Origin of the sequence: Methylobacterium sp. C1, assembly GCF_001854385.1 — a bacterium.
GTDB lineage: Bacteria > Pseudomonadota > Alphaproteobacteria > Rhizobiales > Beijerinckiaceae > Methylobacterium > Methylobacterium radiotolerans.
In genome coordinates this window covers 2,480,401-2,535,932 of record NZ_CP017640.1, presented here as the reverse complement: position 1 = coordinate 2,535,932, position 55,532 = coordinate 2,480,401, and the positions used below count along the sequence as shown (strand labels likewise).

The window sequence follows — 55,532 nt, the reverse complement described above, 5'->3', positions numbered from 1 at the left end:
CACGGCGGCCGTGGGACGAGCCTGCTCGCGGTAGAGCGGCGGGGTGAGCGCGATGGTCTCGTCAGCCCGGGCAGTGCCGATCATCGGGACGGCGGTGAGGGCGGCGAGAACGATGGTGCGAACGGTCATGGTCTGAAGTCCTCTCGTTGTCCGGGTGGTGCCCGGCTTCGAGGGGTTATCTACGTTGCAGCGCATCATGATCCAAACAGATGCGATCGATTCTCATTATCGATCGCGTCAATGCCAGGACCGCCGCCGGTCCGCCGCATTGCCCCGGTGGCCCGCTTTCTGCTCGCGTGCGGGCTGCCCGATCGGCGTGGGGCAGAGTGGGCCTGCGCGACGCCGATCACTGACGAACCGCCCGGGGGGACCCGTCGAGTTAATGCTAAATTAAATCTCACCCTCGAAGGTCGGGCACGCAGTCGAAAATCCGTGAACTGCCAGAGGTTTAGCGCGTAAAAGTTTATCTATTCGCGCGGAAGGAGACGGCTCGTTGCTGGTTGCGGCCCTGCTTTTCGCGGTGGGCATATGGGAGGGCTGGCGGTATCGGGCATCGGTTCTGGTGGCCAGCTCGATGCTGGTCACCCTCGCGTGGCTGGCCCTCTGGATCTTTGTCTGGGCACAGCTCGACACCGAGAAGGTCCTGCTGCTCTTCGCCTATCTCACAGCCCTTCAGGCCGGCTATCTCGTCGGGGCCTATCTCGGCGTCGACACCGATCCGAATTGCTGACCGGACGGGCCGAGGCATGCTCAGCGGCCGAGCGCGACCGGGATGCTGAGATCGACGATCCCGTCCTCACCCAGGAGTGCGGCCGGCGGCACGGGCGCCGGGCTGATGCCCTGCACGGCGCGGAGCGCGCGCTCGTCGAGTCTCGGCGAGCCCGAGCTCTCCTCGATCTCCGCGCCCTGCACCGCCCCATCGGCGGCGATCTGCACGTGGACGACCACGGTTCCGCGGCCCCGGTCGGGACCCGGCCGCGTCCCGGCGCGGTCCGCGGCATCGATCCGCGTCACGAGATCCGAGAGCCAGGCCCGCGCGGCGGGTCCCGGGGTGGTCCGCGCCCCGGCCGCCCCGGGCGACAGGGTCAGACCGAACACGACGGCAGCGGAGATCACGGCGCGCGGCGACATGGGCAACGGCGGCTCCTCGAGCCCGGGATCGGGGATCGACCCTACGCGCAGAGGCGGGTCCCTTGCGACTCCTCCCGCCGGTCGCCGTCACGAGACAGCGGTGGATTTCCGCCCCTTCGGCCCCGCGGCGGCCAGCATGACGTCGTCGCTGCCGACCTCGAGACCGGTATAGCCCAGCATCTCGGCGAGCTGCGTCCGGGCCCGCCAGACCCGGCTCTTCACCGTGCCGATCCGGCACTGCATGACGGCCGCGGTCTCCTCGTAGGTGAGGTTCTCGATCGCCACGAGCACGAGCGCCTGCCGCATCGGCGGCGCCAGGCGGTCGAGGGCGGCTTGGACGTCGCTCAGATCGAGGTGGCCGCCCTGCTCGGGCAGCGAGACCATCCGCTCCGCCTGCGCGCCGTCCTCGTCCTGCACCTCGCGCCCGCGCTTGCGGTGCTCGTTGTAGAACTGGTTGCGCATGATCGTGAACAGCCACGCTTCCAGGTTCGTGCCCGGCGCGAAGCTGGCGCGCGAGCGCCAGGCCCGGAGAAGCGTGTTCTGGAGGAGGTCGTCGGCACCGACATGGCTGCGCAGGAGCGAGCGCGCGAAGCGCTGCAGGTTCGGCACCATCGCGAGGAGCGAGGCCTGGAACGCCTTCTCGCGGCCGTCCTGCGCCCGGCCGAAAGCGCCGTCGAGCAGCCTCAGCAATTCGGCGAAGCGATCCGCGATGGTCGGCTCGACGTTGTCCTGCGCGTAGGTCGCCGCGAGCAGATGGCCGAGATGATACTGCACGCTGTCGGGGAGCCGGGGGCCCTGCGCGTCGATTGTATCGGCGTCGAGCGAGAGTTCGAGCATGATAGCCGATCACCTGAGGAGTATGATAAATCGCGTGGCGCCATTAATCGCTGATTATGCCGTATCCGCCGCAACATAGATCAGCGGACGGGCACATCTTCGGACCGATATATGCTGGGATCCGCGGCAATCGCGACAGATATGCCGACGGAAAGAGGGAGTTCGATGAGGTCATACGTACCGGAAAACTGTTCGCCGCGCGGCCGTATCTGCGGCAGCGCACGCGGAGATCTCGCTGCTGCGAATGCCCATCCCGACCCGGTCGGGCGCGGGACGCCGCGGACCGCGGGATCGCGCCCATGACCCGGCTCTCGGATCTCGAGGACGACCCCGCCTTCCAGGAGGCCGTCCTGGCCGTGCGGGGCGCGGCCAGCACCCTGAGCGGCCGGGCCGTGACCCTGGAGGAGGCCCGGTTCCTCGTCGGCATCGCCCTGACGACCTTCGCGCATGCCGGCGGTCTCGAGGAGCCGAGCCGCAGCCGGCTGGCGCGCTTCTCGGCGCGCATCGGGCCGGGCACCGTCGTCGAGACGCTGACCAAGCACTGAGCGCGACCGCCGGAGGCGCGGGCCGGCGGCCCGACGCCTATCCGGCCTCCGCCATGGCCGCCCGCAGAACCCGGAGGAGGTCCGCCATGACCGCCTCCCGGTCCGGATCGCGCGCCGCGAGGCGGAGCCCCGCGGCGACGTGCTGGTCGATGATCAGGAGGCCGACCTCGCGCAGGGCCGCGGTGGCGGCCCGGATCTGCTGGATCTCGTCGAGGCAGTGCCGGTCGGCCTCGACCATAGCCCGCAGGCCCCGGACCTGACCCTCGATCCGCCCCAGCCGCCGGACCAGCGGCGCGCGCTCCGCGTCGGTCCGGGCGAGGCAGACACGACCATCGACGAGCGTGCCGCGTGTCACGGTTCTGCGAGCCACCTGTTCCCGTCCGCGCGGGTCGCGGCGCGCCGGGGCGCCGCGACTTCGGATGGAGCCGTCCCGGCCGGCGGACCGGCCGGGTGCCCGGCGGCTCAGCCGATCTGCTGAGCCTCGGCGCCGCTGTCGGGCCGCGCCGGGCCGAGGACCGGCTCCTCGCCCATCGGCTGGTTCTGGACGACGCTGAACTCGCCCTTGCCGTCCAGCGACGGTCCCTGCGTCCAGCGCCCGGCCGGCGGCGGCGAGCCGTCCGCCGACGTCGAGAAGAAGTTGTAGTTGAACTTCTGGTTCTCCTTCTCCTGCGGGAAGGAGTTCGGGATCGGCAGCGTGCCGGCGTGGCCGCCGAGTTCCTCGATCACCGCCAGCCATTGCTGCTGGTGCATCGTGTCGCGGGCGATGAGGAAGCTCCACATGTCGCGCATGCCGGCATCGTTGGTGGCGTTGTAGAGGCGCACCGCGAGGACGCGGCCTGTGCTCTCGGCAGCGACGTTGCAGTACATGTCGGCCGCGATGTTGCCGCTGGCGTAGATGTGGCTCATGTCGAAGGATTGGCCGTCGGAATTGCCCGGGAAGGCGGCCATGCCGGTGGAGAGCAGCGTCTTGTGCAGCATGCCCTCGGCGATGTGGCGCGGGTTCTCGCCGCCCATCACGGCACCGACGATCGCGTCGGCCGCCCCGGCCTCCTGGACCTTGGTGGGGGCGTTCTCGAGGTTCAGCGCCACCGCGGTCGCGAGCATCTCGATATGGCCGATCTCCTCGGTGGCCGTATTGAGCAGCATGTCGCGGTACTTGGTCGTCGGGGCGCGGTTCCCCCAGGCCTGGAAGAAGTACTGGAAGGCGACCCGGATCTCACCCTCGATGCCGCCGATCGCCTGCTGGAGCATGCGGGCGTAGACCGGGTCGGGACTGTCGACCCTGACCGGGTACTGAAGCCGCTTGTCGTGATAGTACATGATGTCTGTCCCTCGCGAGAGGCACGGCGTGCTCAAGCCCACCGCACGATCGGCCGTCGGCCCGGTACTCCGTGGGAGCATCGAGCCTCGCACCCTGTCCAACCCGGCTTCGGGACCACGGTTCGATCTTTCGCGAATTTTATAACGATCAATATTTGACCGAACTCGTTTTATCGCGCCAAGCCAGGCTATTGGCACGAAAATCCGCGATCAAGGCCACGCTTAATCGGCCCGTATTACACAATGTATGTTAAGGGCGCCTCATCCATGTTGAGGGGGCGCCGCGCATGACCGGATCGCCGGCCGCTCTCTCTGGCCGCGCGGCCCGATGCGTGGGGACGCCCTGGTGCGGCGGGGGCAGCTCACTCGGGAGCGTGGATCGCCGGCCGCGCGAACGCGGACCGCGCGGCGGTCGGGGCGCCTACAGGAGCCCGGTGCGCCGGGCGAGCATCATCCCGAAGGCGAGGCAGGCGGCGAGGCTGACCGCCAGCATGGCGACGTTGGTCCAGAACCGGACCGGCCGGCTGGACCCGTCGATCCCGCTCGCCCGGAGCCGCACCCACGGCACGTAGAGGTAGAGGGCGATCAGCGTCAGGATCAGGAACGCGAAGGTGGCGATCCGCCCGGTGATCAGGGCCGCGCCGGCCAGGACCGCCCAGCCGATGACGAGGCCCAGCATGGTGAACAGGGCTGTCGAGTTCACGTCCGCGCGTCCCCTTCAGCGGATGGTGTCGGCCGGGCCGCCGCCGCGATCCTCAGTCCGCGACAGGCTCCGCTAGGGAACCCTTAGCATCGTCCGGACTGATTGCGAGATCGGGAAGGTTTCTGGTGCTGCGAGAGAGGATTGAACTCTCGACCTCTTCATTACCAATGAAGTGCTCTACCACTGAGCTACCGCAGCAGGTGACCGGGGCGCCCCCGCGGGGGGCGTGTCCGTCCGGCCGAGTGGGGCCATAACGGATCGCCGCCGCGTTGGCAACGCCGTGTTGCGCGTTCCCGCCGTTTTAGGTGCGCGATGCGGCCCGGATCAGGGCCGCGAGGCCGGGCTCGGACACCGCCTCGGCGGCGTCCGACGGGGTGAACCAGCGCAGCTCGCGCTGGCGCGCCTCGGGGAAATGCTTGAGCTGCTTGCGCACCTCCAGGGGGAACACCTTCACCTGGCAGAGGACGGTGTCGAGGTTCCTCAGGCGCTTCTGGTAGAGGTACAGCCCGATCGGGCGCTTGCCGACCGCACCTCGCAGGCCGGCCTCCTCGTAGGCCTCGCGCGCGGCCGCCTCGAACGGCTTGCGGCCCTTCATCGGCCACCCCTTCGGGATGACCCAGCGGCGGCTCTCCCGCGAGGTCACCAGCAGGATCTTGGTCTTGCCGTCCCGCCCGTGCCGGAACGGAAGGGCTCCGACCTGCCGGCGCGGCTCGCCGTCCTCGTCGAGGACGGTCACGGCCGCACCGCGCGACGCGGGACGCGGCCCCGATCCGGCCGGATCGACGGCGCGCGCGGGCTGTGAGCGGGCTGGGGGATGATCGGATCCTCGGTCGACGACTCACGACAAGCTACACGGCGAGTCGGCTCATTCAACTTGCAATAGTCGAGCGCCGCGGCGTGACCGTGACCCCGCGGCGCTCCTGTCATCCCGCATCCGGATGGCCGGAGCGCGCCGCGACCGGTCAGCCGATCCGGCGGACTGCGCGCTCGGCCGAGCCGGAGGGCGGCAGCGCCGCGGCCGCCATCCCGGCCGAGACCGGGTCGGCGCCGGCCGCCTTCGGCGCGCCCGCCTTCGCCGGAAGGACGGTCGGGATCGGCGCGGCCGGGACCGGGCCGGCGGAGGTCGACGCCGCCGACGCGACCGAGGCCGAGACGGTGGGGACGGCCGGGGGCGACGTCGTGGCCGCGGGGGACTTCGACGCGGGGGCCGGTTTGGCGACCGGCGCCGCGGCGTTCGGGGCCGCCGGCACGAGCGCCGGACCGGCGGCGTCCGCCTCCGGCTCCACCGCGGGCGCGGCACCGAGCGTGTTCGGCGGCTCGCGCCACGCGAAGGCGTCGAGACGCCCGGTCACCGGCGAGACCGGCGCCCAGGTATCGGTGGCGATGCCGTCGGCGATCCACACGCGGTCGCGCGGGGCGCGGGCGGCCCTGGCCAGCCACTCGCGGGCCTGACCGGAGGCGGCCCCGTGCTCGGCCTCCTCGATGGCCGCCATCATCAGGCAGGCCCGGGCGGTCGGACGGTCGGAGAGCAGGGGCTTCACGGCCTCCCGGGCCCGCTTGTAGTCCCGCGCGTCGAGGGCGGCCTGGCCGAGGGCGAGACGGGACTCAGGGTCCCAGACCGACAGCTTCGCCAGGACCTCGGCGCGGGCGAGGCGGTCGCGGACCGAGTCGCCGGGCCGCAGGCCCAGATAGACCTTGGCGAGGTCGGGGTGAGGATTGGCCTTCCAGGCCGCCTCGACGATCCGGGCGGCCTTCTTGACGTCGCCGCGGCGGGCGAGCAGGCGTCCGGCGATGCAGGCCGCCGGCACGAGGTCGGGGGCGAGCTTGACCGCCTGCAGGACCCGCTCCGTGGCGAGTTCCGGCTCGCCGGCCTCGCGCTCGCCGGCGATCGCGGTGAGGAGCACCGCCCGCTGGCGCCGGGCCGCGGCCTTGTCGATCAGTCCGAGGGACGAGCGGCGCTCGATCGTCTCCAGGGCCGCCGCCCAGTCGCCGTCGGCGCTCTGCGCCTCCAGCAGGGCCTCGTTGGCCCAGGTGACGCTCGGGGCGAGGCGGGCGGCCTCGGTGGCGTAGGCGCGCGCGGCCGTCTCGTCCTCGCGGCGCCGGGCCTCCACGAACAGGCCGCGCAGGCCCAGGACCCGGGTCTCGGGATCGTCGACCATGCGCTGGAAGGCGCTCTCGGCCGCGTCCCGGTCGCCGGAGATCTGCGCCGCCTGCGCCTTGAGCAGTAGGGTCAGCGGCTCGGTGCCGAGGAGCCGCTCGGCGTCGCCCGCGTAGCGGCGGGCCGCCAGGGGATCGCCGGAGCCCACCGCCACCATGCCGCGGGAGAGGGCCGAGAGGCCCTTGGCCCGGCGCCGCTCGGCCGAGCCGCGGACCAGGGCCTCGGGCAGGCCGATGACGCCGCGCACGATCGCCCAGAGCAGGCCCAGGACGATCGCCGCGGCGATCACGCCGACGAGGGCGACCGCGAGGCTGGTGCCGATCTGGTAGCCGTTCCAGACGACGGTGACGGTGCCGGGCCTGTCGGCGATCCAGACCGCCCCGAAGGCGGCGAGTGCGAGCAGGGCCAGGAAGGCGAGGGCGCGCCACATGGGGTCAGTATCTCCTGTCGGCGGCCGGCTGGCGGCCGTCGCGGGGTGCGGGAGGAGCGGGGCGCCTGGGCGCCCGCTCGGAGATGGTGCGGCCGCGCAGCGCGCGGATCGGGGCCCTCACCGGACTAGCGCCCGGGGGCGGCCTGAGCCGGCTGGGCGGCCCCGACCGGCAGGGCCTTGAAGGCGCCGTCGAGCAGGGCGCGCACGGCCTGCTCGGCCTCGGCCCGGGCCTTGAGCTTGGCGCCAAAATCCCCGGCCTGCTCCCGGGCCTCGGCCGGGAGCGCCGCGAAGGCCGCCGACGCCGCCGTCAGGTCGCCGCGGTCGAGGGCCGCCTGGACCTTGCTCTCCGGATCGTCCGCGGCCTCGGGGGCGGGCGCGTCCGCCTTGCGGATCTGCACGAGACCGTCGGCCATGCTGAGGAGCTTGGTGCGGAAATCGCCCGTCTCGGCCGCGCTCTTGGCCCGCTGCGCCTGCCGCTTGGCCGCGATCCGCTCGGCGATCGGCCGGAACGTGTCGGCGAGATCCCCCGCCGAGGGGGCACCGCCCTCGGCGAAGGTCGCCAGGGCCTTGGCCTGCGCCTCGGTTCCCGGATCGAGCTTGCGCAGGGTGGCGAGCGGCTCGGCGTAGGCGGTGCCCGATTCCAGGGCGGCCGCCACGCGGTCGGCGACGACGACCCGGAGCGCCGCCTGGACGGTGCTGGCCTCGGCGCGCTGCGCCACGCTCTTGTCCAGGGCGGCGATCTGGTCGGCCTGCTCCTGCAGCCGCCGGTCGACCGCCTTCGCGGCCTCCGCCGCCTGGGCCTGTCCGGCCTCGGCGGCGGTGCGGCTCGCCTGGGTCGCGGCCTGGACCGCCTCGGTGGCGGCCTTCACCCGCGCGTCGACGGCCTGCTGCAGCGCGTCGAGCCGCTGACCCAGGGCCGCGTCGGCCTCGGCGTTCGCCTTGGTCTTCTGCTCCACCTCGCTCTGCAGCGCCGCGACCTTGCGGGCGGCCTCCTCGGCCGCACCCTTGCTGGCGCCGCCATCCTCCACCGCCTTGAGGCGGGTCTCGAGGTCGGCGATCTGCTTGGCGTTGTCCTGGACCGCGCCGAGCTTCGAATCGGCCGGCTGGTCGCGGCCGGGCTCCTGGCCGGGCTCCTCCTGCAGCGCCGCGACGCGCTGGTCGAGGCTGTCGAGGCGGGCGACGAGATCCGGCGGCACGGCCGGGGCCTGGCCGGAGGCCTGACCGGCCGCTTGCCCCTCGGCGGCGGCAGCGGGCGCCGCGCCGGACTTGTCGAGCGCCTGCTTGGCGCTCGCCTCCGCGGCGGCGACGCGCTTGTCGAGGGCCGTCACCGCGTCGCGCGGGGCCAGCCCGTCGAGGCGCTTGTCGAGGGACGCGAGCTGGCTGGAGAGCCTCTGGTCGAGGGCGTTCAGGCGCGGGTCGGGACCGATCCCGGCCTTCTCGGCGCCGAACAGCAGGCCGGCGCCGATCACGCCCCCGAGCAGCCCCGCGGCCGCGAGCGAGCCGAATCCGGCCCGGGCCCGGCCGGCGGGTGCGGCGGCGCTCCTGTTCGCATCGACGGCGGCCGCCGCGGGGATCGGGCTCTTCGCGGATTCCTTCCCGTCCCTGGCGGCGTCCTTGGAAGCATCCTTGGGAGCGTCCTTCAGAACGTCCCTGGGAGCGTCCTTGGGAGCGTCCTTGCCCGGCTCCTTGCCGGCGGCCGGCGGATCCGGGATCCGCTTGGCCTTCAGGTCGATGATCGGGCCGGCCGTCACCGCGCTGGCCGCCGCCGGGCCCGCGGCACCGGAGGCGGGCCCGCCCGGACGGGGACCGCCCTGCGGGCCGGTTCCGGGCTGCGCGGCCTTCGGATCAATCCGCGCCCCGGAGGCCCCGGACGCGCTGGTGGAGGCCGTCGACGACGACGAGGCGGAGGTTCCGGCCCTGGCGTCGGAGGCCGACGACGCGGCGCCCACCGCCACGGGATCGGGCTTGGCGCCGGCCGTCCGGGCGGCCGGGCCGGTCGACGGCTTCGCGCCGTCGGCCCCGGTAGCCGGTTGGCCCGCGTCGGACTTCGGATCGATCGTGCCGGGCTTGGCGGTCACGACCGGGTCGGTCGCGGGCTTGGGCGGCGTCCCGGGCGCGGATCCCTGCGGCGCCTTCGCGCCGCCGGCGGCGGTGGAGGCCGTGGAAGCCGACGTGGAGGCGGTGGACGCCGACGTCGTGGCCGGTCGCGACGCGCCACCGGGCGGGCTGGATGGCCCGGGCTTGCCGGGCGCGGCGTCCGGCTTCCGGCCGCCGGGGCCGGGCTTGTCGGCGTCGCTGGGTGGTGGCGTCACGGGCAAGTCCTCCAACTCTACGGCGTCGCCGCGCCCCCCTAGCACCGCGGCGGCGCCGGGCGCGAGGGCGAGATACGGCGGCCCGGCCTCCCTGTCACCGCGCGGTTAGCCCGGTCGCCGTGCCAGGGCGTCGAGCAGGTCCGCTTCGCGCGGGCGTGCCGCGACGAAATGGACCGGAACACCGGCCGCTTCCAGGGGTGCCGCGACATCCGGCGATAGGCAGTAATGCCTCAGCCGGCGGAAAGCTCCGCCGTGCTCCGAACCATCCGCGAGGGCAAGGGCGACGGCGGCGCTGCGCCGGGAATAGTGAAGGGCCGCCTCGAGGCGGTGTTCGGCGAGGTCGCGGCCGACCGCCGGCGGCAAGCGCTCCAGCGCCTCGGCCCGGTAAGCCACGAAGGCGGTGATCCGAAATCCGGCCGCCGTCAGCGCCGCCGCCGGCTCCGGTTTGCGCTCGGCCCCGGTCGCGTGGAGGAGCGGTTCGCCGGGCGGCAGCGACGCCGCCACCAGGGCGGCGAGCCCCGCGGCGTCGCCGGGCCCCTCCCGCACGGGGCCGAGACCGGCCTCACGGGCCAGGGCGGCCGTCCGCGCGCCGACGGCGAAGACGGGAAGGCCGCGCAGGGCCGGCGCGTCCCGGAGCGCCGGCCGGAGCGCCGACACCGCGTTGGCGCTGGTGAGGAGCAGCGCGGCGAAGGGTCCCACGGGCGGCGCCGCCGCGGTCGGCCGCACAGCCAGGACGGGGGCCACGAGCGGCGCGTGGCCCAGGTCCGCGAGGGCCGCTCCGGTCCGCGTCGCCCCCGGCTCGGGCCGCGCCACCCAGATCCGCAACGGCTAGGTCTCCAGCGTCAGGCGGACGCCGTGACGCGCCGCGGCGCCCGGGGCGAGCAGGCGCTGCGAATCGCGCGCGGCGAGGTCGCCCGCGAAGTCCGACCAGTCGGCGTAGCCGGTCCAGCACTCGAGCGACAGGAACGGCGCGGTGGGCTTGGTCCAGACCGCCAGGTGGGGGAAATCCGCCATCTCCATGCGGATCGCCCGTCCGGGGCCGGTGAAGCGCATCCAGCGGCTGCGGGCGTTCCGGAACACGAAGGCCTCGGTGAACAGTGCCGGATCGAGGGGCAGCGTGTCCCCGGCGAGGGGGATCGGCTGCTCGTCGCGCAGCAGCAGGCCGCCCGGGCCGACCTGGGGCGCGAAGGGCCGCTCCGCCTGCTCGAAGGCCACCGCGTAGCCACCGTCCCGGGCGCGGCTGCCGCCCGCGAAGGGCCACGGGAAGGCCGGGTGGAAGCCGAGGGCGTAGGGCAGGGGGACGTCGCCGGGATTGGCGACGGTCACGTCGAGGTCGAGACCCGCCGGGCGAACCCGCGCGGCGATGTCGAGCCGGAACGCGAACGGGTAGTGCGCCCGCGTCCCGGGCCCGTCGGTCAGGCGCAGGGTCACCGCGTCGGCGCTCCGGTCGACCACCGCGAAGGGCAGGTCCCGCGCGAAGCCGTGCTGGGCCATCGGGTAGCGCTCGGACCCGACCGTCACGTGCCCGCCCGCCGAGGCGCCGACCACCGGGAAGAGCCAGGGCGCGTGGCGGTTCCAGTGCGCGGGGTCGCCGCTCCAGAGATACTCGGTCCCGCCGACCCGCCAGGAGACCGGCTCGGCCCCGTGGGTCGCGAGCGTCGCGGTTGTGCCGTCCGGTGCGGTCAGCTCGATGCGCGTGGTCACGGTGCTCTCCCGGTCTGCCTCGGACAGCCGAGGTAACGGAGGCGGGGCCGGACGCAAGGCCCCCACGCGGGGTCGCTCACGCGGCCGTGCCGAGCCCCGGCAGGACCGCCTCGGGCGGCCCGGAGGCGACGATCCGGCCGGCCTCCAGGACGTGGACCGCGTCGGCGCCCTCCAGGGTCGAGAGCCGGTGGGCGATCAGGATCAGCGTCCGCCGGCCCGAGAGGGCGCGCAGCGCCCGCATCACGGCCGCCTGCGTCTCGTCGTCGAGGGCGGAGGTCGCCTCGTCGAACACGATGACGTCCGGGTCGTGGTAGAGCGCCCGGGCGATGCCGACGCGCTGGCGCTGGCCGCCGGACAGCCGCGCCCCGCGCTCGCCGACCCGCTCGGCGTAGCCGTGCGGCAGGGCCGCGACGAAGTCGTGGGCGCCGGCGAGCCGCGCCGCCCGCTCGACGGCGGCGAGGTCCGGCGCGTCGAGGCCCAGCGCGATGTTCTCCGCCACCGTGCCGTCCACGAGGAACACCTCCTGCGGGACGTAGCCGATCCGGTTCTGCCACGCGGGCAGGGTGCCGGCATCGAGGGGCCGGCCGTCCACGGTGATCCGCCCGGCGGTCGGGCTCAGGACGCCGAGGATCAGGCCGGCCAGCGTCGACTTGCCCGATCCGGTCCGCCCGGCCAGGCCGAGCGTGGCGTTGACCGGGATGGTCAGGTCGATCCCGGCGAGGGCCGGGCGGCCGGTGCCGTAGTCGAAGCCGAGGCCCTCGAGCCGGATCGCCCGCGCGAAGGGCAGCCGCTCCGCGCTGCGGGGCCGGGGCTCCCGCTCGTCGGCGAGCTCGTCGACGATCACCCGCACCGCCGGCAAGGTGAATCGCATCAGCGCCACCGAGGTGAAGATGTTCTGGAAGGCCGGCAGCATGCGGTAGCCCGCGAAGGCGAACAGGCCGAGCAGCGGCAGGATCCCGGCGACGTCGAGCCCCTGGGCGAGCGCGAACAGCACCACCACGATCACCCCGCCGAAGGCCAGGGCCTCGATCACGAAGCGCGGCATCTGGCCGGTGAGCTGGCTCGCCGCGGTGGCGAGGGCGTAGGCCCGGGCCGGGGCGTCGAACCGCGACGCGAACGCCTCCGCGCGCCCGTAGAGCTTCAGCTCGGTGAGCGCCCCGAAGGTCTCCTGCACGATCCGGAAGCGGGCCTCGTTGTCGGCCACGGTGCGGCTGCCCAGCCGGGCCAGCCGGGCGCGCATCACGAGGTAGATCCCGACATAGAGGCCGCCGAAGCCGCCTCCCAGGATCAGCGCGAGCTGCGGCGCGTAGGCCAGCAGGAAGGCGATCACCGCGAGCGCCGAGCTCGCCCGCGAGGCGAGCACCGTGGCGGGCGTCAGCGCGCCGATCACGAGCCGATCGGTCTCGGACAGCACGTTCTTGGCGAGCTCCGCGCTGTTGCTCTGCGCAAAGAACAGCCGCTCCCGGTCGAGGTAGCGGAACAGCATCCGCCGGCTGAGGCTGTAGCCCGCCAGGTGCGTGAACCGGAGCTGCGCGTAGGTCAGCCCGGCATTCACGAGTGCGGTGACGAGGATCGCCGCGAGCGCGGCCCCGCCGGTCACCAGCAGGAAGCCGCGCTCGTCGGTCAGGCCGAGGGCTCCCCGGGCCTGGGCCAGGTAGGGGATCCGGGTCGCCGCCGACGGGTCCCCGACCAGCGTCAGGAACGGGATCACCGAGGCGACGCCCACCACCTCCAGCAGCGCCGCTCCCGCGAGCCCGAGGGCGATCAGGGCGAGCCGACGCCGGTCGGCCGCCCGCATGGCGCGGACGAGGTCGATCAGCGCGCGCATGGCATCGCGGGGTCTGGCGGGACGGCTCGCATGGTCGGGCCGGGCTTAAGCGCGCCGTCCCGGCCTGTCCACGCCGGGCTCAGTCGAGCTTCTTCAGGGAGCCCAGGTCGACCTCGCCGTCCTGGCCGGTGAAGGTCAGGATCTTGGCGGCCCCGTCCGCCTGCGCGACGCCGCCGATCCGGTGGTCGCCGCTGTCGTAGGTCGAGACCTGCCCGTCGCGGTCGACGAGGAGGCGGCGCCTGTCTGGGAAGAACGCGTACTTCATCCCGTTCTGCGCGCCGCTGGTCGCGGGCTCGCCGAGATCCTTCGGCCACCAGGGCTGCGCGCCCTTCATCGGCTCCATCGGCTTCATGGGTTCCATAGGCTTCATGGGTTCCATCGGCTTCATCGGCTTCATCGGCTCCACGGCGCGCCTCCTGTCGGTCGAGAGACAGGAGGACGCGGCAGGCGCGGAAGGGTTGCACGCCGACCCTCTCGCCCGGGCCGGGCTCAGAGCGGCGGCAGCCCCGGCGCCGGGCGCTCCCGCACTCGGCCGTCGAAGCCGACATGGAGCTGGTGCTCGCGGCCGTCCCGATCCTTCGCGGCCACATCGAAGTGGCGCGGACCGCGGCCCGTGACCCGCACGTCGCCGTAGCCGGCTGCCTGGACAGCGGCGGTCGCGGCCGCCATGTCGGGCTTCGGTCCGAGACCGAGCCGGTCCTTGGCCCAGTCGAGGCTGCCGGTCGGAGGACCGCCGGCCGGCCCGAGCAGCAGCGTGCGCCCGTCCCCGTGGGTCAGGACCCGGGCGTGCAGGAAGCCGGTCTCGAAGCGGCCCTGCACCGTCACGGTCTCGCCCTTGGCGACGAGGCCGCCGCCCTCGCCCGCGCGGCCCGTCTCGACGAGGGCCCGCCCGGTCCCGTCCTGCACCACGAACTTGTTGCCGAAGATCTCCGCGACCTCGCCCTTGATGGCGGTCGCGCCCGAGGGAGCCAGGGCCTGGATCGCCACCGGCGCGACGGGCGTCGGCTGGAACGGCGTTCCCTGCGCGAGGGACAGGCCGACGGCGCCCAGCGCCAGCGGCAGCGCCACCGCGCCGACCGCCCAGGTGCGTCGCGGGATCGCCTTCGACGCCGGCCCGGCGGCCTCGGGCTGGCGGATCTCCCGCGCGGTCCCGTCGATGGTCTTGTCGTCGCTCATGATCGCATCCTCTGAAGGGTCCGGATCCGCTCGATCCGGTGCCCCTTCGTAGGGAGCCGCCGGCAATCCGGTCTGAACCGCGCGGTTCAGGCCCGGTTAAAGGCGCCGCCCTAGAGCGCTCCGTGCGGAACCCGTGCGGGTTCAGAGGCTTGGCAGCGGGCGCCGATGCGGGCTGGCAGGCCGTCGCCCGGGCGGTGGTCCCGGCGGTCCAGGTGAGGACACGGCCCCAACTCCCGGCGGCGGCAGGGTTCGCGGCCGCCGCAGCGGGCGAAACCGGCCGTCGCGGGCCCGGACGGGGAGGTGAGACCGGTGAAGATCCTACTGGTGGAGGACGACGCGGCCCTCGCGGCGGAGGTCGCCAAGGTCCTGCGCGCCGAGAACTTCGTGCTCGACCACGCCGCCACCGGCGAGGACGCCCAGCATCTCGGCGAGACCGAGGGATACGACGCCGTCGTGCTCGATCTCGGCCTGCCGAAGGGCGACGGGGTCTCGGTGCTGCGGGCGTGGCGCGCGGCGGGCCGGACCCTGCCGGTGCTTGTGCTCACCGCCCGGGACGGCTGGAGCGACAAGGTCGCGGCCTTCAAGGCGGGGGCGGACGACTACCTCGTGAAGCCGGTCCGCGTGGAGGAGCTGGTGATCCGCCTGCGCGCCCTCGTGCGCCGGTCCCAGGGAGGCGGGGCGAGCCGGATCACCTGCGGTCCCCTGAGCTTCGATCCGGGCCTCGGCGCCTTCGAGCACGAGGGCCTGCCGCTCAAGCTCACCGGCCTGGAATGGCGGGTCCTGTCCTGCCTGATGCTGAACCGCGAAACCGTGGTGCCGCGCCCGCACCTGATCGAGCGGGTCTACGAGGGCGACGCCGACGTCGACTCGAACTCCGTCGAGGTGATCATCACGCGCCTGCGCCGGAAGATCGCCCCGGCGCGGATCGAGAGCGTGCGCGGCCACGGCTACCGCCTGCACGCGGAGCCCGCCTGATGGCGGGGAGGGCGCCGCGGCGCTCGCTCCGCACCCGGCTGCTCGCGGCGGCCCTGGTGCTGGTCCTGGCGGCCCTGGTGGTGGCGGGCCTCGTCATAGGGGTGATCCTGCACCGGTTCGTGCGCGGGCAGCTCGACGGCCGGCTCGACGCGCAGATCGTCGCCCTGCGGGCCGGGCTCGAGGCCGGCATCCTCCCGCAGGGTCTCGACGCGCCGCCCTTCGACCGGCCCGGCCCCGGCTGGGCCTGGGAGGTGCGCCGCGGCGGCGCGACGATCCGGTCCGGCTCCCTGCGGGGCGGGGACATCCGCCTGTCCGATCCCGAACCGGACGGGGAGCCGGGCCGGCCGCACCCGGCTTCGGGCACGGGACCGCGCGGCGAGCCCCTCGTCGCCCGCGTGCTGGACGTGCCCGGACCCGAGCCGGCGACGATCGTGGTGGCGGCACCGGAGGGGGAGCTGCGCGGGCCGCTGCGCGAGGCGCTGACGAGCCTCGCCCTAGCGCTCGGCATCCTCGGCCTGTGCCTACTCGCCGGGCTGGCGGTCCAAGTGCGCCTGGGCCTCGCGCCGCTGACGCGCCTGCGCGCGGACCTCGCCTCGGTCCGGTCGGGGCGGCGCGAGCGCGTGCCGGCGGACCAGCCCGCCGAGATCGCGCCGGTGGTGGCGGAACTCAACGCGCTCCTCGACCAGAACGCGCAGAACCTGGAACGCGCCCGCGGCCACGTCGCCAACCTCGCCCACGCCCTCAAGACGCCGCTCGCCACCCTGTCGATGGCGCTCGCGGAGCCCGCCCGCGATCCGGACGGGGCGCTGCGCCGGCAGGTGGACGACATGGACCGGCGGGTGCGGCACCACCTCCGGCGCGCCCGGGCCGCGGCCCTGGCGGGTTCGGCCCGGGGCCGCACGGCCCTGGCGCCCCGGCTGTCGGACTTGCGCGCGGCGCTGGCCCGGATCCACGCGGAGAAGGGCGCGGCGATCGACCTCGACGTCCCGGAGGCCCTGGCGGTCTCCTGCGAGGGCCAGGATCTCGACGAGATGCTCGGCAACCTCGTGGACAATGCCTGCCGCTGGTGCCGCGGCCGCGTGCGGGTCTCCGCGACGGCGCGCGATGGCGCGGTGGCCGTGTCGGTGGAGGATGACGGGCCCGGCCTCGACCCGGCGGCCGCCTCCGCCGTCATGGCCCGGGGCCGGCGCCTCGACGAGGGCGTGCCGGGCCACGGCTTCGGGCTGCCGATCACCCTGGAACTCGCCGAGCTGTACGGCGGCGGCCTGAGCCTCGGGCGCTCGGATCTCGGCGGCCTCCGCGCGGACTTGGTGCTGCCGGCCTGACCGGCCCCCCTCAGCCGAGCGCCTCCCGCAGGATCGGCCGGATCCGCGGATCGGCGCAGTGGGCGACGTTGAAACGCATGTAGCCGTTCCACGTATCCGACAGGCTGAACGAGGTCCCGGGCGCCAGCACCATGCCGCGGGCCAGCGCCCGGCGGGCGACGTCGGCCCCGTCGCGCCCGTCGGGCAGCCGCATCCACAGGAAGAAGCCGCCCCGCGGCTGCGCCCAGGTTTCCAGGCCGCAGGCGCGCAACTCCGCGGAGGCCTGCACCATCGCGCCGGCGAGCCGGCGGCGGGTCTCGGCGAGGTGTCGCCGGTAGGCGCCCTCGGTGATCAGCGCGTGCACCAGCGCCGCGGTGATGTGGCCGTTGCCGAGGCTGAGGGCCAGCTTGAGGTCGACCAGCGGCTCGACCCAGTCGGCCCGGAGCGCGATCCAGCCGCAGCGCGCGGCCGCCGACAGGGTCTTGGAGAAGCTGCCGATCTGGATCACCCGCTCCAGCCCGTCGAAGCCGGCGAGCCGCGGGGCCGCCTCGGGCTCGAGGTCGCCGAAGATCTCGTCCTCGACGATGAGCGTGTCGTGCGCCTCGCACAGCTTCAGCAGGCGGTGCGCCACGGTCGGCGCGAGGCTCGCCCCGGTCGGGTTCTGGAGGGCCGCGTTGGTCAAGTAGAAGCGCGGGCGGTGCTGCTCCAGCAGGGTCGCGAGCGCCCGCAGGTCCGGCCCCTCCGGGGTGATCGGCACGCCGACCACCGCGACGCGCTGCGCGCGCAGCAGCGCCAGGAAATTGAAGTAACAGGGATCGTCCACCAGCACGGTGTCGCCGGGCTGGAGCAGGAAGCGGCAGACGAGGTCCAGCGCCTGCGTGGCCGATTCGACCAGCACGATCTGGTCGGGCTCGGCGCCGACGCCCTTCTCGCCGACCTTGCGGGCGATCTGGTGGCGCAGGGGCTCGTAGCCCAGCGGCCGGTCGTAGTTGGTCATCTCGGCGAGGTCGGCGCGCGCCACCCGGCGCAGACCCCGGCGGATCGCCTCGTGGGGCATCCAGGAATCGGGCAGCCAGCCGGCCCCGGGCTTGAGCTGGTCGGAGCCGGCCTGCTGCGCCTGCCGGGTAATCCAGAGCGGGTCGACGATCCGGTCGAGCCGCGGCCCCATCGCCTGGAGCGAGAGCGGCCGCGTCTTGCCGGCGACGTAGAAGCCCGAGCCCGGCCGCGGCACCACGGCGCCCTCGGCGGCGAGGCGCTCGTAGGCCTCGACGACGGTGGATTTCGAGACGCCCATCGTCTCCGCGAAGGCGCGCACCGAGGGGATCCGCACGCCCGGAACCAGCCGCCGCGCCGCGATCCGCTCCCGGATCTCGCCGACCACGGCCTCGACGCGCGTCCCGGGGCTTCTGGCTGCGACCGACATCCGTACTGCTCTTTCGTCCGGACAATTCTTCCGAACCGTACCGAAGTGTTCCTGTCGCCGCCAGCCCCGGGCCGACAGGATCGTGACGCCCCCAAACGACGGAGGAGGGGATCCATGACCCAGTGCCTGACCGAAACCGCCGCCCTCGAAGCCCGGATCAGACCGCGGAGCGGATGGCTCGCCCGGATGGCCGGCCCCGTGCTGACGGTCGCCGCGGAGGTGCGCGCCGGCCTGTCGCGGGCGGCGATGAACCGGCGCGTGCTCCAGCGCCTGTCGACCCTGTCGGACCGGGAATTGAAGGATATCGGCCTGACGCCGCAGGACGTGGCGGATGCCTGCGTGCCGCGCACGGGCGACGCGATCCACCTGCTGGTCGGCCGGCGCGACGAGCGCCGCCGGGCCCGGACGGCCGTGCGCCCTTGGTGATCGGGGCGCACGGGTTCTAGGATCGCGCCGATGACGCTGCGTGACGGGCTGGCCGCGCTCCTCGTGGTCACGCTCCTCGGTGTGAACTTCGTGGCTATCAAGGTGGGGCTGGTGACGGTGCCGCCGCTGATGCTGTGCGCCCTGCGATTCGGCTTCGCGGCCCTGCCGGCCGCCCTGGTGATCCGCCCGCCCCGGGCGCCCGCCGCCCTGGTGGCGGCCTTCGGGCTGGCGCTCGGGATCGGCCAGTTCGGGCTGCTGTTCACGGCGATCCGCCTCGGCATGCCGGCCGGCCTGTCGTCGCTGCTCATCCAGATGCAGGTGCCGTTCACCGTGGCGCTCGCCTGGATCGTCCTGAAGGAGCGCCCGCGGGTGCTCCAGGTGATCGGCGGCGCGGTCGCGCTCCTCGGCGTCGCCGCGGTGGCGCTCGGGCGGGCGGGAGGCGCCCCGGCGGGACCGGTGCTGCTGGTCGTCGGCGCGGCCCTGTCCTGGGCCAGCGCCAACATCGTGGCGAAGCGGATCGGCCGCGTCGACATGCTCGCGCTGATGGTCTGGGGCAGCCTCGCCACGACGCCGCCGCTGCTCGCCCTCTCGCTGATCGTCGAGGGCTCCGACGCCGTCCGGGCCCTGACCCATCCCGACTGGGTGACGAGCGCCTCGATCGCCTTCCAGGCCTACCCGACGCAGCTCCTCGCCTTCGGCCTCTGGAGCCGGCTGCTGACCCGCTACCCGGCCGCCGCGGTGACGCCGTTCGCGCTGCTGGTCCCGGTGGCCGGCATCCTGAGCACGCACCTCGTGCTGGGCGAGCCGCTGAGCGCCGATATCCTGGCCGGCGGCAGCCTCATCCTCTTCGGGATCGCCCTGAGCCTCAGGGGCGGCCGCGCCGCCGTCCGGCCCGCGGGGCGCGGCCCGATCGGACCCGCGACGGGTGCACCGCCGAAGGTGACGTGACCCGCGCGCACCCGAGGCGCACGGCGAGCGCCGTCGCGATCGCGAGGCCGGTACTGTCGATTGTTCGAGAAGGGACGTGGCGCGGGCGACGGGGCTCGAACCCGCGACCTCCGGCGTGACAGGCCGGCACTCTAACCAACTGAGCTACGCCCGCACGGCGTGGTCGCCTTCGGTGGGGGCGTTTCGCCCGGCGACGGGGCGGGGTTTATGGGGCGCCCGGGGCCCTGTCAAGCGCATCCGCCACGGATTCGTACCGGCACCGTCCGCGGGCCCCACGCGCAGGCATACCAGCCCCCCGACTCGGGGCCTGCGCGCTTCCGTCGTGTTGTGTCGCGGCCGCGCAAGCCCATCTCGGACATGACTGACAGGAAGGCTGACAGCGCGCTTTGTGCGACGCGACAAGCCATTGTCACGGACCGGCGGCTCGACTAAGCCTCCGGCCGCGCGCATCCTGGCATAAGAACAATTCCACGGGCGGATCCGGGTCGGCGTCGCACCGCGGTTTCACTCGTCTCGCGAGGCCCTGGCATGACCGGATTGTTGGCGGATTACCTGCCGCTCATCGTGTTCATCGGCGTGGCGCTGTTCATCGCCACGGCGCTGCTGGTCGTCCCCTTCCTGGTGGCCTTCAAGAGCCCCGATCCCGAGAAGCTCTCGGCCTACGAGTGCGGTTTCAACGCGTTCGACGACGCCCGCATGAAGTTCGACGTGCGCTTCTACCTCGTCGCCATCCTGTTCATCATCTTCGACCTCGAGGTCGCGTTCCTCTTCCCCTGGGCGATCACCTTCGGGGATCTGGGCTGGTTCGGCTTCTGGTCGATGATCGTCTTCCTGGGCGTGCTGACGGTCGGTTTCGTCTACGAGTGGCGCAAGGGCGCCCTCGAATGGGATTGACGTCCCGCCGCTCGCCGCCCGCACTGAATTCCTGAGTCGCCGATGGCCCTGATCACCGACACCAACCGCGCCCCCGCGATCGCGCCCCAGCCGAAGGGGATCATCGATCCCAACACCGGCCGCCCGATCGGCGCGGACGATCCGACCTTCCTGTCGATCAGCGACGAGCTGGCCGACCGGGGCTTCCTGCTCACCACCACGGACGAGCTGATCAACTGGGCCCGCACGGGCTCGCTGATGTGGATGACCTTCGGTCTCGCCTGCTGCGCGGTCGAGATGATGCAGATGTCGATGCCGCGCTACGATTGCGAGCGATTCGGCTTCGCGCCCCGCGGCTCGCCCCGCCAGTCCGACGTGATGATCGTCGCCGGCACGCTGACCAACAAGATGGCCCCGGCGCTCCGCAAGGTCTACGACCAGATGCCGGAGCCGCGCTACGTCATCTCGATGGGCTCCTGCGCCAACGGCGGCGGCTACTACCACTACTCCTACTCGGTGGTGCGCGGCTGCGACCGGGTGGTGCCGGTGGACATCTACGTGCCCGGCTGCCCGCCCACCGCCGAGGCGCTGCTCTACGGCGTGCTGCTGCTGCAGAAGAAGATCCGCCGGACCGGCACGATCGAGCGCTGAGGAGCGGCCATGACGAACGGCATCTCGATCCTGCCCCACACCCAGCCGGTCTACGGCGACGCGGCCGTGGCCGCCATGGCCGAGCGCGTCGTCGGCGCCCTCGGACCGGCGGTGGTGTCCCACGCCATCGCGTTCGGCGAGCTAACGCTGGTGGTCCAGGCCTCCGACATCGTCTACGCGCTCACCTACCTGCGCGACGATCCGGCCTGCGCGTTCCGCAACTTCATCGACATATGCGGAGTGGACTATCCGCAGCGCGAGAAGCGCTTCGACGTGGTCTACCACCTGCTCTCCCTGCGCCATAACCTGCGCATCCGGCTGAAGGTGCAGACCGACGAGGTGACGCCGGTCCCCTCGGTGATCGAGGTCTTCCCGGCGGCCAACTGGTACGAGCGCGAGACCTACGACCTCTACGGGATCCTGTTCTCGGGCCATCCCGACCTGCGCCGCCTGCTCACCGATTACGGCTTCGAGGGGCATCCCCTGCGCAAGGACTTCCCGCTCACCGGCTTCGTCGAGGTCCGCTACGACCAGGACCAGGCGCGGGTGGTCTACGAGCCGGTGCAGCTGACGCAGGAATTCCGGAACTTCGACTTCTTGTCGCCGTGGGAAGGCACCGACTACGTGCTGCCCGGCGACGAGAAGACGTCGGCATGAGCCGCGGAGACCGTCCGTGACCGAACACAACATCCGCAACTTCGCGATCAACTTCGGCCCGCAGCACCCGGCGGCGCACGGGGTGCTGCGCCTCGTGCTCGAACTCGACGGCGAGGTGGTCGAGCGGGTCGACCCGCATATCGGGCTGCTCCACCGCGGCACCGAGAAGCTGATCGAGTACAAGACCTACCTGCAGGCGACGCCCTATTTCGACCGGCTCGACTACGTGTCGCCGATGAACCAGGAGCACGCCTTCTGCCTGGCGATCGAGAAGCTCGCCGGGATCGAGGTGCCGCGGCGCGCGCAGCTGATCCGCGTGCTGTTCTGCGAGATCGGCCGCCTGCTGTCGCACCTGCTCAACGTCACCACGCAGGCGATGGACGTCGGCGCCCTCACGCCCCCGCTCTGGGGCTTCGAGGAGCGCGAGAAGCTGATGATCTTCTACGAGCGGGCCTCCGGCGCCCGGCTCCACGCCAACTACTTCCGGCCGGGCGGCGTCCACCAGGACCTGCCGCCGAAGCTCATCGACGACATCGACGCGTTCTGCGACCCGTTCCTGCAGGTCGTCCAGGACCTCGACGACCTCGTCATGGCCAACCGCATCTTCAAGCAGCGCAACGTCGATATCGGCATCGTGTCGGTGGACGAGGCGATGCAGTGGGGCTTCTCGGGCGTGATGGTGCGCGGCTCGGGCATCCCGTGGGACCTGCGCAAGGCGCAGCCCTACGAGTGCTACGAGGAGATGGAATTCGACGTCCCCGTCGGGAAGAACGGCGACACCTACGATCGCCAGGTGATCCGCATGGAGGAGATGCGCCAGTCGGTGCGCATCATGAAGCAGTGCATCGCCAAGCTGCGCGAGCCCGCCGGCCAGGGGCCGATCGCCTCCGTCGACGGCAAGTTCGCGCCGCCGCCGCGCCGGGAGATGAAGCGCTCGATGGAGGCGCTCATCCACCACTTCAAGCTCTACACCGAGGGCTTCCACGTGCCCGAGGGCGAGGTCTACGCCGCGGTCGAGGCGCCGAAGGGCGAGTTCGGCGTGTATCTGGTGTCCGACGGCACCAACAAGCCGTATCGCTGCAAGATCCGCGCGCCGGGCTTCGCGCATCTTCAGGCGATGGACTGGATGTGCCGCGGGCACCTCTTAGCCGACGTGTCCTGCGTGCTCGGCACGCTCGACATCGTGTTCGGCGAAGTGGATCGGTAAGACAGAAGCGATGGCAAACCGCAGACTCGCCCCCGCCTCGGAGCAGCCCGAGAGCTTCGCGTTCTCCCCCGAGAACGCCGAGTGGGCCAGGACCCAGATCGCAAAGTACCCGGAAGGCCGTCAGGCCTCCGCGGTGATCTCGCTGCTCTGGCGGGCGCAGGAGCAGAACGGCGGCTGGCTGCCGCGCGCGGCCATCGAGGCTGTGGCGGCCGAGCTCGGCATGCCGAACATCCGCGTGCTGGAGGTGGCGACCTTCTACACGATGTTCGCCCTGGAGCCGGTCGGGCGGTTCTGGATCCAGGTCTGCGGCACGGTCCCGTGCGATTCCTGCGGCGCGCGGGGCCTCAAGGAGATGCTCCAGGCCCGCCTCGGACCGGCCGGCCACGTCTCGGCCGACGGCAACTTCTCGTGGCTCGAGGTCGAGTGCCTCGGCGCCTGCTGCAACGCGCCGATGGTCCAGATCAACCAGGATTACTACGAGGACCTGACGCCCGAGTCCCTCGGCCAGCTGATGGACGACCTCGCCGCCGGCCGGCCCGTGAAGGTCGGCTCGCAGACTGGGCGCGTCTCGTCCGAGCCCCAGGGCGCCGTGAACACCCTCACCGACCCGACACTGTTCGACGGGTCGCGGGTCGGCGCGTGGCGCAAGCGCTTCGAGGAGGCCGGCAAGGCCGAGGAGCCGGCCGCCGCGCCGGTGTCCAAGACCGGCGAGGCGGCCTCCGGAACCCAGCAGGCCGCCGAGAACCCGAAGCCGGCCCGGCCCGACGCCGGCCGCCCGGTGGAGCGTTCCGTGAGCGACGCCCCGGCCCAGCGCGCCGCCGGCGGCGAGACGCCGGTCAAGCCCGAGGATCGCGCGGACGCGGCCGAGCGCGGCCGGTCCACCGCCAAGCACGGCGCCGCCCGCCAGGGCGACGCGGACGTGCTCGACTCGCCGGCCAAGCGCGTCGCCGAGGGCGAGCCCGCGGCCGGCGAGCAGGGCCACCAGGCGGTGCCGGACCGCGACGCCGTCCCGCAGCAGCCGGAAGCCTCTGGGGCCAGCGAGGGCGAGATGGCGGCCGAGGCCGAGGAGGCCCGCATCGCCGGCGCCCTCGCGGCCCTGCCGAAGGACGCCAGCCCCGAGCAGAAGGCGGACGCCGTGGGCAAGCGCCCGCCGGGCCTCGACGCGGCCCGCGCCGGGAAGCCGGACGAGCTGACGCGCATCAAGGGCATCGGCCCGGGCAACAGCCAGCGCCTGAACGGGCTCGGCATCTACCACTTCGACCAGATTGCCGCCTGGTCCCGCGACGAGATCGCCTGGGTCGGCACCTACCTCGCGTTCCCGGGTCGCATCGACCGCGAGAACTGGGTGGGGCAGGCCAAGGCCCTGTCGGCGCCGGCTCAGTGAGGACCTGACATGCTGTCGGATCAGGATCGCATCTTCACCAACCTCTACGGGCTGCACTCGCCGGGCCTGGAGGCCGCCAAGAAGCGCGGCGCGTGGGACGGGACCAAGTTCCTCCTGGAGCAGGGCCGCGACTGGATCATCGAGGAGATGAAGGCCTCGGGCCTGCGCGGCCGCGGCGGCGCGGGCTTCCCCACCGGCCTCAAGTGGTCGTTCATGCCCAAGAAGTCGGACGGGCGCCCGCACTACCTCGTGGTCAACGCCGACGAGTCGGAGCCGGGCACCTGCAAGGACCGGGAGATCATGCGGCACGATCCGCATCTCCTGATCGAGGGCTGCATGCTGGCCTGCTTCGCGATGAACGCGCATGCCTGCTACATCTACATCCGCGGCGAGTACGTCGCCGAGAAGCACGCGCTCCAGAAGGCCGTGGACGAGGCCTACGCGGCCCGGCTCGTCGGCCAGTCGAACGTGCACGACTACCCGTTCGACATCTACGTCCACCACGGCGCGGGCGCCTATATCTGCGGCGAGGAGACGGCGCTCATCGAGAGCCTGGAGGGCAAGAAGGGGATGCCGCGGCTGAAGCCGCCGTTCCCCGCCAATATGGGCCTCTACGGCTGCCCCACGACCGTGAACAACGTCGAGTCGATCGCGGTCGCCGGCACGATCCTGCGCCGGGGCGGCGCGTGGTTCGCCGGCCTCGGCGGCAAGAACAACACCGGCACCAAGCTCTTCTGCGTCTCCGGGCACGTCAACAAGCCGTGCAACGTCGAGGAGGAGCTCGGCATCACCTTCCGCGAACTCATCGACCGCCATTGCGGCGGCATGCGCGGCGGCTGGGACAACCTGCTGTGCTCGATCCCGGGCGGCTCCTCGGTGCCGCTGGTGCCGGCCGAGCAGATCGTCGACGCCAAGATGGACTTCGACACCCTGCGCAACCTGGGTTCCGGCCTCGGCACGGCGGCGGTGATCGTCCTCGACAAGTCCACCGACATCGTCGCGGCGATCACGCGGATCTCGTACTTCTACAAGCACGAGTCCTGCGGCCAGTGCACGCCCTGCCGCGAGGGCACCGGCTGGATGTGGCGGGTGATGCAGCGCATGACCGAGGGCCGCGCGCAGAAGCGCGAGATCGACATGCTGTTCGAGGTCACCAAGCAGATCGAGGGTCACACGATCTGCGCGCTCGGCGACGCGGCGGCCTGGCCGATCCAGGGCCTGATCCGGCACTTCCGCCCGGAGATCGAGAAGCGCATCGACCGCTACACCGCCAACCCGCACAGCGAGCCTGTGCCGATGGCCGCGGAGTGATCCGATGACGAGCCAGCCTGACAACCTGATGCTCGTGTACCTGCGGCGGATCGACGAGAAGGTCGATCGCCTCAGCGATGATGTCCGAGAACTGAAAGGCCGCATGGCCGCGGTCGAAGAGAATCTGGCTGGCGTCCACCGGCGGATCGACAGGGTCGAGCTTCGCATCGAGCGGATCGAGCGACGCCTCGATCTCGCCGACGCCCCGCACTGAGATTGCACCGATGACAAAAATCCTCGTCGACGGCACCGAGGTCGACGTCCCCGCCGATTACACGCTGCTCCAGGCCTGCGAGGCCGCGGGGGCCGAGATCCCGCGCTTCTGCTTCCACGAGCGCCTGTCGATCGCCGGCAATTGCCGCATGTGCCTCGTCGAGCTGAAGGGCGCGCCGAAGCCGGTGGCCTCCTGCGCCTATGCGGTGAAGGATTGCCGCCCCGGCCCGAACGGCGAGCCGCCGGAGGTGCTGACCCGCTCGCAGGGCACCAAGAAGGCGCGGGAAGGGGTGATGGAGTTCCTCCTCATCAACCACCCCCTCGACTGCCCGATCTGCGACCAGGGCGGCCACTGCGACCTGCAGGACCAGGCCATGGCCTACGGGGTCGATTCGACCCGATACACGGAGAACAAGCGCGCGGTCGAGGAGAAGCATATCGGGCCGCTGGTGCGAACCGCGATGAACCGCTGCATCCACTGCACCCGCTGCGTGCGCTTCCTCGCCGAGGTGGCGGGCGTGCCCGACCTCGGCGCCATCGGTCGCGGCGAGGACATGGAGATCACCAGCTACCTCGAGCAGTCGATGGCCTCGGAGCTCCAGGGCAACGTCGCCGACCTCTGCCCGGTCGGCGCCCTCGTGCACCGGCCACAGAGCTACAACGTCCGCCCCTGGGAGCTGAACAAGACCGAGTCGGTCGACGTGATGGACGCGGTCGGCTCGTCGATCCGCATCGACACCCGCGGCCGCGAGGTCATGCAGATCGAGCCGCGGATCAGCGAGGAGATCAACGAGGAGTGGATCTCCGACAAGACGCGCTACCACATCGACGGGCTGCGGATGCAGCGCCTCGACCGGCCCTACCTGCGCGAGAACGGTCGCCTGCGTCCCGCCTCCTGGGGTGAGGCGTTCCAGGCCATTGCCGCCCGGGTGAAGGGCGCGGATCCGAAGCGCGTCGGCGCTGTGGTCGGCGACCTCGCGGGCGTCGAGGAGATCTTCGCGCTCCGCGAGCTGATGAAGGGTCTCGGCTCGCCGAACCTCGACTGCCGCCAGACCGATGCCGGCCTCGACCCGGCGCTCGGCCGCGCCTCCTACATCTTCAACCCGACGATCGCGGGCCTCGAGGCCGCGGACGCGATCCTGATCGTCGGCGCCAACCCGCGCACCGAGGCCTCGCTGCTGAACGTGCGGATCCGCAAGCGCTGGCGCATGGCGCCGCTGGCGGTGGGCGTGATCGGCGAGCCGGTCGACCTGACCTATCCGAGCCACTACATCGGCGCCGGCCCCGATTCGCTGGCGGCGCTCGCCCGCGGCGAGCACAGCTTCCTCGACGTGCTCAAGGAGGCCAAGGCGCCGCTCGTGATCGTCGGCGCGAGCGCCGCGCCGGACGTCCTGGCCGCTGCAGCCTCCCTCGCGAAGGAGATCGGCGCGGTCTCGGCCGAGTGGAACGGCTTCGGCGTGCTGCACACGGCCGCTGCCCGGGTCGGGGCGCTCGATCTCGGCTTCGTGCCGGGGGAGGGCGGATTGACCTTCGCGCAGATGCTGGAGCCCGGCGCCCTCGACGTCCTGTTCAACCTCGGCGCCGACGAGCGTGACGTCGCCCCGGGCGCTTTCGTGGTCTACCAGGGCAGCCACGGAGATCGCGGGGCCTCCCGCGCCGACGTGATCCTGCCGGGGGCCGCCTATAGCGAGAAGTCGGCGACCTGGGTGAACACGGAAGGCCGGGTCCAGATGGGCAACCGCGCCGCCTTCCCGCCGGGCGACGCCCGCGAGGATTGGGCGATCCTCCGCGCCCTCTCGGACGTGCTGGGCAAGCGCCTGCCGTTCGACTCGCTCACCGCCCTCCGCCGGGCGCTCTACGCCGCCCACCCGCATCTGGCGGCGATCGGGGCCGTGGAGCCCGGCACCGTCGCGGAAGCGGTCGACCGGCTCGCCGGTCTCGGCGGCTCCGCGACCGGACCGGCCTTCGCGTCGCCGGTGACCGACTTCTACCTCACCAACCCGATCGCCCGCGCCTCGCGCATCCTCGCGGAGTGCTCGCGCCTCGCCCGGGAGCGTGCCGCCGAGGCGCGGCCCCTCGCGGCGGCCGAGTAGGAGCTCAAGACCGATGACGCCGCTCGAAATCCTCGGGACCGTGCTCCTGATCGTGCTGAAGAGCTTCGTGCTCCTCTCGGCGCTCCTCGTGTTCATCGCCTACGCGCTGCTCGCCGACCGGAAGATCTGGGCGGCGGTGCAGCTCCGGCGCGGCCCGAACGTGGTCGGGCCGTTCGGCCTGTTCCAGTCCTTCGCCGACCTGATCAAGTTCGTGATCAAGGAGCCGGTGATCCCGGCGGGCGCCAACAAGGCGATCTACCTGCTGGCGCCGCTGGTCTTCGCGATGCTCGCCCTGTCGAGCTGGGCGGTGATCCCGCTCGCCGACGGCTGGGCGATCGCCGACATCAACGTCGGCATTACCTACATCTTCGCGATCTCGTCGCTCGGCGTGTACGGCGTCATCATGGGCGGCTGGGCGTCGAACTCGAAATACGCGTTCCTCGGCGCGCTCCGCTCGGCGGCGCAGATGATCTCGTACGAGGTGTCGCTCGGCTTCGTGATCATCTGCGTGCTACTCTGCGCCGGCTCGCTCAACCTCTCGCGCATCGTCATGGCGCAGGACACCAGTCTCGGGATCTTCGGCTGGTACTGGCTGTGGCTGTTCCCGATGTTCGTGGTGTTCTTCGTCTCGGCGCTCGCCGAGACCAACCGCCCGCCCTTCGACCTGCCGGAGGCCGAGTCGGAGCTCGTGGCCGGCTACATGGTCGAGTATTCCTCGACCCCGTACCTGCTGTTCATGCTCGGCGAGTACGTCGCCATCATGAGCATGTGCGCCCTCGGGACCATCCTGTTCATGGGCGGCTGGCTGTCCCCGATCCCGTTCGCGCCCTTCACCTGGGTGCCGGGCGTGATCTGGTTCACCCTGAAGGCCAGCTTCCTGTTCTTCCTGTTCGCGATGGTGAAGTCCATCGTGCCCCGCTACCGCTACGATCAGCTCATGCGCCTCGGCTGGAAGGTCTTCCTGCCGATCTCCCTGATCTCGGTCGTCGTCGTCGCCTTCGTGCTCAAGCTGACCGGCCTCGCGCCGGGCGCCTGAGCCCACCCTTCGCATCGGAGATCCGGGCATGAAGCTCGATCAGGTCGCCAAGAGCCTTCTCCTGAAGGAGTTCGTGTCGGGGATGATCCTCGGCATGCGCTACTTCTTCAAGCCGAAGGCCACGATCAACTACCCCTTCGAGATGGGCCACCGCGGCCCGCGCTTCCGGGGCGAGCACGCCCTGCGCCGCTACCCCAACGGCGAGGAGCGCTGCATCGCCTGCAAGCTCTGCGAGGCGATCTGCCCGGCGCAGGCGATCACCATCGAGGCGGGCCCCCGCCGCAACGACGGCACACGCCGGACGACGCGCTACGACATCGACATGGTGAAGTGCATCTACTGCGGCATGTGCCAGGAGGCCTGCCCGGTGGACGCCATCGTCGAGGGCCCCAACTTCGAATTCTCGGTGGAGACCCGGGAGGAGCTTCTCTACGACAAGCAGAAGCTCCTGCTGAACGGCGACCGCTGGGAGCGTGAGATCGCCCGCAACATCGCGATGGACGCGCCGTATCGCTGACGCGTCGTCCCGAAGGGCGGCCGCCGGCTTTCGGAAGAAGATGATGCGAGAACAAGCCTTTAGAGCACCGTGCCGGTTCCCGTTTCCGGTGCGATCCTCTAGAGCCATGCCGGGGGCGCTGTTGTGCCCCCGCCGACCGGGTTCTATAGACGGGCCGCCCGCTGCGGACCGTCTCCACGCACGGCAGAAGGGGCCGCTCCGGCGGCCGATCCCGACCAGCGCATGACCGCAGCAGCCGCCTTCTTCTATCTGTTCGCGAGCATCACGGTCGCGTCGGGCTTCATGGTGATCGCCTCGCGCAATCCCGTCGCCTCGGTGCTGTTCCTGATCCTCGCCTTCGTGAACGCCGCCGGACTGTTCGTCCTGATGGGCGCCGAGTTCCTCGCGATGATCCTCGTGGTCGTCTACGTCGGCGCGGTCGCGGTCCTGTTCCTGTTCGTCGTGATGATGCTCGACGTCGATTTCGCCGAGCTGCGCCAGGGCTTCCAGCAATACTTGCCGATTGGCGCCCTGATCGGCGCGATCTTCCTGGTCGAGTTGCTGCTGGTCGTCGGCTCGTGGAGCATCGACCCGGGCCTCGTCCAGGCCCCGCTCGGCAACGTCGCGGCCGCCGAGAACCTCACCAACGCCCAGGCGCTCGGCCGGGTGATCTACACGGACTACGCCTACTTCTTCCAGCTCGCCGGCCTGATCCTGCTGGTCGCCATGATCGGCGCGATCGTGCTGACGCTGCGCGACCGGCCGGGCGTCAAGCGCCAGAACATCGCGGTCCAGAACGCCCGCACCCAGGCCATGGCGGTGGAGACCCGCAAGGTCCCGTCGCGCCAGGGTGTCGAGGTCTGATGATCGCCCGGAGATTCGAACGATGATCGGCCTGAGCCACTATCTCACCGTCGCGGCGATCCTGTTCACGCTCGGCGTGCTCGGCATCTTCATCAACCGCAAGAACATCATCGTCATCCTGATGTCGGTCGAGCTGATCCTGCTCTCGGTCAACATCAACCTCGTCGCCTTCTCGACGCAGCTGAACGACATCACCGGACAGGTCTTCGCCCTGTTCGTGCTGACCGTCGCGGCCGCCGAATCGGCGATCGGCCTCGCCATCCTGGTGGTGTTCTTCCGCAACCGCGGCTCGATCGCGGTGGAGGACGTGAGCATGATGAAAGGGTGATTCGGTGTCGGCCGCTCGCTGCATCGCAGCCGGTGTCATGGCCTTAGCCGTGTTCGACGGCTCTGTTGGTGCGGGCCTCCCGCCCAGCAATCCGGCGAAGGCAGATGATCTCAGCTCCGTCGCATCGAAAAAGCCGACGCAAGATGATGTCTACGATTTCGACCCGCGACCTCGGCGCGACCGCCCAAATCGTGAACGCATCTACGAGATTGGCGAGGCCGTGCCGTGCAACGAATGCGAGTTTTCGAAGCGAAACCCCGACGGCAGCGTCACGCATTGGTTCAAAATGTGCGGCTGCGGGAGATTTTGAGTCCATCGATGCGGGTCAATGACGGAACTGCATTGCCGGCCGGTCGAACGATCGAACTGAGGACCTACGAGTAGGATGTATCACGCGATCGTCTTCTTCCCGCTTATCGGCTTCCTGATTGCCGGCTTGTTCGGCCGGTACATCGGGGCGCGGGCCTGCGAGTACATCACCACGGCGTTCCTCGCCTTCACGGCGCTGATCGCCTGGGGCGTGTTCCTCGACGGCGGCCACGCCGAGCGGGTGCAGGTTGCGTCCTGGTTCTCGGCCGGCGACCTGCAGGTCGACTGGGCCTTCAAGGTCGACACCCTGACGCGGGTGATGCTGGTCGTCGTGACCACCGTCTCGACCCTCGTGCACCTCTACTCCGTGGGCTACATGGAGGAGGACCCGCACCGGCCGCGCTTCTTCGCCTACCTGTCGCTGTTCACCTTCGCCATGCTGATGCTGGTGACGGCCGACAACCTCGTGCAGATGTTCTTCGGCTGGGAGGGCGTGGGCCTCGCCTCCTACCTGCTGATCGGGTTCTGGTACGAGAAGCCCTCGGCCAACGCCGCCGCCATGAAGGCGTTCATCGTCAACCGCGTGGGCGATTTCGGCTTCTCCCTCGGCATCTTCCTGACCTTCGTGCTCACCGGCTCGGTGGCCTTCGACGCGATCTTCGGCAAGGTCGACGCGATCAAGACGCTCACCTTCCACTTCCTCGGCTACGACTGGAACGCACTGACCCTCGCCTGCCTGCTGCTGTTCATGGGCGCCATGGGCAAGTCGGCGCAGTTCCTGCTGCACACGTGGCTCCCGGACGCGATGGAGGGCCCGACACCGGTCTCGGCGCTGATCCACGCCGCCACCATGGTGACCGCGGGCGTGTTCATGGTCGCGCGCCTCTCGCCGCTCTTCGAGGAGGCGCCGAACGCGCTCATCGTCGTGACGGTGATCGGCGGCATCACGGCGTTCTTCGCGGCCACGATCGGGCTGGTGCAGAACGACATCAAGCGGGTGATCGCCTACTCGACCTGCTCGCAGCTCGGCTACATGTTCGTGGCGCTCGGCGTCGGCGCCTACTCGGCCGGCGTGTTCCACCTCTTCACCCACGCCTTCTTCAAGGCGCTGCTGTTCCTCGGGGCCGGCTCGGTCATCCACGCGATGCACCACGAGCAGGACATGCGGAACATGGGCGGCCTGCGCCGCTACATCCCCTACACCAGCGCCATGATGGCGATCGGCTCCCTGGCGCTGATCGGCTTCCCCTACACGGCCGGCTACTACTCGAAGGACGCGATCATCGAGGCCGCCTACGCGTCGACCCGGCCGGGCCACACCCTCGCCTTCCTGTGCGTCGTGGTGGCGGCGTTCTTCACCTCGTTCTACTCGTGGCGCCTGTTCTTCATGACCTTCGAGGGTCCGGCGCGCTGGGGCGCGCACGCGGCCCACGGTCACCACGACGCCCCCGCGGTCGCGCACTCTACCATGGCGCACGAGGCCGACGGCGCGCCGGGCCACACCGAGGGCGTCGCCCACGACGACAAGGGCCACGACGTCGAGCCGGCGCACAGGAGCGACCTCGTCGCCGACGACCATCACGGGCACGGCCACCACGGCGACCACACGCCCCACGAGAGCCCGCTGGTGATGACGGTCCCGCTGGCGATCCTCGCCTTCGGCGCGCTGTTCGCCGGGATCATCTTCCACAACCGCTTCATCGGCGAGGGGATGGACGCGTTCTGGGGCCACGCCCTGGCGCACGGGCCGAACAACCACATCATGCACGAGATCCACGAGGTCCCGGCTCTGGTCTCCTACTCGCCGCTCGTCATGCTGATCCTCGGCTTCGTGCTGGCCTACTGGATGTACATCCGCCGGCCGGAGCTTCCGGGCCAGCTCGCCGCGCAGCAGCCGTCGCTGTACCGGTTCCTGCTCAACAAGTGGTACTTCGACGAGATCTACGACCGGATCTTCGTCCGCCCGGCCAAGGATTTCGGCCTGTTCCTCTGGAAGGAGGGCGACGGCCGGATCATCGACGGCCTCGGCCCCAACGGCATCGCGGCGCGCGTCGTGGACGTGACCCGCGGGGTCGTCCGGCTCCAGACCGGCTACCTGTACCATTACGCCTTCGTGATGCTCATCGGCGTCGCCGGCCTGATCAGCTGGTACCTGATGTCCGGCCTGCCCAAGGGTGCTCACTGACATGCTCGGCCTCGGCATCCTCTCCGGCCTGCTGATCGTGCCGCTCTGCGGCGCGGCCTTCATCCTGACGCTGAACGGCGACGAGGAATCGGTCGCGCGCAACAGCCGCTGGGCCGCGCTCGCCACCACGGTGGTCACCTTCCTGCTCTCCCTGGTGGCCTGGAGCCGCTACGACGCCGCCTCGTCGAGCTTCCAGCTGGTGGAGAGCCACGCCTGGCTCACCGAGACGATCCGGTTCAAGCTCGGCGTCGACGGCTTCTCGATGCCGCTGATCCTGCTGACCACGTTCCTGATGCCGTTCTGCATCGGCGCCTCGTGGCACTCGATCCACTTCCGGGTGAAGGAGTACTTCGTCGCCTTCCTCGTCCTCGAGACGACGATGATCGGCGTGTTCGCCTCCCTCGACCTGCTGCTGTTCTACCTGTTCTTCGAGGCCGGCCTGATCCCGATGTTCCTGATCATCGGCATCTGGGGCGGGCAGCGCCGGATCTACGCGAGCTTCAAGTTCTTCCTCTACACCCTGCTCGGCTCGGTGCTGATGCTGCTCGCCGTGATGGCGATGTACTGGCAGGCCGGCACCACCGACATCCCGACCCTGCTGCAGTACCGCTTCCCGGTGCAGATGCAGACCTGGCTGTGGCTCGCCTTCTTCGCCTCGTTCGCGGTGAAGATGCCGATGTGGCCGGTCCACACCTGGCTGCCCGACGCCCACGTGGAGGCCCCCACCGCCGGCTCCGTGATCCTGGCCGGCATCCTCCTGAAGATGGGCGGCTACGGCTTTATCCGGATCTCGCTGCCGATGCTGCCGGTGGCGAGCCAGGAGTTCGCGCCCTTCGTCTTCGCCCTCTCGGTGATCGCGATCATCTTCACCTCGCTCACCGCGATGATGCAGACCGACATCAAGAAGCTGATCGCCTACTCGTCGGTGGCCCATATGGGCTTCGTGACGCTCGGCCTGTTCACCTTGAACGAGCAGGGCATCCAGGGCGCGCTGTTCCTGATGATCTCCCACGGCATCGTGTCGGGGGCGCTCTTCCTCTGCGTCGGCGTCGTCTACGACCGGATGCACACCCGCGAGATCGCCGCCTATGGCGGCCTCGTGAAGCGGATGCCGCTCTACGCCGTGGCCATGCTGATCTTCACCATGGCCAATGTCGGCCTGCCCGGCACCTCCGGCTTCGTCGGCGAGTTCCTGGCGATGCTCGGCGCCTTCAAGGCGAACCCGAACGTCGCGTTCTTCTCGACCTTCGGCATCATCCTGTCGGCGGCCTACGCCCTGTGGCTCTACGCCCGGGTGATCTACGGCAAGCTGGAGAAGCCGAACCTCCAGGGCATCCTGGATCTCGACACCCGTGAAAAGATCATCCTGGCGCCGCTGGTGGTGCTGACGATCTACTACGGCGTGCATCCGGCCCCGGTGCTCGACGTGTTCGCGCCCTCGACCGACGCGCTCATGGCGAGCATCAAGACCGCGCTCTCGAACACCCAGACGGCCGCCGCGGCGCTGCCGATCCCGCGCTGAGGCGGACACCATGACAACCGTCCACTCCGTCCTGCCGTCGCTGGCGCCGCTCCTGCCCGAGCTGATCCTCGGCGTCGGCGTCATGGTCCTGATCCTCTACGGCGCGTGGCGCGGCGACCGCTCCGCCGAGACCGTCAGCGTCGGCGCCCTGGTCCTGCTCCTCGTCGCCCTGTCGGTGGTGATCTCCCAGCCGGTCCACGGCCGGGTGACGACCCTGTCGGGGGCGTTCGTGTCGGACGCCTTCTCCAAGGTGATGAAGTCGCTGGTGCTGCTCGGCTCGTCGGCGACGATCCTGCTGGCGCACGACTTCTTCAAGCGCGAGCGCATCGACCGGTTCGAGTTCCCGGTGCTGATCGTGCTCTGCACCATCGGCATGATGGTCATGGTCTCGGCCAACGACCTGATCGCGCTCTATCTCGGTCTGGAGTTGCAGTCGCTCGCCGCCTACGTGATCGCCGCCTTCCACCGGGACGACGTGAAGTCCACCGAGGCCGGCCTCAAGTACTTCGTGCTCGGCGCGCTCTCGTCCGGCATGCTGCTCTACGGCGCCTCGCTGGTCTACGGCTTCACCGGCACCGTGTCGTTCCCCGGCATCGTCTCCGCGCTGAACGAGAATGCCGGCTTCGGCATCGTGCTCGGCATCGTGTTCCTGGCGGCCGGCGTCTGCTTCAAGCTGGCGGCCGTGCCGTTCCACATGTGGACGCCCGACGTCTACGAAGGCTCGCCGACCCCGGTGACGGCCTTCTTCGCCTCGGCGCCCAAGATGGCCGCCGTGGCGATGACGGTCCGCGTCTTTATCGGCGCCATGCCGGACGTGACGGCGATCTGGCAGCAGATCTTCATCTTCGTCTCGGTGGTGTCGATGGCGCTCGGCTCCTTCGCGGCGATCGGCCAGACCTCGATCAAGCGCCTGATGGCCTACTCGTCGATCGCCAATATCGGCTACGCGCTGATCGGGCTCGCCTGCGGCTCGGAGGAGGGGATCAGCGGGCTCGTCACCTACATGATCATCTACCTCGCGATGACCCTCGGCACCTTCGCGATCATCCTGTCGCTCCGGCGCCGGGACGTGATGTTCGAGAAGATCGAGGACCTGTCGGGCCTGTCGCGCACGCATCCGTGGCTGGCCTTCTGCCTCGCCGCGATGATGTTCTCGCTGGCCGGCATCCCGCCGCTCGCCGGGTTCTTCGCGAAGTTCTACGTCTTCGCCGCCGCCATCAAGGCGGGCCTCGTGACGCTGGCGGTGATCGGCGTCGTGACCAGCGTGGTCGGCGCCTACTACTACCTGCGCGTCGTGCGGATCATGTACTTCGACGAGCCGAAGGAGCCCTACGAGGCGATGGCGCCGGGCCTGCGCGTGGTGCTCGCCCTGTCGAGCGTCGTGGTGGTGCTGTTCTTCCTGCTGCCCGGCCCGCTGGTCGGCGCCGCCGGCCGGGCCGCCAAGTCGCTGTTCTAGGACGGCCTTGAGCTACCGACTCGGGCCCTCGGCGCGCGCCGAGGGCCACCGCCTGCACGTCCACGACACCCTCGGCTCCACCAACACGGAGGCCATGGCGCGCGCGCGCGCGGGCGAGACCGGCCCGCTCTGGGTCGTGACGCACCGCCAGGAGGCGGGCCGCGGCCGGCGCGGCAACAGCTGGGCCTCGCTTCCCGGGAACCTCGCGGCCAGCGTGCTCTGGCCCGTCGCCGGGGTCGCGCCGGACCACCTCGCCGAACTCGGCTTCGTGGCCGGCCTCGCCCTGATCGAGGCGCTGGAGGCGGCCTGCGGCACCCTGCCGGATACCGGATCCGGCGCCGGGGCCCGATCTTTTTGGCTGAAATGGCCGAACGACGTTCTGCTCGGCGGGGCGAAGCTCGCGGGTCTTCTCCTGGAGGCGGAGACGCTGCCCGGCGGCCGGCGCGCCGCCGTCATCGGCTTCGGCGTGAACGTCGCGGCCGCGCCGGACGGCCTGGAGGCCGCGAGCTTGGCGGCGGCGGGTTACGCGCGCGACGCCGAGGCGCTACTGGAACATCTCTCGGACCGGATGGCCGCGCGGGCGCGCGCCTGGGACCGAGGACGGAATTTCGCTGACCTGCGCGCGGCCTGGCTCGCGCGGGCCGCGGGTCTCGGATCGGAGATCGCGGTGCACAGCGGCGGGCACACCCTGCGGGGCGTGTTCGAGACGATCGACGAGGGGGGGCGGCTCGTGATCCTCGCCCCCGATGGGAACCGGCATACCGTGACGGCGGGCGAGGTGCATTTCGGATCGGCCGCGACGGCGGCCTGAGTTTGGACGACGACAGATGGTTAAAGGACAGGAGGAGCTGGTCTTCCTGCCGCTCGGCGGCGTGGGCGAGATCGGGATGAACGCGGCGCTCTACGGGTTCGGCCCGGAGAAGGGCCGGAAGTGGATCATGGTCGATTGCGGCATGGGCTTCGCCGGCGAGGAGCAGATGCCCGGCGTCGACCTGATGTTCCCCGACCTCTCCTTCATCGAGGAGCGGCGCAAGGACCTGCTGGGGATCTTCATCACCCACGCGCACGAGGACCATATCGGGGCGATCTCGGAACTGTGGCCCCGGCTCAAGGCGCCGGTCTACGCGACCCGCTTCGCCAAGAACCTGCTGGAGACCCGGCGCCTCTCCGAGCCCGGCGCCCCGAAGGTCGAGCTGCGGGAGGTGAAGCCCGGCCGGCGCGTGACCGTCGGCCCGTTCGAGCTCGAGTACGTGCCGGTCTCGCACTCCATCCCGGAATCGAACGCCATCGCCATCCGCACGGCGGCCGGTCTCGTCCTCCACACCGGCGACTGGAAGATCGACCCGACCCCGGTGGCCGGCTCCGTGACGTCGCCGGAGGCGTTCACGGCGCTCGGGGACGAGGGCGTTCTCGCGATCGTGTGCGACTCGACCAACGTCGTGCGCGAGGGCTTCTCGCCGAGCGAGAAGACCGTCGCCGAGACCCTGAAGACGCTGATCGCGGACGCGCCGCACCGGGTCGCGGTGACGACCTTCGCGTCGAACGTGGCCCGCATCCGCGCGGTCGCCGAGGCCGCCGCCGCCTGCGGGCGCGAGGTCATCGCGGTCGGCCGCGCCATGGACCGGGTTATCGACGTCGCCCGCGAGTGCGGCTACCTCGACGGCCTGCCCGAGTTCCGCCGCTCGGATTCGTGGAAGAGCCTGCCGCGGGAGCGCGTCGTCGCCCTGCTCACCGGCTCCCAGGGCGAGCCGCGGGCGGCGCTCGCCCGCGTCTCCCGCCGCGACCACCCGGATATCAGCCTCACCGCCGGCGACCAGGTGATCTTCTCCTCGCGCGCCATCCCGGGCAACGAGCGCGATGTCGGATCGATCATCAACGACCTGATCGAGCAGGGCGTCGAGGTGATCACCGACCGCACCGACCTCGTCCACGTCTCCGGCCACCCGCGCCGGGACGAGATGGTCGAGATGTACCGGTGGACCCGCCCGGGCACCGCGATCCCGGTCCACGGCGAGGCCCTGCACCTCGACGAGCATGCCCGCTTCGCCCGGGCGCAGGGCGTGCAGAACGTGGTCAAGGCCCGCAACGGCAGCCTGATCCGCCTGAGCCCCGGCAAGCCCGAGGTGATCGACCACGTGAAGGCCGGCCGCCTGTTCAAGGACGGCGACGTCCTGATCGACGAGAAGGACCGGGCGATCCCGGAGCGGCGCAAGCTGATGCAGGCCGGCCTGGTCTCGGTGGCGATCGCCATCGACGAGGACGGCGTCGTGCTCGGCGAGCCGGCCGTGGACATCATCGGCCTGCCGAACCGCGGCCGGTCCGGGGAGCCGCTGATCGAGACCGTGGTGGACGCGGTCTCCCGCACCCTCTCGGGGATGTCGCGGGGCAAGCTGAAGGACTCGGAGAGCGTCGAGAAGACGGTCGACCGGGCCGTGCGCACCGCGGTCAACGAGGTGTGGGGCAAGAAGCCGGCCTGCCACGTGCAGGTGGTGGAGGTGTGAGGCTGGCTGCCGATCGCGAGGCGCTGTAATCTGCAGCGCTTCGAGACAGCTGAAGTCTCTCATCGTCGGCCGGAGAAGACACAGGTTCCCTCTCCCGCGCGGGAGAGGGACAGGGCGAGGGGACAGGTTCGGCAGGAGAGGGCGTATCCCTCCCCCCAACCCTCTCCCGCACGGGAGAGGGGCAGGTCGCGTCCGGCCGCACGGGCGGAGCCTTCCCCGCGAACGAACAAAGCTCCCGGACAGGGAGCCAGCGCTGGGGAGGAAACACCATGATCGGCCGTCTCAACCACGTGGCCATCGCCGTGCAGGATCTCGACGCCGCCTGCGCGGTCTATCGCGACACGCTGGGTGCGAAGATCACCGCGCCCCTGCCGCAGCCCGAGCACGGCGTCACCGTCGTGTTCGTCGAGCTGCCGAACAGCAAGATCGAGCTGATGGCCCCCCTGGGCGAGGGCTCGCCGATCGAGTCCTTCGTGGCCCGCAACCCGGGCGGCGGCATCCATCACGTCTGCTACGAGGTCGACGACATCCTGGCCGCCCGCGACAAGCTCAAGGCGCAGGGCGCCCGGGTGCTCGGCACCGGCGAGCCGCGGATCGGCGCCCACGGCAAGCCGGTCCTGTTCCTGCATCCCAAGGACTTCCTGGGCACCCTGGTCGAGCTGGAGCAGGTGTGAGCCGGATGATGACCACGCTCGCCCGCTCGACGCCGATGACGCTGGCCGTCATCGCCGCGATGATCGCCGCCTTCGTGGCGGCGGCGGTGGGCCTGTTCAAGCTGACGGTGGGCGGCGCGATCGCCCTCTACTTCGTGGTCTGGTGGACGCTGCTCTTCGCGGTCCTGCCCCTGCGGAACCAGCCGGAGACGCGGCCCAGCCACGTGGTGCCGGGTCAGGATCCCGGCGCGCCGGCGGCGCCGCGGCTGCGCGAGAAGGCCATCTGGACGACGCTGGTCGCGGGGGCCGCCTTCCTGATCGCCTTGGCGGTGTTCCCGCTGACCGGGCTGTAGGACGGCCGGGAAACCTAGACGGGCGGAGGACCGTCGGGCGCCCCGACACCGCCCAGCCGACGGGTCCCAAGAATAAAAAAAGCAAGGCCCGAGGCCTTGCTTTCAAGCTTCAGTGGCTCGACCTTGAAATATCCCTCGCATTGGCTGCGGGGCGGTCGCTTTTCCTCCCGAGACTCGGACCTTGCGCCACCTCTTCCGGGCGTCGCAAACATCGCCGGACGCTTATAGGAACAACAATTCGTGTTGTCACCGGGTCTGCGAGAAAAATCTGCGCTTTCTTGCCGGCAAATGGGCATACCGCTTCCCGCCTAGGCAGCGGCCTCGCCGCGGCCGGGCCGCCGCCTCCGGTTCGCCGCGATTACGCCCCGCCGTGGTCGCGCAGTGCTTGTAATTTGCGTCTCCGGCGTGTTGTGTGCCGGCGCGCCGCGGCTCCTCCCGGTCGATCCTCTTCCAAGACTCCGAAGACATGCGTCTCTCCCGCTACTTCATGCCGACCTTGCGCGAGACGCCCAAGGAAGCCGAGATCGTCTCGCACCGGCTGATGCTGCGCGCCGGCCTGGTCCGCCAGGAAGCCGCCGGCATCTACGCCTGGCTGCCGCTGGGCCTGCGGGTGCTGGAGCGCGTCTGCGCGGTGATCCGGCGGGAGCAGGACCGGTCCGGCGCCGTCGAGATCCTGATGCCGACGGTGCAGTCCGCCGAGCTGTGGCGGGAATCCGGCCGCTACGACGCCTACGGCAAGGAGATGCTGCGCCTGAAGGACCGGCACGACCGCGAGATGCTCTACGGCCCCACCGCCGAGGAGATGGTCACCGAGATCTTCCGGGCGAGCGTGCGCTCCTACAAGGACCTGCCCAAGAACCTCTACCAGATCTCGTGGAAGTTCCGCGACGAGGTGCGGCCGCGCTTCGGCACGATGCGCTCCCGCGAGTTCCTGATGAAGGACGCCTACTCGTTCGACTTCGACCAGGCCGGCGCCCGCCACGCCTACAACCGGATGTTCGTGGCGTATCTGCGCACCTTCGCGGGCCTCGGCCTGAAGGCGATCCCGATGCGCGCCGATACCGGCCCGATCGGCGGCGACCTGTCCCACGAGTTCATCATCCTGGCGAAGACCGGCGAGAGCGAGGTCTTCTGCGACAAGGCCTATCTCGGCTTCGACATCCCGCCGGCGACCGTCGATTTCGACGACGTCGCCGCCCTGCAGGGCATCGTCGATGCCTGGACCTCGCACTACGCGGCCACCGAGGAGATGCACGAGCCGGCGGCCTTCGCGGAGGTCCCGGAGGACAGCCGCATGGCCGCCCGCGGCATCGAGGTCGGGCACATCTTCTATTTCGGAACGAAGTATTCCGAGCCGATGGGCGCCAAGGTCGCCGGTCCGGACGGGATCGAGCGGCCGGTCCACATGGGCTCCTACGGCATCGGGCCGAGCCGCCTGGTGGCGGCGATCATCGAGGCCAGCCACGACGAGGCCGGGATCATCTGGCCGGACGCGGTCGCGCCGTTCGACGTCGCGCTGATCAACCTCAAGGTCGGGGATTCCGCGACCGAAGCCGCCTGCGCGCAGATCCAGTCCGATCTCGAGGCCGCCGGCCTGTCGGTGCTCTACGACGACCGCGACGAGCGCCCCGGCGCGAAGTTCGCCACCGCCGACCTGATCGGCCTGCCCTGGCAGGTGATCGTCGGGCCCAAGGGCTTGGCGGAGGGCAAGGTCGAGCTGAAGCGGCGTGCCGGTGGCGAGCGCGAGAGCCTCGCGACCGTCGATCTGCTGGCACGCATCCGGCGCGTCTGAGGCGTGCCGATGGCCGCCTCAGCGAAGCTGGACCGGGTTCGGACCTTCGCGGCCTCGCTCGCGGCCTCGTTCCGCCAGGGCACCGCGCCCTTCGCGCCGTTCGAGTGGATCCTCGCCGGCCGCTACCTGCGCGCCCGGCGCCGGGGCGGCGGCGTCTCGGTGGTGGCGTTCTTCTCGGTGCTCGGCATCGCGCTCGGCGTCGCCACGCTGATCATCGTCCTGTCGGTGATGAACGGCTTCCGGGCGGAACTGCTGTCGAAGATCGTCGGCATCAACGGCCACCTGTTCGCGACGCCCATCGACCGGCCGTTCAACGACTGGACCGACCTGTCGGAGCGCCTGTCGAAGGTGGCGGGCGTGCGCGCGGCGGTGCCGCTGGTCGAGGGCCAGGCCTTCGCCTCCTCGCAGTATGGCGGCTCGGGGGTGATCATCCGCGGCGTGCGGGCGGCCGACCTCGACGCGCTGGCGGCCGTCTCCTCGGCGATCCGCGGCGGCACCCTGGAGGGCTTCGACGACGGCACGGGCGTGCTGATCGGGCGGCGGCTCGCCGACACGCTGGGCCTGCAGGCCGGCGACACGATCACGCTGGTCACGCCCAAGGGCTCGTCGACGCCGTTCGGGACGGCGCCGCGCACCAAGAGCTACACCGTCAAGGCGGTCTTCGAGGTCGGCATGACCGAGTTCGACCAGACCTTCGTGTTCATGCCGCTGACCGAGGCCCAGGCCTTCTTCAACAAGGACGGCGACGTGAGCATGATCGAGATTTACGTCGACGATCCCGACCATGTTGGCGACATGCGCGAGCCCCTGGAGATGGCGGCCGAGCGCCCGATCCTGCTGACCGACTGGCGCCAGCGCAACCGGACCTTCTTCGGGGCCCTGGAGGTCGAGCGGAACGTCATGTTCCTGATCCTCAGCCTGATCGTCGTGGTGGCGACGCTCAACATCGTCTCCGGCCTGATCCTGCTGGTGCGCGACAAGTCGAGCGACATCGCCATCCTGCGCACCATGGGGGCGACCCCGGGCACGATCATGCGGGTGTTCCTGATCAACGGTGCGCTGATCGGCGTCGTCGGGACGCTCAGCGGGCTGGGGCTCGGCGTCCTGATCACCCTCAACATCAAGCCGATCCAGCACGTGCTGTTTCCGGGCGCCTGGGACCCCACGGTGCGGTTCCTCGCCGAGATCCCGGCCCAGATGAACCCGAAGGAGATCACTGCCGTGGTGATCACCTCCCTGCTGCTGTCGCTCGCGGCGACGCTGTATCCCTCCTGGCGCGCCGCCCGGCTCGATCCGGTGCAGGCCCTCCGCTACGGCTGACGGGCCCATCCGATGAGCGATTCGAGCCAGACCGCCGGCGACCCGCCGGTGCCGGCCCTGTTCTTCTCCCGCGTCGAGCGGCGCTACGCCCAGGCCGAGGGCGCCTTGGAGATCCTGCGCGGGGCCGATCTCGCGATCTGGCCGGGCGAGCTGGTGGCGCTCGTGGCGCCGTCGGGCGCCGGCAAGTCGACGCTGCTGCACCTCGCCGGCCTGCTGGAGCGGCCCGACGGGGGCGAGATCTACATCGGCGGCCACCCGACCGCCGCGATGGCGGATGCCGAGCGGACCCGCCTGCGGCGCGAGGAGATGGGCTTCGTCTACCAGTTCCACCATCTCCTGCCGGAATTCTCCGCGCTGGAGAACGTGGTGATGCCCCAGCTCATCCGCGGCCTGAAGCGCCCGGAGGCGAAGGCCCGGGCCACGGAGCTCCTCAGCTTCCTGGGCCTCAAGGAGCGGCTGCCGCACCGCCCCGCGGAGCTGTCGGGGGGCGAGCAGCAGCGCGTCGCCATCGCCCGGGCGGTGGCCAACGGCCCGCGCCTCCTCCTCGCCGACGAGCCGACCGGCAACCTCGATCCCGGGACGGCGGGCCACGTCTTCTCGGTCCTGATGGCCCTGGTCCGCGCCTCGGGGCTCGCCGCCCTGGTCGCGACCCACAACCTGGAATTGGCCGCCCGCATGGATCGGCGGGTCACCATCCGGGACGGCCTGATCACGCAGCTCGACTGAGCGGCCCCACATCCGGGCAGAGTGCCCCGTGCGCCGGCGCAGCGACGGCACGCGGCGAACGCCCGCCCACGCGTGCACCGTCGGCCTCGATCAACCACAAGGCGCATCGCTTCGAACCCGCGACGCGACCCGGTCCGCGGGCCTACGCTCCCCGCAAGTGCACGCGATCTTTAATCCGTCGCGCCGCGTGCGGCGCGTCACGCCGCGGAAGACGCCCGCTCCCTACCTTACGATCACGCAAGATAAAACAGAGCCGAACAACCGGCCTGTACTGCGTGATCTCTGGAGCCTGACCATGAAGACCCGTATCGCCGTCGCCGTCACCGCACTTGTCCTTGGCGTCGCTCCGATCTCGTCCGCTCTGGCGGCGAACGGCGCCCGCTGGACAGGCTTCACTCCCTACGAGGTCGAGACCACGGGCGCGCTGGGCCTCGGGGTCCACGACAATCCCAACTATGTCGGCTGCCCGCTGAGCTCGGCCGCCGAGGGCAACGCCGATCAGCAGACCCGGCCGGTGAAGCAGTACGGCCAGACCGCCGGCGGCTACCGCTGCTGATCCGACGGGAGGACGGATGAAGCTGAAAGCGCTCTCCTACGTCATGATCGGCGCCTTCGTGAGCGGCCTGCTCATGACCATCGTCGGTTCGGCCACCACGTTGTTGGGCCAGTGATCGGAGGCGCCGCCCCGTACAGGGCGGCGCCTCCCGCGCGCGCGGCCGGTGCAGTCAGGACGCGCCGGAACCGGCCTCCGCGCTCGTCAGCCGCTCCACGTAATCGCAGGCGTCGCGGATGGCATCGGGGCCTTCCGCCATCCGAGCCCGGGCCGCCGCGCAGGCCCGCGCCACCGCGGGGTCGGCGAGGAGCCGCCCGAGCACGCGCGCCGCGCGCGCGGGCCGGAAGGCGCGGCGGCTCAGGGTGGCGCCCAGATCCCGATCCTTCAGCCGCCGCCCCTCGTCGAAATGGTCGAAGGCCACCGGCACCACGAGCTGCGGGACGCCCGCCGCCAGGGCCTGCGCGACCGTGCCGACGCCGCCGTGATGGACCAGCGCCGCGCTGCGCGGCAGCAGGGCGCTCAGGGGCGCGTAGGGAAGGTGGACGATCCCGGCCGGCAGCGGCTTCGGGATCTGCCCGCCCTGGGGGGCGAGCAGGACGCCGCGCCGGCCCATGCGCCGGCACAGCCGCACCGCGGTGTCGAAGAAGCCGGCGCCCTGGCGCATGGCCGAGCCGTAGGTGAACACGATCGGCGGGTCGCCCGCGTCGAGGAACGCTTCCAGCTCCGGCGGCATGGCCGCCACGTCGCCGAACCGGTCGACCAGCGGGAAGCCGAGCTGCACCGCCTGGCCCGGCCAGTCGGCCTGCGGCTCCGCGTACCAGTCGGGAAACATCAGGAGCATGCCGGTCGGGCTGTTCCACCAGTGCCGCAGCCGGTAGACCGGATCGAGGCCGAGACGCGCCCGCAGGGCGTTCAGCGGCGGCAGCGTGAACGGGCCGACCGCCACCTTGTCGACGCCGAGATTCACGTAGGCCCGCAGGGCGGCCGGCAGCACGCGCGGCAGCGGCAGGCCCGGCAGGCGCGGCGGATCGTACCGGCTCTCGATCAGGAACGGCATGACGTGCAGCGTCGCGGTCGGCAGATCGTAGAGGTCCTGCGCGAGCCGCGCGCCCCAGCCCAGCGGCGAGGCGACCACCCGCAGGTCGACCCCCCGGGCGCGGGTCGCGCCGAGCCACAGGCAGGCCGCCTCGGCGACCTGCAGGGCGTAATCGAACATCGGGCGGAAGCCCTGCTGCGGGTGCCAGAGATCCGGCTGGCGGATCACCGCCTCGTAATCCGCTACCGTACCCAGGGGCTGGAAGGCGAGGCCCGCCCGGCGGGCCATCGCCTCGAACGGGGCCGGGGCCGCGAGCGAGACGCCGTGACCGCGCTTCAGGAGCTCGTGCCCCAGCGCGATGAACGGCAGCACATCGCCATGTGTGCCGACGGCCACGAGGGCGACGTCGAACCGTTCGACCGTCCGGTGCTCGGGAATGGCTTGCTCCTTCGAACCCCCCAGCCGGTGACGAGTTCGTCTCGAAGGCGGGGGCATGCCAGCCCGCCCGATCCGCATCAAGACACTTTTTACCTTATCGGAGAAACGGGACCGCCCTGTGACCCGCGGGCCCTTCCAAAGGAACAAAACATGAACATACTAGGACCGGAACACAGGAGGCAGGTCGATGCTGAAGCGGATGGTCCTGACCGGAATGGTCGAGTTCATGGCGTTCGGGATGCTGTTCGCGGCTTTCGGCGCCTGGGCGATAGCCTTGGCACCGGTTCGTTAGCCGGTTTTTTCCGAAGACCGCCCGGTTCCGTCCGCGGACGGGTTATGCACAGGCGATGGGCCGCCGGACGCCGATTGTCCACAGGGGCGGGCCGAACTGGTGCTTCCGGAGCACGACCGGTGGATATCGTCCTTCGGCGGCCCGGCACACGTCGACTTGAGGCCGGCGAGCGGGGATGCTGCCCGACCCCGGAACAAGGTCGGCCATGCCACGCCAGCTCAAGGAGGTCGGATTCGTCCACCTCCACGTCCACTCGTCCTATTCTCTCCTCGAAGGGGCGCTGAAGGTCGGTTCCCTGATCAAGGCGGCGGTCGCCGACCGGCAGCCGGCCCTGGCGCTCACCGACACCAACAACCTGTTCGGGGCGCTGGAATTCTCCGAGAAGGCGGCCGGGGAGGGCGTCCAGCCGATCGCCGGCGTGCAGCTCTCGGTGGCGTTCGAGGCCGCCGACCCGCATCAGCGCCAGGCACCGACGAGCCACGGCATCGTGCTCCTCGCCCAGGACGAGACCGGCTACGCCAACCTGCTGCGGCTGGCGAGCCGCGCCTATTTCGACACGGCGCTCGGCGAGGCACCGCGCCTGGATGCGGGAGCACTGGCGGGCGCCTCCGAGGGACTGATCGCGCTGACCGGCGGGATGGCGGGCCCCCTCGACGCGGCCTTCCGGGCGGGCCGACCGGAGCTCGCCCTCAACCGTCTGAAGCGCCTAAAAGAGACCTTCGGCGAGGACCGGCTCTACGTGGAGATCCAGCGCCACGGCCTGCCCGAGGAGGGGCGGATCGAGACCGCGCTCCTCGACCTCGCCGGTCGGCACGGCCTCGGGATCGTGGCGACGAACGAGCCCTTCTTCGCCAAGCCGGACGATTACGACGCCCACGACGCGCTGCTCGCCATCGCGGAGGGCCGCCTCGTCTCCGACGACCGCCGCCGCCGGCTGACGCCGACGCACGCCTTCAAGACCCGCGCCGAGATGGCCGAGCTGTTCCGCGACCTGCCGGACGCGCTCCAGGCCACGGTCGAGATCGCCATGCGCTGCGCGGTCCGGGCGCGGACCCGCAAGCCGATCCTGCCGAATTTCGGCGCCGTAGCGGCGGGCGAGACGCCTCCCATGGCGGATGCCCTGGCCGAGGCGTCCGACGCGGGCGCGCAGGCGGTCTCGGCCGACGAGCCGACCGAGCTGCGCCGGCAGGCCGAGGCGGGGCTGGAACTGCGCCTGAAGCAGCACGGCACGGCGCCCGGCTTCGCCGAGGAGGATTACCGCAAGCGCCTCGCCTTCGAGCTCGACGTCATCGTCAAGATGAAGTTCCCGGGCTACTTCCTGATCGTCTCGGACTTCATCAAGTGGGCCAAGGACCACGACATCCCGGTGGGCCCGGGCCGCGGCTCCGGCGCCGGCTCGCTGGTGGCGTGGTCGCTGCTGATCACCGACCTCGACCCGCTGCGCTTCGGCCTGCTGTTCGAGCGCTTCCTCAACCCCGAGCGCGTCTCGATGCCGGATTTCGACATCGATTTCTGCGTCGAGGGCCGCGAGCGGGTGATCAAGTACGTGCAGCAGCGCTACGGCGAGGGGCAGGTCGGGCAGATCATCACCTTCGGTACGCTGCTCGCCCGCGGCGTGCTGCGCGATGTCGGCCGCGTCCTCGAGATGCCGTACGGGCAGGTCGACAAGCTGACCAAGCTCGTGCCGCAGAACCCGGCCAACCCGGTGACCCTCGCCCAGGCGATCGAGGGCGAGCCCAAACTCCAGCAGGCCATGGAGGAGGAGCCGATCGTCGGTCGGCTCATCGACATCTCCAAGAAGCTGGAAGGCCTGCACCGCCACGCCTCGACCCACGCCGCCGGCGTGGTGATCGGCGACCGGCCCCTGGAGGAGCTGGTCCCGCTCTACCGAGACCCGAAGACCGGCATGCGCGTGACCCAGTTCAACATGAAGTGGGTCGAGCAGGCGGGGCTGGTGAAGTTCGACTTCCTGGGCCTCAAGACCCTGACCATGCTGCGCTGCTGCACGGATCTCCTCAAGCAGCGCGGCATCCACATCGACCTCGCCTCGCTGCCGCTCGACGACCCGAACACCTACGGGCCCATGGGCCGGGGCGAGACGGTCGGCGTGTTCCAGGTGGAATCGGCCGGCATGCGCAAGGCGCTCTGCGAGATGCAGGCCGACCGGCTGGAGGACATCATCGCCCTGGTGGCGCTCTACCGGCCGGGCCCGATGGCCAACATCCCGGTCTACTGCGAGCGCAAGCTCGGCCGCGACGCCGGCAACGAGGCGTCCTGGTACCCGGACCCGAAGCTGGAGCCGATGCTGAAGGAGACCTTCGGCATCATCGTCTACCAGGAACAGGTGATGGAGATCGCCAAGGTGCTCGCCGGCTACTCGCTCGGCGAGGCCGACATGCTCCGGCGCGCCATGGGCAAGAAGATCCGCGCCGAGATGGACGCGCAGCGCGACCGGTTCCTGAAGGGCTGCACCGAGCGCGGCCTGACCAAGGCCAAGGCCAACGAGATCTTCGACCTGCTCGCCAAGTTCGCCGATTACGGCTTCAACAAGAGCCACGCGGCGGCCTACGCGCTGCTGACCTACCAGACTGCCTACCTGAAGGCGAACTTCCCGGTCGAGTTCCTGGCCGCCGCCATGACCCTCGACATCGACAACACCGACAAGCTGGCCGAATTCCGCCAGGACGCCCAGCGCCTGAAGATCACGGTCGAGCCGCCCTCGATCAACACCTCGGGCGAGGTGTTCGAGGTGCGCGACGGCAAGATCTTCTACGCGCTGGCCGCCATCAAGGGCGTCGGGCGCGAGGCGGTGCGGGCGCTGGTGGAGGCCCGCGGCGACCGGCCGTTCAAGGACCTCGCCTGCCTCGCCCGCCGGTTGAACCCCCGGATGATCAACAAGCGCACCCTGGAGAGCCTCGTCCAGGCGGGGGCGCTCGACTGCATCGAGCCGGACCGGGCCCGCGCCTTCGCGGCGGTGGAGCCGATCATGAAGCTCGCGGCCAGCGCGGCGGAGGCCGAGACCGCCGGCGTCACCGACATGTTCGGCGGCGTGGTGGCGGACGACGTGTCCCTGCGTATCCCGCCCCACGAGATCTGGCCGATGGCCGACACGCTGAAGCGCGAGTACGCGGCGATCGGCTTCTTCATCTCGGGCCATCCGCTCGACGAGTACGGCGACCTTCTCGACAAGCTGCGGGTGCAGAGCTGGACGGATTTCTGCCGCGCGGTCCGGGCCGGGACCTCGAGCGTCGGCCGGGTCGCGGCCTCGGTGCTCGACCGGGCGGAGCGGCGGACCAAGACCGGCAACAAGATGGGTATCGTCACCCTGTCGGACCGGACCGCGCATTTCGAGGCGATCATCTTCTCCGAGGGCCTCGGCCAGTACCGCGACATCCTCGAGCCGGGCCGCCCGCTCGTCCTTCAGCTTCAGGCCAACCTGGAGGGCGAGGACGTGCGCGCCCGCATCCTCACCGCGGAACCCCTGGACCAGGCGGTCGCCCGCCACCAGAAGGGCATCCGCATCCATCTGAGCGACCCGCGCGGCGTCGCCCCCGTGCAGCAGCGCCTGTCCATGCGGGGCGAGAGCGAGGTCTCGCTGATCCTCAAGCTCGACGGCGGCGAGCGCGAGGTGGAGATCCGGCTGCCCGGAAAATTCCAGGCGAGTCCGGCGCTCGCCGGCCAGCTCCGGACCGTGCCGGGTGTGGTGCAGGTGGAGGTGAGCTAGCCTCCCCCGGCGTGCGGAAGACCGTCCCGTCATTCCGGGGCTCGCCTCGGGCGAGCCCCGGAATGACGGCGCGGATGCCTGACCGAGAACACTCGCGAAACCCGACCGGTTGGACCTCGGCGCACCCTGCGACGAGGATCCATGGACCAGCCCCGTCCGAAACCCGACACCGACGACCCGGACAGGCCACGCGGCCGTGGCAGCCTCCTCCACGCCCTCGGTACCGGGGTGATCACCGGCGCCGCCGACGACGACCCCTCCGCCATCGGCACCTATGCGAGCGCCGGCGCCCGGTACGGCCTCGGGTTCCTGTGGATCGCCCCGGTCGTCCTGCCGATGATGGTCGTGGTCGTCTACCTCTCTGCCAAGCTCGGGCAGGTCTACGGCAAGGGCCTGTTCGCCATCGTGCGCGACCGCTACCCGCGCTGGGTCCTCTACCCGCTCGTGGCCGGCGCCTTCGCGGGCAACGTCATCGAGGCGGCGGCCAATCTCGGCGGGATCGGCGCGGCCCTCAACCTGCTGGTCCCGGTCCCGATCCCCGCCATCGTGGTCGGCGCCGCCGCGGCGATCCTGAGCCTGCAGATCTTCGGCTCCTACGCGCTCCTGCGGGACATCTTCCGCTGGCTGGCGCTCGCCCTGTTCGCCTACGTGGCGGCCGCGATCCTGGCCCGTCCCGACCCCGCCGAGATCCTGCGCGGCACCCTCGTGCCGCAGGTCCGGTTCGATGCCGACTTCCTGGCGATGATCGTCGCCTGCATCGGCACCTCGCTCTCGGCCTACATCTACACGTGGCAGTCGAACCAGGAGGTCGAGGAGGAGATCGCCCTGGGACGGCGCACGCTGCGGCAGCGCAAGGGTGCGACCGATGCCGAGCTGCGCAAGACCCGCCGGGACGTGATGATCGGGATGCTGTTCTCGAACATCATCCTCTACTTCATCGTCCTGTCCACGGGCGCGACGCTGCATCAGGCGGGGCAGACCGAGATCGAGAGCGCCGCCCAGGCCGCGGCCGCCCTGGAGCCCCTGGCGGGGGCAGGGGCCAAGTACCTGTTCGCCCTCGGGGTCGTCGGCGTCGGCTTCCTGGCGGTGCCGGTGATGACCACGGGGGCGGCCTACGACCTCGTGCAGGGGATCGGCCGGACGGGCAGCCTGCACGCCCGTCCGAGCGAGGCCAAGCTGTTCTACGGCACGATCGCGGCCGTGACCGTGCTGGCGGTGGGTCTGAACTTTCTCGGCTTCAACCCGATGCGGGCGCTCGTCTGGTCCGGCATCGTGCAGGGCTTCTCGGTGCCGCCGCTCCTGCTCCTCATGATGCTGATGACCAACGACCGGGCCGTGATGGGCGGCCGCGTCAATGGCCGCGTGACCAACGGGCTCGGATGGCTGACCACCGCTGCGACCTTCCTCGCCACGCTCTGCCTGGTCGGGACATGGGTCCTGTGAGGCGCCGGCCGGGCCGCCTCAGAACGGCGCCGCGAGGCAGCCGTCGAGGGCCGCCTTCAGGGCGGCGGCGTCGGCCTCCGCGACCGTGAACGTCGCCGTCAGGGCGGGGTCTCCCGGGCGCGGGCTCGCCTGTGTCCAGGTCAGCTTGGTCCCGGGCTGGGCGAGGGCCAGGGCCACCCCGCGCAGCGGATCCTCGCCCCGGCGCGCGCCCGTCACCGTCAGCGTGAAGCCCGCCTCCGGCCCGGTCGCGGCGCCCCGGACCGGCATGCGCACGGAGCGCACGCTGCCGTCACTGGAAACCAGGATCCCGGTGAGGGGCTTCTCGCTGTCGGCCCCTTCGAGGCCCGCGAAGTCGAAGCGCGGCGCCAGCTCGGCGAAGCGCGGCACGGTCATCGCGGCGGACAGGCCGGTGCCGCCCGGATCGCAGGCGACGTGCAGGGTCGCCGGCCGCCGGTCCGCCTCGAGGGTCGCGGTGCCGGTCAGGTCCGCGCTGCCGCCGGGCGCCCGGGCGCTCCCGGCCAGCAGCGGCGTCCGGCCGGTGAGGATGTCGGACAGGCTGTCCCCGCGGCTCAGCGGTCCGGCCAGGAGAGCAACGGCGGCGATGACGACCACCGCCAGGGCCACGCCGATCCGGAGCCGCATCCTATCCTCCGCCTGTGGACATCACGGGCCGGCGGCATAGACGATCGCGGCCGCATCGCAACCCTTCGTTCACCACGTCCGCGGGGAAGCGGCTGGCCGCGCGCCCGCGTGCACTGCAGCAACTCCGTAAAAACCGATCGTTCCTATGCACCGACGCTCAAGCTTGAGCGTCGCCATGCGCACGAAGATCCTGCTCGTCCTCACCCTCCTCGTCTACGTCACCACCGGCCGTGCCCCCGGCATCCGGGAGCCGCGCAACCCGGACGCGGAGCACGGCGGCGGGCGGGTCGTGGTCGCGACCAAGCGGGCCTGGATCTGAGCCGCCGGCATCCGGTCGTCGCCCTCGGTCCACGCGTTCGGTCGACGCGTTCGGCTCCGTCCGCGCGCGAGGCGCGGAGGACCGGGGATCACGCTCCCGGCGCGCAGGCCCTGAGCCGCGCGGCCACCAGGGCCTGGAGGCTCCAGAGGTGGCGGTCGCGGATCCCGAGGCGCTCGCAGGCCTCCACGGTCCGGAACAGGTACTCGGCGCTCGGCCCCTTGTGGCCGCAGGCCGCGGCGATCTTCTCGGCGATCTCCGCATCCGAGAGGCGGCCGGCGTAGCGGTCGCTGGCGCGGTTGGCCAGGAAGGTCAGGGCCGAGACGGTCCCGGCCTCCGTGGCGACCGGCAGCCAGCGGGCGACGTAGCCGCGGCCGCGCATCTCGCGGCGCCAGACCGGCATCAGCGCCTCGCGGATCTCCATGCCGGGCAGGCGGAAGGCCACGCCCCGGCACAGGCCGCCGCGGTCCAGCGCCAGCACGAAGCCCGGCCGGTCCGGCGTCCCGCGGAACCGGCGCTGAAGCAGGCAGAACCGGCGATGGAAGCCGCGCACGGTCCCGATCCGGCGCTCGGCGACGGGAAATTCCGGATTCCACATCAGCGAGCCGTAGGCGAAGACCCAGAGGTCGCTGCCCTCGCGCCCGGCGACGATCGCGTCGAGCCCGGGGCGCAGCTCCGCGTCCGAGAGAACCTCGAGGGCGCTCGGGTCGTCGGGGATCGGGACGGAATGGGCGCGGGCGATCAGGTCGAGGCTGAGGTCGAGGGTGCGGGCGGGCGCGGCGGGCATGGGCCCTCAACGCCCGGGCCTCACGGCTTGTTGCCCAGCGCGTCGAGTTCGGGGAAGGGTCGGGTGCGGTGCCCGGCGCAGACCTCGTCGTCGTCGAGCACTGAGAGCCGGTCGTTGTCGTCGAGCAGCGCCACCCTCGGCCGCTCGGGCTTGCCGAAGGTCCGCCCGTACATCCGGCCCGACACGCAGTAGATCACCCGGCCGCCGTCCGCGATCGGCCCGGCGATCCGGCTGCCCGCGAACCGGACGGGCAGCAGGGACACCGCGCCGAACTCGACCTGCCTCAGGGCCAGGGCGGCGATGCGCCGGAGGAGGGCCGGGGAGGGGACAGACTCGGCGGCGGGCCTCGATGCCCGCGGCGCGGCCTGCGCACCGGCGGCGAGGAGGACCATCAGGGCGGCGAGGGCGACGCGGCGCGGCATCGGTCATCGCTACCCGGCCAAGGCTGCCTGGGGCTGGGCACCGCGCGGGGCAGCGCCGACCGCCGCGGCTCCCTATATGAGAGGCAGGCGCGGAGCGCACCGCTCACCCGATCTCTCACACGAAGACGCGACGTTCGATGCAGTGGACCGACGACGCCCTGGTGCTCGGCCTGCGCCGGCACGGGGAGACCGGCGTCATCCTCGAGGCCATGACCGAGGCCCACGGGCGCCACCTCGGCCTCGTGCACGGCGGGCGCTCGCGCCGGATGCAGCCCGTTCTGCAGGCCGGGAACCGCGTCCGCCTGACGTGGCGGGCGCGCCTCGACGACGGCCTCGGCTCCTACGCGGTGGAACCCCTCGAGTCGCAGCTCTCGCGGCTGATCGGATCGAGCCTCGCCCTCTACGGCATGAACCACATGGCCGCCCTGCTGCGGCTCCTCCCCGAGCGCGACCCGCATCCGGCGCTCTACGAGGCGGCGGGGATTCTGGTCGAGCACCTCGACGACCCCGCCGTCGCCCCGCCTCTGATGGTGCGGTTCGAGCTGGCGATCCTGTCGGAGCTCGGCTTCGGCCTCGACCTGACCGCCTGCGCGGCCACCGGCGGCAACGACGCCCTGGCCTACGTGTCGCCGAAGAGCGGCCGGGCGGTCAGCGCCTCGGCCGGCGAGCCCTACCGGGACCGCCTGCTGGCGCTCCCGACCTTCCTGCACGCGGGCGGGTCCCCCGGTCCCGACGGCGTTGCCCAAGGGTTTACCTTGACGGGATACTTCCTCGACCGGCACGTCTGGGGTCCGCGCGGCCTCGGGCCGCCCGAGGAGCGGGCGCGATTCGTTGCGCTCGGCCGCGAGGCCGGGTAATGTTCGCGTTCTGTTCTAGAAACGCCCGGGCTTGAGCGTGGCTCGACCCGGGACGAACAAACCCGTCATTCCGGGGCCGCGGAGCGGAGCCCGGAATCCAGACGCGCACGCGGCCCGGCAGGATCGTCCGTCTCCTCCGGCAGGGCAGGCGGGTCTGGATTCCGGGCTCGCCTCCGGCGCCCCGGAATGACGGATTGCTGCATGAGGTGGCGCCGCTGTTCGGCGGCCCCGCCCTGAGACAGGAGCCGTCATGGGCCAGCCCTTCGAGCCGCCGTCCGGCGACGGGATCGAGAGCGTCGAGCTGAAATCCGCGCTGGAGGAGCGCTACCTCGCCTACGCGCTCTCCACGATCATGCACCGGGCCCTGCCGGACGCCCGCGACGGGTTGAAGCCCGTGCACCGGCGCATTCTGTACGGGATGCGGCTGCTCCGGCTCGACCCGACCACCGCGCACAAGAAATGCGCCAAGATCGTCGGCGACGTGATGGGCGATTTCCACCCGCACGGCGACCAGGCGATCTACGACGCGCTGGTGCGGCTCTCCCAGGACTTCGCCCAGCGCTACCCGCTGGTCGACGGCCAGGGCAACTTCGGCAACATCGACGGCGATGGCCCGGCCGCCTACCGCTACACCGAGGCGCGGCTCACCGAGGTCGCGCGCCTCCTGCTCGACGGGATCGACGAGGACACGGTCGATTTCCGCCCCTCCTACAACGGCGAGAAGGAGGAGCCGGTCGTCCTGCCGGCGGCCTTCCCGAACCTGCTGGCCAACGGCAGCCAGGGCATCGCGGTCGGCATGGCGACCTCGATCCCGCCGCACAACGCCGCCGAGCTGTGCGACGCGGCGCTCTACCTGATCAACCATCCCGAGGCGACCTCGGGTCAGCTCGCCAAGTTCGTCCAGGGGCCGGATTTCCCGACCGGCGGCATCCTGATCGACTCGGCCGAGTCGGTCGCCGAGGCCTACCGGACCGGCCGCGGCGCCTTCCGGGTCCGGGCCCGCTGGGCCAAGGAGGATCTCGGCCGCGGCACGTGGAACATCGTCGTCACCGAGATTCCCTACGGCATCCCGAAGGGCCGGCTGATCGAGAAGATGGCCGAGCTGCTGCAGGAGAAGAAGCTGCCGCTCCTCGCCGACGTGCGCGACGAATCGGCCGAGGACGTGCGCATCGTGCTGGAGCCGCGCTCGCGCACGGTCGATCCCGTGATCCTGATGGAATCTTTGTTCCGGCTGACCGAGCTGGAGGCGCGGATTCCGCTCAACCTCAACGTCCTGGTCGGCGGCCTCGTGCCGAAGGTGATCGGGCTCGCCGAGTGCCTGCGCGAATGGGTCGACCACCGCCGCGTGGTGCTGCAGCGCCGCTCGCGCTACCGCCTCGGCCAGATCGACCGGCGCCTTGAGATCCTGGGCGGCCTGCTCATCGTCTATCTCGACCTCGACGAGGTGATCCGCATCATCCGCGAGGAGGACGAGCCGAAGGCCGCCCTCATGGCCCGGTTCGAGCTGACTGAGATCCAGGCCAACGCGATCCTCGACACCCGCCTGCGCTCCCTGCGCAAGCTCGAAGAGATGGAGCTGAAGCGCGAGTTCGACGCGCTCACCGCCGAGAAGGCCGAGATCGACGCCCTGCTCGCCTCCGAGCCGGCGCAGTGGAAGGCGATCCAGGCGCAGATCCGCGCCGTGAAGAAGACCTTCGGGCCCGAGACCAAGCTCGGCAAGCGCCGCACGACGCTGGCGAGCCCGCCGGATGTCGGCGGCATCGACTTCACGGCGGCGCTGGTCGAGCGCGAGCCCATCACCGTGATCGTCTCGACCAAGGGCTGGATCCGGGCACTCAAGGGCCACGTGGCGGACCTCTCCGGCGTGGCGTT

54 protein-coding genes and 2 tRNA genes (2 of these 56 only partly in view) are annotated in these 55,532 nt (G+C 71.1%); 35 read left to right on the top strand and 21 right to left on the bottom strand.

All coding sequences use genetic code 11. From position 1 onward, the window contains the following. Window positions 1–129 carry the 5' portion of a hypothetical protein gene (locus tag BKE41_RS11680; RefSeq protein WP_012319056.1) on the bottom strand. 93 nt of this gene lie to the left of the window's left edge, so only the first 129 of its 222 coding nucleotides appear in the window; the start codon lies at window positions 127–129; its stop codon lies off the left edge, out of view. 433 nt (window positions 130–562) lie between these two features. Between BKE41_RS11680 and BKE41_RS11675 the strand changes: the two genes are divergently transcribed. Next, window positions 563–730 (top strand): hypothetical protein, encoded by a 168-nt coding sequence (locus BKE41_RS11675; RefSeq protein ID WP_245295950.1) that lies wholly within the window; start codon window positions 563–565, stop codon window positions 728–730. A 20-nt stretch (window positions 731–750) separates the two neighbouring features. Here the strand turns inward: BKE41_RS11675 and BKE41_RS11670 are convergent, their stop codons facing one another. Both BKE41_RS11670 and BKE41_RS11665 read right to left on the bottom strand, forming a co-directional pair. Beyond that, complete coding sequence (locus tag BKE41_RS11670; protein ID WP_043073657.1) at window positions 751–1,131, bottom strand: TonB family protein; 381 nt, start codon at window positions 1,129–1,131, stop codon at window positions 751–753. 87 nt (window positions 1,132–1,218) lie between these two features. Beyond that, window positions 1,219–1,968 carry a sigma-70 family RNA polymerase sigma factor gene (locus BKE41_RS11665; RefSeq protein ID WP_012319053.1) on the bottom strand — a complete coding sequence of 250 codons (750 nt, stop codon included), beginning with the start codon at window positions 1,966–1,968 and terminating at the stop codon, window positions 1,219–1,221. Between the two features lie 299 nt (window positions 1,969–2,267). On the opposite strand from BKE41_RS11665, the gene BKE41_RS11660 reads away from it, so the two are divergent. After that, window positions 2,268–2,513: a hypothetical protein gene (locus BKE41_RS11660; protein ID WP_012319052.1), complete on the top strand. Its 246-nt coding sequence runs from the start codon at window positions 2,268–2,270 to the stop codon at window positions 2,511–2,513. Window positions 2,514–2,550: 37 nt separating this feature from the next. Here the strand turns inward: BKE41_RS11660 and BKE41_RS11655 are convergent, their stop codons facing one another. The 12 genes from BKE41_RS11655 to BKE41_RS11600 form a co-directional block, all read right to left on the bottom strand. Next, on the bottom strand, window positions 2,551–2,883 hold the full coding sequence (locus tag BKE41_RS11655) for a metal-sensitive transcriptional regulator (protein ID WP_234742004.1): 333 nt from the start codon (window positions 2,881–2,883) through the stop codon (window positions 2,551–2,553). A 92-nt stretch (window positions 2,884–2,975) separates the two neighbouring features. Beyond that, window positions 2,976–3,833: a manganese catalase family protein gene (locus BKE41_RS11650; protein WP_012319050.1), complete on the bottom strand. Its 858-nt coding sequence runs from the start codon at window positions 3,831–3,833 to the stop codon at window positions 2,976–2,978. A 421-nt stretch (window positions 3,834–4,254) separates the two neighbouring features. Then, the gene (locus BKE41_RS11645) at window positions 4,255–4,536 is read right to left on the bottom strand and encodes a hypothetical protein (RefSeq protein ID WP_012319049.1); all 282 of its coding nucleotides are present in this window, start codon (window positions 4,534–4,536) and stop codon (window positions 4,255–4,257) included. Between the two features lie 123 nt (window positions 4,537–4,659). Continuing rightward, window positions 4,660–4,734 (bottom strand) — tRNA-Thr (locus BKE41_RS11640). Window positions 4,735–4,837: 103 nt separating this feature from the next. Further along, window positions 4,838–5,272, bottom strand: a complete 435-nt coding sequence (locus BKE41_RS11635) for an NUDIX hydrolase (protein ID WP_012319048.1) — start codon at window positions 5,270–5,272, stop codon at window positions 4,838–4,840. A gap of 226 nt (window positions 5,273–5,498) precedes the next feature. Next, window positions 5,499–7,124, bottom strand: a complete 1,626-nt coding sequence (locus tag BKE41_RS11630) for a heme biosynthesis HemY N-terminal domain-containing protein (protein ID WP_024830229.1) — start codon at window positions 7,122–7,124, stop codon at window positions 5,499–5,501. Window positions 7,125–7,249: 125 nt separating this feature from the next. Continuing rightward, a complete protein-coding gene (locus BKE41_RS11625) occupies window positions 7,250–9,436 on the bottom strand; it encodes a translation initiation factor 2 (protein WP_070999429.1) in 2,187 nt (728 codons plus the stop codon). 105 nt (window positions 9,437–9,541) lie between these two features. Further along, on the bottom strand, window positions 9,542–10,261 hold the full coding sequence (locus BKE41_RS11620) for a uroporphyrinogen-III synthase (RefSeq protein WP_024830232.1): 720 nt from the start codon (window positions 10,259–10,261) through the stop codon (window positions 9,542–9,544). Between the two features lie 3 nt (window positions 10,262–10,264). Then, the gene (locus BKE41_RS11615) at window positions 10,265–11,140 is read right to left on the bottom strand and encodes an aldose 1-epimerase family protein (protein ID WP_043073655.1); all 876 of its coding nucleotides are present in this window, start codon (window positions 11,138–11,140) and stop codon (window positions 10,265–10,267) included. Between the two features lie 76 nt (window positions 11,141–11,216). After that, a complete protein-coding gene (locus BKE41_RS11610) occupies window positions 11,217–12,968 on the bottom strand; it encodes an ABC transporter ATP-binding protein (RefSeq protein WP_070999428.1) in 1,752 nt (583 codons plus the stop codon). A gap of 79 nt (window positions 12,969–13,047) precedes the next feature. Next, window positions 13,048–13,365 (bottom strand): hypothetical protein, encoded by a 318-nt coding sequence (locus BKE41_RS11605; protein ID WP_245295969.1) that lies wholly within the window; start codon window positions 13,363–13,365, stop codon window positions 13,048–13,050. A 92-nt stretch (window positions 13,366–13,457) separates the two neighbouring features. Beyond that, window positions 13,458–14,144: a DNA-binding protein gene (locus BKE41_RS11600; RefSeq protein ID WP_053622706.1), complete on the bottom strand. Its 687-nt coding sequence runs from the start codon at window positions 14,142–14,144 to the stop codon at window positions 13,458–13,460. A gap of 309 nt (window positions 14,145–14,453) precedes the next feature. Between BKE41_RS11600 and BKE41_RS11595 the strand changes: the two genes are divergently transcribed. Further along, window positions 14,454–15,119, top strand: a complete 666-nt coding sequence (locus BKE41_RS11595; RefSeq protein WP_012319040.1) for a response regulator transcription factor — start codon at window positions 14,454–14,456, stop codon at window positions 15,117–15,119. Next, entirely contained in the window at window positions 15,119–16,444 is a 1,326-nt protein-coding gene (locus BKE41_RS11590) for an ATP-binding protein (RefSeq protein WP_070999427.1), read from the top strand. The genes BKE41_RS11595 and BKE41_RS11590 overlap by 1 nt, the downstream gene beginning before the upstream one ends. A gap of 10 nt (window positions 16,445–16,454) precedes the next feature. Here the strand turns inward: BKE41_RS11590 and BKE41_RS11585 are convergent, their stop codons facing one another. After that, window positions 16,455–17,846, bottom strand: a complete 1,392-nt coding sequence (locus tag BKE41_RS11585; RefSeq protein WP_012319038.1) for a PLP-dependent aminotransferase family protein — start codon at window positions 17,844–17,846, stop codon at window positions 16,455–16,457. 114 nt (window positions 17,847–17,960) lie between these two features. On the opposite strand from BKE41_RS11585, the gene BKE41_RS11580 reads away from it, so the two are divergent. Then, the gene (locus BKE41_RS11580; protein WP_012319037.1) at window positions 17,961–18,272 is read left to right on the top strand and encodes a DUF1127 domain-containing protein; all 312 of its coding nucleotides are present in this window, start codon (window positions 17,961–17,963) and stop codon (window positions 18,270–18,272) included. A gap of 30 nt (window positions 18,273–18,302) precedes the next feature. After that, window positions 18,303–19,220, top strand: coding sequence for an EamA family transporter (locus tag BKE41_RS11575; RefSeq protein WP_070999426.1), 918 nt, complete (start codon window positions 18,303–18,305; stop codon window positions 19,218–19,220). Window positions 19,221–19,297: 77 nt separating this feature from the next. Here the strand turns inward: BKE41_RS11575 and BKE41_RS11570 are convergent. Further along, a tRNA-Asp gene (locus BKE41_RS11570) sits at window positions 19,298–19,374 on the bottom strand. A 374-nt stretch (window positions 19,375–19,748) separates the two neighbouring features. On the opposite strand from BKE41_RS11570, the gene BKE41_RS11565 reads away from it, so the two are divergent. The 24 genes from BKE41_RS11565 (at window position 19,749) to BKE41_RS11455 (ending at window position 43,706) form a co-directional block, all read left to right on the top strand. Further along, window positions 19,749–20,114, top strand: coding sequence for an NADH-quinone oxidoreductase subunit A (locus BKE41_RS11565; protein ID WP_007560754.1), 366 nt, complete (start codon window positions 19,749–19,751; stop codon window positions 20,112–20,114). A gap of 42 nt (window positions 20,115–20,156) precedes the next feature. Continuing rightward, window positions 20,157–20,744, top strand: a complete 588-nt coding sequence (locus BKE41_RS11560; protein WP_010686017.1) for an NADH-quinone oxidoreductase subunit B — start codon at window positions 20,157–20,159, stop codon at window positions 20,742–20,744. A gap of 9 nt (window positions 20,745–20,753) precedes the next feature. Then, the gene (locus BKE41_RS11555) at window positions 20,754–21,401 is read left to right on the top strand and encodes an NADH-quinone oxidoreductase subunit C (RefSeq protein WP_012319035.1); all 648 of its coding nucleotides are present in this window, start codon (window positions 20,754–20,756) and stop codon (window positions 21,399–21,401) included. 16 nt (window positions 21,402–21,417) lie between these two features. Then, complete coding sequence (locus BKE41_RS11550; RefSeq protein WP_070999425.1) at window positions 21,418–22,608, top strand: NADH-quinone oxidoreductase subunit D; 1,191 nt, start codon at window positions 21,418–21,420, stop codon at window positions 22,606–22,608. A gap of 10 nt (window positions 22,609–22,618) precedes the next feature. Then, on the top strand, window positions 22,619–23,992 hold the full coding sequence (gene nuoE / locus BKE41_RS11545; RefSeq protein WP_024830237.1) for an NADH-quinone oxidoreductase subunit NuoE: 1,374 nt from the start codon (window positions 22,619–22,621) through the stop codon (window positions 23,990–23,992). 9 nt (window positions 23,993–24,001) lie between these two features. After that, window positions 24,002–25,303 carry an NADH-quinone oxidoreductase subunit NuoF gene (nuoF, locus tag BKE41_RS11540; RefSeq protein WP_012319032.1) on the top strand — a complete coding sequence of 434 codons (1,302 nt, stop codon included), beginning with the start codon at window positions 24,002–24,004 and terminating at the stop codon, window positions 25,301–25,303. 28 nt (window positions 25,304–25,331) lie between these two features. Beyond that, window positions 25,332–25,517 (top strand): hypothetical protein, encoded by a 186-nt coding sequence (locus BKE41_RS11535; RefSeq protein ID WP_308630469.1) that lies wholly within the window; start codon window positions 25,332–25,334, stop codon window positions 25,515–25,517. Between the two features lie 10 nt (window positions 25,518–25,527). Beyond that, the gene (nuoG, locus tag BKE41_RS11530; protein WP_070999424.1) at window positions 25,528–27,609 is read left to right on the top strand and encodes an NADH-quinone oxidoreductase subunit NuoG; all 2,082 of its coding nucleotides are present in this window, start codon (window positions 25,528–25,530) and stop codon (window positions 27,607–27,609) included. A gap of 13 nt (window positions 27,610–27,622) precedes the next feature. Beyond that, entirely contained in the window at window positions 27,623–28,645 is a 1,023-nt protein-coding gene (nuoH, locus tag BKE41_RS11525) for an NADH-quinone oxidoreductase subunit NuoH (RefSeq protein WP_012319029.1), read from the top strand. A gap of 28 nt (window positions 28,646–28,673) precedes the next feature. Continuing rightward, window positions 28,674–29,162, top strand: coding sequence for an NADH-quinone oxidoreductase subunit NuoI (gene nuoI, locus BKE41_RS11520; RefSeq protein WP_007560744.1), 489 nt, complete (start codon window positions 28,674–28,676; stop codon window positions 29,160–29,162). 222 nt (window positions 29,163–29,384) lie between these two features. Further along, window positions 29,385–30,005, top strand: a complete 621-nt coding sequence (locus BKE41_RS11515) for an NADH-quinone oxidoreductase subunit J (protein WP_024830239.1) — start codon at window positions 29,385–29,387, stop codon at window positions 30,003–30,005. A 22-nt stretch (window positions 30,006–30,027) separates the two neighbouring features. Beyond that, on the top strand, window positions 30,028–30,333 hold the full coding sequence (nuoK, locus tag BKE41_RS11510; protein ID WP_010686008.1) for an NADH-quinone oxidoreductase subunit NuoK: 306 nt from the start codon (window positions 30,028–30,030) through the stop codon (window positions 30,331–30,333). 37 nt (window positions 30,334–30,370) lie between these two features. Beyond that, window positions 30,371–30,643, top strand: coding sequence for a hypothetical protein (locus BKE41_RS31180; protein WP_139342601.1), 273 nt, complete (start codon window positions 30,371–30,373; stop codon window positions 30,641–30,643). Between the two features lie 75 nt (window positions 30,644–30,718). Continuing rightward, entirely contained in the window at window positions 30,719–32,827 is a 2,109-nt protein-coding gene (nuoL, locus tag BKE41_RS11505) for an NADH-quinone oxidoreductase subunit L (protein WP_070999422.1), read from the top strand. A gap of 1 nt (window position 32,828) precedes the next feature. Then, complete coding sequence (locus BKE41_RS11500; RefSeq protein ID WP_012319026.1) at window positions 32,829–34,349, top strand: NADH-quinone oxidoreductase subunit M; 1,521 nt, start codon at window positions 32,829–32,831, stop codon at window positions 34,347–34,349. Window positions 34,350–34,359: 10 nt separating this feature from the next. Then, window positions 34,360–35,805: an NADH-quinone oxidoreductase subunit NuoN gene (gene nuoN, locus BKE41_RS11495; protein WP_012319025.1), complete on the top strand. Its 1,446-nt coding sequence runs from the start codon at window positions 34,360–34,362 to the stop codon at window positions 35,803–35,805. A 7-nt stretch (window positions 35,806–35,812) separates the two neighbouring features. After that, a complete protein-coding gene (locus BKE41_RS11490; RefSeq protein WP_070999421.1) occupies window positions 35,813–36,616 on the top strand; it encodes a biotin--[acetyl-CoA-carboxylase] ligase in 804 nt (267 codons plus the stop codon). 16 nt (window positions 36,617–36,632) lie between these two features. Then, entirely contained in the window at window positions 36,633–38,306 is a 1,674-nt protein-coding gene (locus BKE41_RS11485) for a ribonuclease J (RefSeq protein ID WP_012319023.1), read from the top strand. A 269-nt stretch (window positions 38,307–38,575) separates the two neighbouring features. After that, a complete protein-coding gene (gene mce, locus BKE41_RS11480; protein WP_012319022.1) occupies window positions 38,576–38,980 on the top strand; it encodes a methylmalonyl-CoA epimerase in 405 nt (134 codons plus the stop codon). A 5-nt stretch (window positions 38,981–38,985) separates the two neighbouring features. After that, on the top strand, window positions 38,986–39,312 hold the full coding sequence (locus BKE41_RS11475) for a DUF1467 family protein (protein WP_024830242.1): 327 nt from the start codon (window positions 38,986–38,988) through the stop codon (window positions 39,310–39,312). Between the two features lie 466 nt (window positions 39,313–39,778). Next, window positions 39,779–41,104 carry a proline--tRNA ligase gene (gene proS, locus BKE41_RS11470; protein ID WP_012319020.1) on the top strand — a complete coding sequence of 442 codons (1,326 nt, stop codon included), beginning with the start codon at window positions 39,779–39,781 and terminating at the stop codon, window positions 41,102–41,104. 9 nt (window positions 41,105–41,113) lie between these two features. Then, on the top strand, window positions 41,114–42,424 hold the full coding sequence (locus BKE41_RS11465; RefSeq protein WP_012319019.1) for a lipoprotein-releasing ABC transporter permease subunit: 1,311 nt from the start codon (window positions 41,114–41,116) through the stop codon (window positions 42,422–42,424). Between the two features lie 12 nt (window positions 42,425–42,436). Beyond that, window positions 42,437–43,150 (top strand): ABC transporter ATP-binding protein, encoded by a 714-nt coding sequence (locus tag BKE41_RS11460; protein ID WP_012319018.1) that lies wholly within the window; start codon window positions 42,437–42,439, stop codon window positions 43,148–43,150. Window positions 43,151–43,445: 295 nt separating this feature from the next. Next, window positions 43,446–43,706, top strand: coding sequence for a hypothetical protein (locus BKE41_RS11455; protein ID WP_053622713.1), 261 nt, complete (start codon window positions 43,446–43,448; stop codon window positions 43,704–43,706). Between the two features lie 169 nt (window positions 43,707–43,875). On the opposite strand, the gene BKE41_RS11450 is transcribed toward BKE41_RS11455, so the two are convergent. Next, window positions 43,876–45,234, bottom strand: a complete 1,359-nt coding sequence (locus BKE41_RS11450; RefSeq protein WP_245295949.1) for a glycosyltransferase — start codon at window positions 45,232–45,234, stop codon at window positions 43,876–43,878. Between the two features lie 440 nt (window positions 45,235–45,674). Here BKE41_RS11450 and dnaE point away from each other — a divergent pair, with 440 nt between their 5' ends. Both dnaE and BKE41_RS11440 read left to right on the top strand, forming a co-directional pair. Beyond that, entirely contained in the window at window positions 45,675–49,193 is a 3,519-nt protein-coding gene (dnaE, locus tag BKE41_RS11445) for a DNA polymerase III subunit alpha (protein WP_024830246.1), read from the top strand. A 141-nt stretch (window positions 49,194–49,334) separates the two neighbouring features. Then, window positions 49,335–50,636 carry an Nramp family divalent metal transporter gene (locus BKE41_RS11440; protein ID WP_058607640.1) on the top strand — a complete coding sequence of 434 codons (1,302 nt, stop codon included), beginning with the start codon at window positions 49,335–49,337 and terminating at the stop codon, window positions 50,634–50,636. An 18-nt stretch (window positions 50,637–50,654) separates the two neighbouring features. On the opposite strand, the gene BKE41_RS11435 is transcribed toward BKE41_RS11440, so the two are convergent. Continuing rightward, window positions 50,655–51,278 carry a hypothetical protein gene (locus BKE41_RS11435; protein WP_024830248.1) on the bottom strand — a complete coding sequence of 208 codons (624 nt, stop codon included), beginning with the start codon at window positions 51,276–51,278 and terminating at the stop codon, window positions 50,655–50,657. A gap of 175 nt (window positions 51,279–51,453) precedes the next feature. On the opposite strand from BKE41_RS11435, the gene BKE41_RS31620 reads away from it, so the two are divergent. Further along, window positions 51,454–51,597, top strand: a complete 144-nt coding sequence (locus BKE41_RS31620; RefSeq protein ID WP_012319010.1) for a hypothetical protein — start codon at window positions 51,454–51,456, stop codon at window positions 51,595–51,597. Window positions 51,598–51,685: 88 nt separating this feature from the next. Here BKE41_RS31620 and BKE41_RS11430 read toward each other — a convergent pair whose 3' ends face one another. Continuing rightward, complete coding sequence (locus BKE41_RS11430) at window positions 51,686–52,381, bottom strand: gamma-glutamylcyclotransferase (protein WP_024830249.1); 696 nt, start codon at window positions 52,379–52,381, stop codon at window positions 51,686–51,688. Window positions 52,382–52,401: 20 nt separating this feature from the next. Beyond that, a complete protein-coding gene (locus tag BKE41_RS11425) occupies window positions 52,402–52,803 on the bottom strand; it encodes a hypothetical protein (protein WP_070999420.1) in 402 nt (133 codons plus the stop codon). Between the two features lie 137 nt (window positions 52,804–52,940). Here BKE41_RS11425 and recO point away from each other — a divergent pair, with 137 nt between their 5' ends. Together recO and parC are read left to right on the top strand one after the other, a co-directional pair. Continuing rightward, window positions 52,941–53,660: a DNA repair protein RecO gene (recO, locus tag BKE41_RS11420; RefSeq protein ID WP_024830250.1), complete on the top strand. Its 720-nt coding sequence runs from the start codon at window positions 52,941–52,943 to the stop codon at window positions 53,658–53,660. Window positions 53,661–53,910: 250 nt separating this feature from the next. Beyond that, window positions 53,911–55,532 carry the 5' portion of a DNA topoisomerase IV subunit A gene (gene parC / locus BKE41_RS11415; protein ID WP_070999419.1) on the top strand. It continues 625 nt past the right edge of the window, so the window shows 1,622 of its 2,247 coding nt (coding positions 1–1,622); its start codon is at window positions 53,911–53,913; its stop codon lies beyond the right edge, outside the window.

Excerpts from the sequence above, each read along its gene's own strand:
- BKE41_RS11535 (WP_308630469.1), top strand. The coding sequence starts at position 25,332 with ATGCTCGTGTACCTGCGGCGGATCGACGAGAAGGTCGATCGCCTCAGC.
- BKE41_RS11465 (WP_012319019.1), top strand. The coding sequence starts at position 41,114 with ATGGCCGCCTCAGCGAAGCTGGACCGGGTTCGGACCTTCGCGGCCTCG.
- BKE41_RS11430 (WP_024830249.1), bottom strand. The coding sequence starts at position 52,381 with ATGCCCGCCGCGCCCGCCCGCACCCTCGACCTCAGCCTCGACCTGATC.
- nuoH (WP_012319029.1), top strand. The coding sequence starts at position 27,623 with ATGACGCCGCTCGAAATCCTCGGGACCGTGCTCCTGATCGTGCTGAAG.
- nuoG (WP_070999424.1), top strand. The coding sequence starts at position 25,528 with ATGACAAAAATCCTCGTCGACGGCACCGAGGTCGACGTCCCCGCCGAT.
- BKE41_RS31620 (WP_012319010.1), top strand. The coding sequence starts at position 51,454 with ATGCGCACGAAGATCCTGCTCGTCCTCACCCTCCTCGTCTACGTCACC.
- BKE41_RS11630 (WP_024830229.1), bottom strand. The coding sequence starts at position 7,124 with ATGTGGCGCGCCCTCGCCTTCCTGGCCCTGCTCGCACTCGCCGCCTTC.
- BKE41_RS11585 (WP_012319038.1), bottom strand. The coding sequence starts at position 17,846 with ATGTCGGTCGCAGCCAGAAGCCCCGGGACGCGCGTCGAGGCCGTGGTC.
- BKE41_RS11515 (WP_024830239.1), top strand. The coding sequence starts at position 29,385 with ATGACCGCAGCAGCCGCCTTCTTCTATCTGTTCGCGAGCATCACGGTC.
- BKE41_RS11555 (WP_012319035.1), top strand. The coding sequence starts at position 20,754 with ATGACGAACGGCATCTCGATCCTGCCCCACACCCAGCCGGTCTACGGC.
- nuoI (WP_007560744.1), top strand. The coding sequence starts at position 28,674 with ATGAAGCTCGATCAGGTCGCCAAGAGCCTTCTCCTGAAGGAGTTCGTG.
- BKE41_RS11460 (WP_012319018.1), top strand. The coding sequence starts at position 42,437 with ATGAGCGATTCGAGCCAGACCGCCGGCGACCCGCCGGTGCCGGCCCTG.
- BKE41_RS11610 (WP_070999428.1), bottom strand. The coding sequence starts at position 12,968 with ATGCGCGCGCTGATCGACCTCGTCCGCGCCATGCGGGCGGCCGACCGG.
- BKE41_RS11665 (WP_012319053.1), bottom strand. The coding sequence starts at position 1,968 with ATGCTCGAACTCTCGCTCGACGCCGATACAATCGACGCGCAGGGCCCC.
- BKE41_RS11600 (WP_053622706.1), bottom strand. The coding sequence starts at position 14,144 with ATGAGCGACGACAAGACCATCGACGGGACCGCGCGGGAGATCCGCCAG.
- BKE41_RS11670 (WP_043073657.1), bottom strand. The coding sequence starts at position 1,131 with ATGTCGCCGCGCGCCGTGATCTCCGCTGCCGTCGTGTTCGGTCTGACC.
- nuoE (WP_024830237.1), top strand. The coding sequence starts at position 22,619 with ATGGCAAACCGCAGACTCGCCCCCGCCTCGGAGCAGCCCGAGAGCTTC.
- nuoN (WP_012319025.1), top strand. The coding sequence starts at position 34,360 with ATGACAACCGTCCACTCCGTCCTGCCGTCGCTGGCGCCGCTCCTGCCC.
- nuoF (WP_012319032.1), top strand. The coding sequence starts at position 24,002 with ATGCTGTCGGATCAGGATCGCATCTTCACCAACCTCTACGGGCTGCAC.
- BKE41_RS11565 (WP_007560754.1), top strand. The coding sequence starts at position 19,749 with ATGACCGGATTGTTGGCGGATTACCTGCCGCTCATCGTGTTCATCGGC.
- BKE41_RS11560 (WP_010686017.1), top strand. The coding sequence starts at position 20,157 with ATGGCCCTGATCACCGACACCAACCGCGCCCCCGCGATCGCGCCCCAG.
- BKE41_RS11605 (WP_245295969.1), bottom strand. The coding sequence starts at position 13,365 with ATGAAGCCGATGAAGCCGATGGAACCCATGAAGCCTATGGAACCCATG.
- BKE41_RS11650 (WP_012319050.1), bottom strand. The coding sequence starts at position 3,833 with ATGTACTATCACGACAAGCGGCTTCAGTACCCGGTCAGGGTCGACAGT.
- BKE41_RS11575 (WP_070999426.1), top strand. The coding sequence starts at position 18,303 with ATGACGCTGCGTGACGGGCTGGCCGCGCTCCTCGTGGTCACGCTCCTC.
- mce (WP_012319022.1), top strand. The coding sequence starts at position 38,576 with ATGATCGGCCGTCTCAACCACGTGGCCATCGCCGTGCAGGATCTCGAC.
- BKE41_RS11485 (WP_012319023.1), top strand. The coding sequence starts at position 36,633 with ATGGTTAAAGGACAGGAGGAGCTGGTCTTCCTGCCGCTCGGCGGCGTG.
- BKE41_RS11500 (WP_012319026.1), top strand. The coding sequence starts at position 32,829 with ATGCTCGGCCTCGGCATCCTCTCCGGCCTGCTGATCGTGCCGCTCTGC.
- nuoL (WP_070999422.1), top strand. The coding sequence starts at position 30,719 with ATGTATCACGCGATCGTCTTCTTCCCGCTTATCGGCTTCCTGATTGCC.
- BKE41_RS11660 (WP_012319052.1), top strand. The coding sequence starts at position 2,268 with ATGACCCGGCTCTCGGATCTCGAGGACGACCCCGCCTTCCAGGAGGCC.
- proS (WP_012319020.1), top strand. The coding sequence starts at position 39,779 with ATGCGTCTCTCCCGCTACTTCATGCCGACCTTGCGCGAGACGCCCAAG.
- BKE41_RS11590 (WP_070999427.1), top strand. The coding sequence starts at position 15,119 with ATGGCGGGGAGGGCGCCGCGGCGCTCGCTCCGCACCCGGCTGCTCGCG.
- BKE41_RS11450 (WP_245295949.1), bottom strand. The coding sequence starts at position 45,234 with ATGCCCCCGCCTTCGAGACGAACTCGTCACCGGCTGGGGGGTTCGAAG.
- BKE41_RS11425 (WP_070999420.1), bottom strand. The coding sequence starts at position 52,803 with ATGCCGCGCCGCGTCGCCCTCGCCGCCCTGATGGTCCTCCTCGCCGCC.
- dnaE (WP_024830246.1), top strand. The coding sequence starts at position 45,675 with ATGCCACGCCAGCTCAAGGAGGTCGGATTCGTCCACCTCCACGTCCAC.
- BKE41_RS11455 (WP_053622713.1), top strand. The coding sequence starts at position 43,446 with ATGAAGACCCGTATCGCCGTCGCCGTCACCGCACTTGTCCTTGGCGTC.
- nuoK (WP_010686008.1), top strand. The coding sequence starts at position 30,028 with ATGATCGGCCTGAGCCACTATCTCACCGTCGCGGCGATCCTGTTCACG.
- BKE41_RS11435 (WP_024830248.1), bottom strand. The coding sequence starts at position 51,278 with ATGCGGCTCCGGATCGGCGTGGCCCTGGCGGTGGTCGTCATCGCCGCC.
- BKE41_RS11440 (WP_058607640.1), top strand. The coding sequence starts at position 49,335 with ATGGACCAGCCCCGTCCGAAACCCGACACCGACGACCCGGACAGGCCA.
- BKE41_RS11580 (WP_012319037.1), top strand. The coding sequence starts at position 17,961 with ATGACCCAGTGCCTGACCGAAACCGCCGCCCTCGAAGCCCGGATCAGA.
- recO (WP_024830250.1), top strand. The coding sequence starts at position 52,941 with ATGCAGTGGACCGACGACGCCCTGGTGCTCGGCCTGCGCCGGCACGGG.
- BKE41_RS31180 (WP_139342601.1), top strand. The coding sequence starts at position 30,371 with ATGGCCTTAGCCGTGTTCGACGGCTCTGTTGGTGCGGGCCTCCCGCCC.
- BKE41_RS11475 (WP_024830242.1), top strand. The coding sequence starts at position 38,986 with ATGATGACCACGCTCGCCCGCTCGACGCCGATGACGCTGGCCGTCATC.